The 40,520-nt window shown below is 70.7% G+C and carries 38 protein-coding genes and 1 pseudogene (1 of these 39 cut by a window edge); 28 read left to right on the forward strand and 11 right to left on the reverse strand.

Annotated features, from left to right (window positions below):
• The 6 genes in view from ACGFT2_RS23920 to ACGFT2_RS23945 are tightly spaced (at most 20 nt apart) and all read left to right on the forward strand, a layout consistent with a single transcriptional unit that may run on beyond the window.
• On the forward strand, positions 1-206 hold the 3' end of the coding sequence (locus tag ACGFT2_RS23920) for an ATP-binding protein (protein ID WP_393281561.1). 1,093 nt of this gene lie to the left of the window's left edge; only the last 206 of its 1,299 coding nucleotides appear in the window; its start codon lies beyond the left edge, outside the window; it ends in the stop codon at positions 204-206.
• A gap of 20 nt (positions 207-226) precedes the next feature.
• The gene (locus ACGFT2_RS23925; protein ID WP_393281661.1) at positions 227-628 is read left to right on the forward strand and encodes a roadblock/LC7 domain-containing protein; all 402 of its coding nucleotides are present in this window, start codon (positions 227-229) and stop codon (positions 626-628) included.
• Positions 629-630: 2 nt separating this feature from the next.
• Positions 631-981: a DUF742 domain-containing protein gene (locus ACGFT2_RS23930; RefSeq protein ID WP_393281663.1), complete on the forward strand. Its 351-nt coding sequence runs from the start codon at positions 631-633 to the stop codon at positions 979-981.
• Positions 959-1,648, forward strand: coding sequence for an ATP/GTP-binding protein (locus ACGFT2_RS23935; RefSeq protein ID WP_393281563.1), 690 nt, complete (start codon positions 959-961; stop codon positions 1,646-1,648). The genes ACGFT2_RS23930 and ACGFT2_RS23935 overlap by 23 nt, the downstream gene beginning before the upstream one ends.
• The gene (locus ACGFT2_RS23940; RefSeq protein ID WP_393281565.1) at positions 1,645-3,087 is read left to right on the forward strand and encodes a cytochrome P450; all 1,443 of its coding nucleotides are present in this window, start codon (positions 1,645-1,647) and stop codon (positions 3,085-3,087) included. The genes ACGFT2_RS23935 and ACGFT2_RS23940 overlap by 4 nt, the downstream gene beginning before the upstream one ends.
• Positions 3,051-4,223 (forward strand): cytochrome P450, encoded by a 1,173-nt coding sequence (locus tag ACGFT2_RS23945; RefSeq protein ID WP_393281567.1) that lies wholly within the window; start codon positions 3,051-3,053, stop codon positions 4,221-4,223. Before ACGFT2_RS23940 ends, ACGFT2_RS23945 begins: the two co-directional genes overlap by 37 nt.
• On the opposite strand, the gene ACGFT2_RS23950 is transcribed toward ACGFT2_RS23945, so the two are convergent.
• Positions 4,186-5,526 carry an acyltransferase gene (locus ACGFT2_RS23950; RefSeq protein ID WP_393281569.1) on the reverse strand — a complete coding sequence of 447 codons (1,341 nt, stop codon included), beginning with the start codon at positions 5,524-5,526 and terminating at the stop codon, positions 4,186-4,188. The genes ACGFT2_RS23945 and ACGFT2_RS23950 overlap by 38 nt on opposite strands.
• A 262-nt stretch (positions 5,527-5,788) precedes the next feature.
• On the opposite strand from ACGFT2_RS23950, the gene ACGFT2_RS23955 reads away from it, so the two are divergent.
• Entirely contained in the window at positions 5,789-6,886 is a 1,098-nt protein-coding gene (locus tag ACGFT2_RS23955; RefSeq protein WP_393281571.1) for a fatty acid desaturase family protein, read from the forward strand.
• A gap of 94 nt (positions 6,887-6,980) precedes the next feature.
• On the opposite strand, the gene ACGFT2_RS23960 is transcribed toward ACGFT2_RS23955, so the two are convergent.
• Complete coding sequence (locus tag ACGFT2_RS23960) at positions 6,981-8,318, reverse strand: ferric reductase-like transmembrane domain-containing protein (protein ID WP_393281665.1); 1,338 nt, start codon at positions 8,316-8,318, stop codon at positions 6,981-6,983.
• A gap of 219 nt (positions 8,319-8,537) precedes the next feature.
• The gene (locus tag ACGFT2_RS23965; protein WP_393281573.1) at positions 8,538-9,092 is read right to left on the reverse strand and encodes a sigma-70 family RNA polymerase sigma factor; all 555 of its coding nucleotides are present in this window, start codon (positions 9,090-9,092) and stop codon (positions 8,538-8,540) included.
• Positions 9,093-9,634: 542 nt separating this feature from the next.
• Here ACGFT2_RS23965 and ACGFT2_RS23970 point away from each other — a divergent pair.
• The gene (locus ACGFT2_RS23970) at positions 9,635-10,801 is read left to right on the forward strand and encodes a hypothetical protein (protein WP_393281575.1); all 1,167 of its coding nucleotides are present in this window, start codon (positions 9,635-9,637) and stop codon (positions 10,799-10,801) included.
• Positions 10,802-11,090: 289 nt separating this feature from the next.
• Here ACGFT2_RS23970 and ACGFT2_RS23975 read toward each other — a convergent pair whose 3' ends face one another.
• On the reverse strand, positions 11,091-11,435 hold the full coding sequence (locus ACGFT2_RS23975; RefSeq protein WP_393281577.1) for a hypothetical protein: 345 nt from the start codon (positions 11,433-11,435) through the stop codon (positions 11,091-11,093).
• Between the two features lie 229 nt (positions 11,436-11,664).
• The gene (locus ACGFT2_RS23980; RefSeq protein WP_393281579.1) at positions 11,665-11,958 is read right to left on the reverse strand and encodes a hypothetical protein; all 294 of its coding nucleotides are present in this window, start codon (positions 11,956-11,958) and stop codon (positions 11,665-11,667) included.
• Positions 11,959-12,639: 681 nt separating this feature from the next.
• Between ACGFT2_RS23980 and ACGFT2_RS23985 the strand changes: the two genes are divergently transcribed.
• The 7 genes from ACGFT2_RS23985 (at position 12,640) to ACGFT2_RS24015 (ending at position 20,897) form a co-directional block, all read left to right on the forward strand.
• On the forward strand, positions 12,640-12,909 hold the full coding sequence (locus ACGFT2_RS23985) for a hypothetical protein (protein ID WP_393281581.1): 270 nt from the start codon (positions 12,640-12,642) through the stop codon (positions 12,907-12,909).
• Between the two features lie 140 nt (positions 12,910-13,049).
• On the forward strand, positions 13,050-13,436 hold the full coding sequence (locus ACGFT2_RS23990; protein ID WP_393281582.1) for a hypothetical protein: 387 nt from the start codon (positions 13,050-13,052) through the stop codon (positions 13,434-13,436).
• Between the two features lie 532 nt (positions 13,437-13,968).
• Positions 13,969-14,994 carry a nucleoside hydrolase gene (locus tag ACGFT2_RS23995; protein ID WP_393281583.1) on the forward strand — a complete coding sequence of 342 codons (1,026 nt, stop codon included), beginning with the start codon at positions 13,969-13,971 and terminating at the stop codon, positions 14,992-14,994.
• Positions 14,995-15,007: 13 nt separating this feature from the next.
• Entirely contained in the window at positions 15,008-16,000 is a 993-nt protein-coding gene (gene add, locus ACGFT2_RS24000; RefSeq protein ID WP_393281585.1) for an adenosine deaminase, read from the forward strand.
• On the forward strand, positions 15,997-17,313 hold the full coding sequence (locus tag ACGFT2_RS24005) for an amidohydrolase family protein (RefSeq protein WP_393281587.1): 1,317 nt from the start codon (positions 15,997-15,999) through the stop codon (positions 17,311-17,313). Before add ends, ACGFT2_RS24005 begins: the two co-directional genes overlap by 4 nt.
• A gap of 387 nt (positions 17,314-17,700) precedes the next feature.
• Complete coding sequence (locus ACGFT2_RS24010) at positions 17,701-20,313, forward strand: LuxR C-terminal-related transcriptional regulator (RefSeq protein WP_393281589.1); 2,613 nt, start codon at positions 17,701-17,703, stop codon at positions 20,311-20,313.
• 233 nt (positions 20,314-20,546) lie between these two features.
• A complete protein-coding gene (locus ACGFT2_RS24015; protein ID WP_393281591.1) occupies positions 20,547-20,897 on the forward strand; it encodes a hypothetical protein in 351 nt (116 codons plus the stop codon).
• 33 nt (positions 20,898-20,930) lie between these two features.
• Here the strand turns inward: ACGFT2_RS24015 and ACGFT2_RS24020 are convergent, their stop codons facing one another.
• On the reverse strand, positions 20,931-21,377 hold the full coding sequence (locus ACGFT2_RS24020) for a hypothetical protein (protein WP_393281593.1): 447 nt from the start codon (positions 21,375-21,377) through the stop codon (positions 20,931-20,933).
• A gap of 324 nt (positions 21,378-21,701) precedes the next feature.
• Here ACGFT2_RS24020 and ACGFT2_RS24025 point away from each other — a divergent pair, with 324 nt between their 5' ends.
• Positions 21,702-23,231, forward strand: a complete 1,530-nt coding sequence (locus ACGFT2_RS24025; protein ID WP_393281595.1) for an APC family permease — start codon at positions 21,702-21,704, stop codon at positions 23,229-23,231.
• A gap of 120 nt (positions 23,232-23,351) precedes the next feature.
• Here ACGFT2_RS24025 and ACGFT2_RS24030 read toward each other — a convergent pair whose 3' ends face one another.
• Positions 23,352-24,026, reverse strand: a complete 675-nt coding sequence (locus tag ACGFT2_RS24030) for an SDR family oxidoreductase (RefSeq protein WP_393281596.1) — start codon at positions 24,024-24,026, stop codon at positions 23,352-23,354.
• A gap of 89 nt (positions 24,027-24,115) precedes the next feature.
• A complete protein-coding gene (locus ACGFT2_RS24035; protein WP_393281598.1) occupies positions 24,116-25,159 on the reverse strand; it encodes a zinc-dependent alcohol dehydrogenase family protein in 1,044 nt (347 codons plus the stop codon).
• A gap of 128 nt (positions 25,160-25,287) precedes the next feature.
• Between ACGFT2_RS24035 and ACGFT2_RS24040 the strand changes: the two genes are divergently transcribed.
• Positions 25,288-26,268: a LysR family transcriptional regulator gene (locus ACGFT2_RS24040; protein WP_393281600.1), complete on the forward strand. Its 981-nt coding sequence runs from the start codon at positions 25,288-25,290 to the stop codon at positions 26,266-26,268.
• A 103-nt stretch (positions 26,269-26,371) separates the two neighbouring features.
• On the opposite strand, the gene ACGFT2_RS24045 is transcribed toward ACGFT2_RS24040, so the two are convergent.
• Positions 26,372-26,851, reverse strand: coding sequence for a MarR family winged helix-turn-helix transcriptional regulator (locus ACGFT2_RS24045; RefSeq protein WP_393281601.1), 480 nt, complete (start codon positions 26,849-26,851; stop codon positions 26,372-26,374).
• Between the two features lie 427 nt (positions 26,852-27,278).
• Between ACGFT2_RS24045 and atpD the strand changes: the two genes are divergently transcribed.
• The 4 genes from atpD to ACGFT2_RS24065 all read left to right on the forward strand — a co-directional run bounded on the left by atpD (position 27,279) and on the right by ACGFT2_RS24065 (position 31,793).
• Positions 27,279-28,691 (forward strand): F0F1 ATP synthase subunit beta, encoded by a 1,413-nt coding sequence (gene atpD / locus ACGFT2_RS24050; RefSeq protein WP_393281603.1) that lies wholly within the window; start codon positions 27,279-27,281, stop codon positions 28,689-28,691.
• A gap of 194 nt (positions 28,692-28,885) precedes the next feature.
• Positions 28,886-29,533 carry a carbonic anhydrase gene (locus tag ACGFT2_RS24055; RefSeq protein ID WP_393281605.1) on the forward strand — a complete coding sequence of 216 codons (648 nt, stop codon included), beginning with the start codon at positions 28,886-28,888 and terminating at the stop codon, positions 29,531-29,533.
• Positions 29,534-30,035: 502 nt separating this feature from the next.
• Positions 30,036-31,016, forward strand: a complete 981-nt coding sequence (locus tag ACGFT2_RS24060; RefSeq protein ID WP_393281607.1) for an NADPH:quinone reductase — start codon at positions 30,036-30,038, stop codon at positions 31,014-31,016.
• Positions 31,017-31,328: 312 nt separating this feature from the next.
• Complete coding sequence (locus ACGFT2_RS24065) at positions 31,329-31,793, forward strand: hypothetical protein (protein ID WP_393281609.1); 465 nt, start codon at positions 31,329-31,331, stop codon at positions 31,791-31,793.
• 322 nt (positions 31,794-32,115) lie between these two features.
• Here the strand turns inward: ACGFT2_RS24065 and ACGFT2_RS24070 are convergent, their stop codons facing one another.
• Positions 32,116-32,463: an ATP-binding protein gene (locus ACGFT2_RS24070; RefSeq protein ID WP_393281611.1), complete on the reverse strand. Its 348-nt coding sequence runs from the start codon at positions 32,461-32,463 to the stop codon at positions 32,116-32,118.
• Positions 32,464-33,080: 617 nt separating this feature from the next.
• Here ACGFT2_RS24070 and ACGFT2_RS24075 point away from each other — a divergent pair.
• Both ACGFT2_RS24075 and ACGFT2_RS24080 read left to right on the forward strand, forming a co-directional pair.
• Positions 33,081-33,599, forward strand: a complete 519-nt coding sequence (locus ACGFT2_RS24075; protein ID WP_393281613.1) for a hypothetical protein — start codon at positions 33,081-33,083, stop codon at positions 33,597-33,599.
• Between the two features lie 273 nt (positions 33,600-33,872).
• Positions 33,873-34,193: a hypothetical protein gene (locus tag ACGFT2_RS24080; RefSeq protein WP_393281615.1), complete on the forward strand. Its 321-nt coding sequence runs from the start codon at positions 33,873-33,875 to the stop codon at positions 34,191-34,193.
• Between the two features lie 112 nt (positions 34,194-34,305).
• Here ACGFT2_RS24080 and ACGFT2_RS24085 read toward each other — a convergent pair whose 3' ends face one another.
• Positions 34,306-35,670 carry a trypsin-like peptidase domain-containing protein gene (locus tag ACGFT2_RS24085; RefSeq protein WP_393281616.1) on the reverse strand — a complete coding sequence of 455 codons (1,365 nt, stop codon included), beginning with the start codon at positions 35,668-35,670 and terminating at the stop codon, positions 34,306-34,308.
• A 946-nt stretch (positions 35,671-36,616) separates the two neighbouring features.
• On the opposite strand from ACGFT2_RS24085, the gene ACGFT2_RS24090 reads away from it, so the two are divergent.
• From ACGFT2_RS24090 to gap, 5 genes and pseudogenes are all read left to right on the forward strand, one after another.
• A complete protein-coding gene (locus ACGFT2_RS24090; protein WP_393281617.1) occupies positions 36,617-36,946 on the forward strand; it encodes a WhiB family transcriptional regulator in 330 nt (109 codons plus the stop codon).
• A gap of 230 nt (positions 36,947-37,176) precedes the next feature.
• Entirely contained in the window at positions 37,177-37,836 is a 660-nt protein-coding gene (locus ACGFT2_RS24095) for an NADPH-dependent FMN reductase (protein WP_393281618.1), read from the forward strand.
• A 31-nt stretch (positions 37,837-37,867) separates the two neighbouring features.
• Positions 37,868-38,017 (forward strand): annotated as a pseudogene (locus tag ACGFT2_RS24100) (response regulator transcription factor); the annotation flags it as partial.
• 160 nt (positions 38,018-38,177) lie between these two features.
• Positions 38,178-39,134 (forward strand): GlxA family transcriptional regulator, encoded by a 957-nt coding sequence (locus ACGFT2_RS24105; RefSeq protein ID WP_393281620.1) that lies wholly within the window; start codon positions 38,178-38,180, stop codon positions 39,132-39,134.
• Between the two features lie 107 nt (positions 39,135-39,241).
• Complete coding sequence (gap, locus tag ACGFT2_RS24110; RefSeq protein ID WP_393281622.1) at positions 39,242-40,240, forward strand: type I glyceraldehyde-3-phosphate dehydrogenase; 999 nt, start codon at positions 39,242-39,244, stop codon at positions 40,238-40,240.
• Positions 40,241-40,520: the final 280 nt, after the last annotated feature.

The following is a 40,520-nucleotide window of genomic DNA, read 5'->3' on the forward strand; positions in this document are numbered from 1 at the left end:
GGCTGCCCCGCCGCCGGCGCCGATCCGCAGCGCCCGACGCGAACCCCGAAGCCACCACCGGCGGCGAGGTGCACGGTACCTCCTTCCCGGCCGACGACATGGCCGTGCGCACGGCCGAGGAGGCCGCACGAAGGCTGGGCGCGTTCACACGCGGCACCAGGGCCGGTCGGGCCGATCAGAATCCTGAAGGGAACCGCCCAGCGTGAACAGCCCACTCGACAGCCACATGAACAACGACCTCGGCTGGATGCTCGACGACGCGCTGCAAGTACCCGGTGCACGCCACGCGATCCTGCTGTCGGCCGACGGACTGCTGCGAGCCCATTCGGCGGGCATCCCGCGCGACGAGGCCGACCGGCAGGCCGCCGCACTCGCCGGTCTGCAGTCCATCAGCCGGGCCTCGGCCGGATTCGGCGGCCGGCAGGACGGCGTCTGGCGACAGACATTGATCGAGTTCGCCGACAGCTACGTCTTCCTGGTGGCAGCCGGCCCCGGCGCCTACCTGGCCGTGTCCGCCGGCGAGTCCGTCGACATGGAATCGGTCAGCTACCGGATGCAGAAGCTGGTCGACCGCCTGGGACGCGAACTGACGAGCCCGCCCCGGCTCGACGCCGGAAGCCCGGCGTGACCATGGACCGGCGTGACCGAAGTCTCGTCCGGCCCTATGTGGTGACCGACGGCCGGTCCCAGCCGAGCCGGAACACCTTCGACCTGGTCACCCTGGTCACCGTAGCCGCCAACCGGCCCCCGGCGACGGCCGGCCCCGAGCACCGCCGCATCGTGGAGCTCTGCTCTCACGGGTCGCTCTCGGTCGCCGAGGTCGCCGGCCACCTGAGACTCCCCGCGAGCATCGTCAAGGTACTGCTCGGCGACCTCGTGGACAGCGGGCACATCCTCGCCCGGGCCGCGGTGCCGCGCGCGTGGCGACCCGAGCCCGAGCTCTTGAGGGAGGTGCTGCATGGCCTCCGGGCCCGTCTCTGACATCTACGTACGCCCCACCGTCCGCACGGCGGTGAAACTCCTCATCGTGGGCCACTTCGCCGTCGGCAAGACGACGTTCGTCGAGACGCTCTCGGAGATACCTCCGCTGCGCACCGAGGAACGGATGACCCGGGCGGGAGCCCTCGTCGACGACCTGACGGGCGTGCGCGGCAAGGAGACCACCACCGTCGCGATGGACTTCGGGCGCCTCACGCTCACCGACAGCCTGTGCCTGTACCTGTTCGGAGCACCCGGCCAGAGCCGCTTCCTGCCCCTGTGGCGGGACATGGCCTACGGCGCCCTCGGCGCCCTGATCCTGGCCGACACCCGCCGCCTGGAGCAGTCGTTCGCCGTGATGGACCTCGTCGAGGAGCACGGCCTGCCCTACGCGGTCGCCGTGAACCGCTTCGACGGTGCGCCGGACCATCCCGAGGCGGAGGTCCGCGACGCCCTAGACCTGCTGCCGCGGACCCCGCTGGTCACCTGCGACGCACGGGACAGGAAGTCGGCCACCAGGGCTCTGATCACACTCGTCGAGCACCTGCGGGACATGTCCGTCACCTCCCACGACCCCGGCGACGCCGACGAACCGCGGCACGAGCGGCTCACGAGCCGGGGCCCGCAGCCCCCCACGCCCCCCGGACACCCTCACCTGGAGAGTTCGTGAACCGCACCGTCCCCCCGCCAGGCTGTCCCGCTCACCGGGACCAGGGCCGCGAGAGACTGCACGGCGCGGAGTTCGCGGCCGACCCCGAAGCGGTCTACCGCAGGCTCAGACAGCACGGCCCCGCGGCCCCCGTGGAGGTCTTCCCCGGGATCAGAGCCACTCTGGTCACCTCGTACCCGGCCGCACTGTCGGTGCTCCGCAGCACCGAGACGTTCTCCGCGGACCCCCGTCGATGGCGGGACCTCAACAACGGGACGGTGGCGCCCGACAATCCGGGCGTGCCGATGATGATGTACCGGCCCAGCTGCCTGTGGAACGACGGGGAACAGCACGCGCGGCTGCGTGCCGCCATCGCCGACAGCCTCGACCGCGTCGAAGCCATGGCGCTGCGCGGCTACGTCGAGCGGGTCGCGGACGACCTCATCGACCGCTTCGCCGCACGCGGCGAGGCGGATCTGGTCACCGACTACGCACGACCGCTGCCCCTGATCGTGGTGAGCGAACTGTTCGGCGCCCCGGCGGACTTCGAAGAGCGACTGGTCTACGGCATGACCGGCATCATGGAAGGCGTCGACGCCGAGCGCGCCAACGAGATCCTGGCCACCTGCCTGGCCGAACTGGTGGCGCTCAAGCGGGCGCAGCCCGGGCCCGACGTGACGTCGTGGATGGTCGCACACCCGGCGGCGCTGACCGACGAGGAGATGCTGCACCAACTCGTCATCATGCTCGGTGCCGGCACGGAACCGCTGCTGAACCTGGTCAGCAACGCGCTGCGACTGCTGCTCTCCGACGACCGGTTCGCCGGCTCGCTCTCCGGCGGCAGCCTTCCCGTGGAGGAGGCGCTGGACGAAGTCCTCTGGAACGATCCTCCCATCGCCAACTTCGGAGTCCACTTCCCGCTGCGCGACGTGCACCTCGGTGGCGTCCTGCTCGCGGAGGGCGACCCGGTCCTGATCAGCTTCGCCGCCGCGAGCAACGATCCGGCCCTGGCCACCGACCGGCGCGCCGGAAACCGCGCCCATCTGGCATGGGGGGCCGGACCGCACACCTGCCCCGCGCAGGGCTTCGCAAGGCTGATCGCGACGATCACCGTCGAACGGCTCCTCGACCGACTGCCCGACCTCGGCCTCGCGATCCCCGCGGATCGACTGTCCTGGCGCCAGGGGCCCTTCCACCGGGCACTCGCCTCGCTTCCGGTGCGCTTCCCGCCGGAAGAGCCCCGGACGACAGCCACCACCGCGCAGCACAGGGCCGCCGATCCCGCGGCCTCCGTTCCCCTCGTCGAACACATCGGAGCCCCCTCGCCATGGACAGCCGCTGCCCCCGTTTCGCCATCGACCCGACCGGACGGGACGTCCACGGAGAGGCGGCCCGCATCCACGGAGAGGCCACGGTCGTCCCTGTGGAACTCCCTGGTGCGGTGGTTGCGTGGTCGGTAGCGGGCCAGCGGGAACTCAGGGAACTGCTCACCGACCCGCGGATCTCCAAGGACGCGAGACAGCACTGGCCGGCGTTCGCCACGGACGCGGTCCCCGCCGACTGGCCACTGCGCAACTGGGTGAGCACCCAGAACATGTTCAACGCCTACGGTGACGACCACCGACGGCTGCGGCGCCTGATCGGCGGTGCCTTCACCGCCCGGCGAACCGACATGGTGCGCCCGCGCATCGAGCAGATCTCCGACGCCCTGCTCGACCGGCTCGCCGAACAGTCACCGCGGGACCCGGTGGATCTCCGGGCGTTCTACACCTACCCCTTGCCGATGCGGGTGATCTGCGAACTGTTCGGTGTCCCGGACGGCCTTCAGCCTGATCTGCGCAGATGCATCGACGCATTCATGGACTTCACCGCGCCCCCGGCACAGGCCGCCGCGAACGCCGCCGAACTGCGGTCCGTTCTCGGCGAACTGGTGGCACTCAGAAGGCGGGACCCGTCGCAGGACCTGACCAGCCGGCTCATGCAGGAGCGGGACAGCACCGTGCCCGGGGCGGCCGGGGCCGGCGCCGACGGCCCGCAGACACGGCTCAGCGAGGACGAACTGATCGACACACTCCTGCTGTTCATCGCCGCCGGGCACGAGACGACGGTCAATCTGCTGGGCAACGCCATCCATCTGCTGCTGGTCCATCCGGACCAGCGGGAGCTGGTCATGTCGGGCCGGGCGACCTGGCACAGCGTCATCGAGGAGACACTGCGTCTGCGAGCACCCATCGCCAACCTCCCCCTGCGCTACGCGATCGAGGACATCCGCGTCGGCGGGACGCTGATCCGGAAGGGCGAAGCGGTGGTGGCCGCGTACGCGGCGGCCGGCCGTGACTCCGAGGTGCATCCGGTGCGACCCGACGCCTTCGACGTCACCAGGGCGAGCAGTGAGCACCTCGCCTTCGGCCACGGCGTCCACTACTGCCTCGGCGCGCCCCTGGCCCGGCTGGAGGCGGCCGTCGCGCTGCCGCGGTTCTTCGAGCGTTTCCCCGAGGCCGAGCCGGCCGTCGCGCCCGAGGCGATGCGGCCGGTACCGTCCTTCATATCCAACGGATTCAGCAGCCTACCCGTGGCCCTGGGGCCGGCGCGCTGACGGTGCCCCGCTCGGCCGCGGCCGTCCGGCGCCGGCCGGTTCCGTGCGCGGTGAGCAGGCCCAGCAGCACGAGGGACACCCACAGGCCCGTCCCGGTGAGCGTCAGGGGACTGGTGGTGAAGCCCCGGGCGGCGAGCCCGAGGAGCCCGCCCGAGGCGGCGACGGCGGCGAGGGCGAGATGCCCCGTGCTCGCCGCGTCCGCCCCATCCGAGCCGCTGCGCCGCTCGAACCGGTCGAAGAGCCTCACGAACGCCCCCAGGACGACCGCCGCCGAGGCGACCCAGAGCGGTACGGCGGCGAACCAGGCCACCCTTCCCGGGGCCGGGGTCGCGTAGTGGAAGCCGAGGACCGAGACGCCCGCGATCACGACCAGCGCGGGCATGTGCCACAGATACAGGGTCATGAACCGTGAGCCGCTCCACCGCAGGGCCTTCTCCACCGGCCCCTGGGACGCGAGGCGGAGGATGACGGGCCGTAGAGCGAGCCACAGCCCGAGCTGACCGACGGCCAGGGAGATCATCAACGCGGTCGGCGGGCTCATGTTCGACACCGGGGCCCCGGGCATGCCGATCATGCTCCCGGGATAGGGACCGAAGGCGACCGCCAGGGCCGTGACGGCGAACCCGGCCACCGACCACTTCGCGGCAGCGCCGGACAAGAACCGGCGCATGCCGCCGTCGGCGTAGAAGAACCCCATCTGGTGCACCGCGAACCACACGAACACCGCGTTCGCGTACCCGACGGCGGGGGAGACCTCGAATCGCAGGGCATCGACCAGCAGGGCGAGAAGGCCGAGAGCGACCGGCACCCGCCACGCGTACCTGTGGTGCAGCCGCACCATGACCGGCGTGGCCGCGACGACCAGAAGGTACACGGCCAGGAACCACAGCAGCTGGCCGGCGATATGCCCGGCGAGCAACGCGGGCTGTTCCGGCGCACCCGCCGCGACGAGCGCGGTCGGTAGCACGAGCCATACGCCCGCCATGGGAACGACGGGAAGCAGAAGACGCACGATGCGGGCCCGGAGCCAGGTGCCGTCGGCCGGGCCGCCCCGATAGGAGAAGAAGTTGGCCGCACCACCCGCGAAGAACACCATGGGCATCACCTGAGTGAGCCACGTGAGCCCCCACCAGCCAGAGTGGTTCAAGGCGTTTCCGGTGAACAGGCGACCGTCGTGGAAACTCAGGACAGGCATCAACCAATGCTCTGCTATGACGACGAAAATGGACGAAGCGCGAATGATGTCGATGAAGACATCACGCTTGGCGGTGCGGGTCTTTTGCTGGTGCATGAATACCAGCATCGCTTCGGCCGCCCACGAGGGTAATGCGGCTGTCTCCCGACCTGGACCGGGGGCTGACGGAAGCAGGTAAGGGGGGTTTTCCCCAGCCGATGCCTTGAGTAGCCGCTACTCTTGTGGCAACCTGGATCTACTGCTAAATGCGAGCAGGGTTGGGGCGGCGTTCAGTCGGGTTATCCCTACCCTCGGACCCCAGGTAGCTCCTGTATGGATACGGGAGTGGACCTCATGGTCCCGCCGGGGCGACCGGCCAGAGAATTCAGCCATGACGACATCCGCCGACCACTCGCAGGCCGTCCGTGCCACGCGAACGCCCGCTGATGCCCCCACCTCCCACACGGGAAGCGACTTCGCGCGTCTCGCACAGCTCATCGACGAGGCCGGCCTGCTCAAACGCCGGCCCGGCTACTACGCCGTACGCCTCGGCACGGTGACGGGACTGTCCGTCAGCGGCTGGGTGCTGTTCTTCGGTCTGGGAAATACCTGGTGGACACTTTGCGTCGCCGCCTTGCTGGCCCTTGTCTTCGGCCAGACCGCCCTGCTGGCGCACGACCTGGCCCATCGGCAGGTGTTCCGTCGCCGCAGGCCGAGCGAGGCCTGGGGAAGGCTCTTCGGAAATCTGGGCGTGGGCATGAGCTACGGGTGGTGGATGAACAAACACACACGCCACCATGCCAATCCGAATCACGAAGAGCTGGATCCGGACGTCGCCCCCGACATTCTTGTCTGGTCGAATGAACAGGCTGAGAACAGTCGAGGTCTCGCCCGTTTCATCGGCGGACGCCAAGCACAGCTCTTCTTTCCGCTGCTCATGCTGGAAGGGTTTAATCTGCACGTCTCCAGTGTGCGGGCGCTGCGCTCGCCGTCCATGAAGAAGCCGTTGCTCGAGGGGTTTCTCCTCCTCCTGCATTTCGCCGGATTCCTGAGCGCTGTCCTCGCGGTGCTCCCGATCGGTAAGGCTCTGGCGTTCATCGCCCTCAACCAGTGTCTGTTCGGTGTCTATCTCGGTTGCACCTTCGCACCTAATCACAAGGGAATGCCGACACTGACCGGCGACGACCGACCCGATTTCCTGAGGCGTCAGGTGCTCACGTCACGAAACGTGCGCGGCGGACGGCTGACGGACGTGATGCTGGGCGGACTGAACTACCAGATCGAGCATCACCTGTTCCCCAGCATGCCGACGCCCCATCTTCGGCGCGCGGCACCGATCGTCCGTGACTACTGCGCCGCGATCGACGTCCCCTACCATGCCACCGGCCTGATCAGCTCGTACCGCGAGGCCCTGGCCCATCTCCATCGCGTCGGCGAACCCATTCGTGAGCGGCGCAGGAAGGCAGCCCTCGGCCCCTGGGCGGGCTGATCGGTTCCGGAGGGCGGGCGTGAGTGGCGGCGGAAGCGAACATACAGGCCGCCGCCCTCTTCGGCTGGTGCGGCCCGGTGTCCGGGCCGTCCGCTCACATCACGAAGAGCTCCTGGTGGATGCGGTTCGCGGGCACGCCCGCCGCGCGTACGGCGCGGTGCACCGACCGGGAGAACTCCGCGGGACCGCAGAGGTAGACGTCGTGGCGGTCGATGTCGGGGATCGTCTGCCGCAGGTTCTCCGCCGAGATGACCGGCCGTTCGCCGTCCGGCCCGTTGACCGCGTAGAAGAGCCGAGCCGAACGTTCCTTCGCTATCGAGGTCAGCTCGCTCCACAACGCGAGGTCCGCGGTGCTGCTGGCCCGGTAGAGCAGGGTGATCGCTCCCGGGGCGCCGGGGAGCGTCTGGAACAGGGCCCGCATCGGGGTGATGCCGACGCCGCCGGCGATGAGGAGCACCTTGTCCCGCTTGCGTCGCTGGGAGGTGAGCGATCCGTAGGGGCCCTCTGCCCACACCCGCGTGCCGGGGGAGAGATGGCGCAGAGCGGCGCTGTGGTTCCCGCCGGCCTTCACCGTGATACGGAGCATGTCCGGGCGTGGCGGTGCCGACAGCGAGTACGGGTGCGAGCTGAAGCGCATGCCGGGTGCCAGGAAGCGCCAGCGCAGGAACTGACCGGCCTCGGCGCCCAGACGATGCAGTCGCCGGCCTCCGACGAGTACCGAGACGATGTCCGGTGTCTCCTCGATCACCGCCAGGACGTGCATGCGGTGCCGCAGGTTCAGCCGGATCGGGGTGAGGACGCGGTACCAGAGCACGAGAGCGGTCACGCAGCCGTACAGGCCGTACCAGAAACCGATGGCCGTGGGCTCGACGGCGAAGTCGGTGCCGTTGCTGATCTGGTGCCAGAAGGTCAGGAAGAAGGCCGCGTGGGTCAGCACGTGGACGTGGTACCAGAGGTCGTACGGCAGGCGGCGCCGGATCCCGCCGAGGGAGGTCAGGCCGATGACCACGAGCAGGGAGGTGCCGATGGCCGCTTTCCCCATGTCGGGCATGCCGTCGACGGACGCCACGGTCTCCTCGACGATGCCGGCGAGCGGCTTGCCGGCCTGCCGGGCGAAGCCCCACATGGTCAGGAAGACGTGTGCCACGATCAGGCAGAGCGTGTAGCGGCCGCTCCTGGCGTGCCATCGCGACACCCGGTCGGACCCGACGCGGCGTTCCAGGGCCGGCACCCGGGCCATCTGCAGGACGACCAGAGCCATCGCGTACCCCGCCAGCAGCCCGGCGAGACGGCCCGCCCCGAGGATCCCGTCCGTGGTGTCGTGGATGGACGGCAGGTCGTGCCACCACAGCCACAGCACGGTCGCCACACCCGACCAGGCGACGATCTGCAGGGGGATCGCGGGAGAACGGCGCCCGCGGATGCGCTGCATCGTCAGACGCCTGACGGCACGTCCGGTGGCGAAGGAGGCGGGGTCGGCGTCCCCGGACAGGACGGCCGTGTGCTCGGCTCTGAACGCTGAGATCTCGGCTCTGCAGGGCGGGATCTCAGCCTGAGGGATGTCCATTCTTCTTTCACCTAACCGTTGCATGGTCCAGCATGATTCAGCGGGCCCCGCCGGGCCCCGCTCCGGGCACGAACTGATGACTGGTCAGCCGGTGGCTTCGAGGAAGTCCATGGCGACCAGGGCGTCCTTCAGAGAACGAATGGCGTAGAAGGTCCGCGATCGCATCGTTCCCGGCGCTATGCCGAGGAGCCTCGCGGACTCGATGGAGCTGCGTCCGTTGAAGTAGGCCTCGAACAAGGCATTGCGATGCATCGGTTTGAGGGTCTCGAACGCCTTCATCAGAACGAGCGCCTGAGTGATCCTGCCGATCTCGTCGCCACCCGCCACGTCGTGCCGGAGTCTCTCCAGGGACATCTCCGCAGGCCTGGCCTCCTTCTTGCGGTAGGCATCGATGATCAGGCGTCTGGCCACGGTGACGAGCCAGGGGCGCAGTTCGTCGACGTGCAGGGACGTGGGATCCAGCCCCGTCATCGCGCGTAGAAAGGTCTCCTGGGTGAGGTCCTCGGCGAGATGGGAGTCGCCGTCCACGCGCTTGGATATGTACGCCTGCAGAGCCTTCGCATGTGCGGCGTAGATGTCCCGCATCAACGCATCGGCGGCTCGTTCCTCCGCGAGTGTCCGCGCACCTTCCCGCTTCACCTGACGTCCTCTCCTCTTGGGTCCGTATCGTGTGCCGTCACGTCCCGCGCAGAGTTCGTCTGGCTGTCGTTCGGTGTGCGCCGGCTTCGAGTCGCCGGCGTTCGGACTCTTGTCGCGTCCGTCTCCCTGGGTGTCGCCGAGACCTCAGCGGTGTTCCACGGCCGGGCGGCGGAAGTTGAAACCCAGAGTTGCAGCACTGAACCGGCGCTCCATGAGTACTGCCTACTTGACCTGGCCCGGGTGCCTCCCCGAGGGGACACGTGATGCGGCCGGCGCCGGACGGCGGCGCCCGCCCGCCCGGGCGGCACGGCACGGCCCACGCCGGTGTACGTCGCGTCGAGGCTTCGGTGGAAACCGTCACATGCCGTCCAGATCGCCGGCTGAGGGCCGCTGAGTAGTTGATGCTCGAATTTTCGATCGGTTGTGTCCCACGTGTGCCGGACCGTGCTCGCGCCGCACTACGTTCGGTCGTCGTGACCCGGCGAACCCGGTGTCGTCCCTCGGCGCCGCGTCCGCCCCGATCCGCACGAAGGAAATCCGCAATGAAGCACCGGAGAGCACATCGGACCCGCATCCGGGTCGCCGCCGCGACGGGTGTCCTCGGCGTCGCGGCCGTCGGCACGGTGTTCGCCCACGCCGCGATGCCGCACGACGACGCAACCGACCGGGCCGGGGCGGCGACGTCCGCTTCGCCCACGAGCCCGGCGGGGGAGAGCACTGCCGTCGCCGATCCCGCTCCGTCCTCGAAGCCGTCGGCACCGAAGCGCACGAAGACCGCGCCGGCCGGGCGGCCGGGTCCCAAGCAGAGCGCGCACGAGGCGAAACAGGCCGCTGACGGTTCCTGTGGCGTCGCGCCCTCCGACAGCATCTGGCGGCAGCCGGTCGACGGCCTTCCCGCACACCAGCGGTCCGGCACCTATGTGTCGGCCATCGGCGGCGACAAGCCCCTGCACCCGGACTTCGGAGCCGGCCTCATCGACGGCAAACCGTTCGGCATCCCGGTCACCGTCGTCGACGGCGCCGCACCACAGGCCCAGGTCGGATTCGACTACGACGACGAGTCCGATCACGGCGGTTACGGCATCCCCGACGACGCACGGGTCGAGAACGGCCCCGACGGGACGGGGGACCGCCATGTGATCGTGTGGGACCGCGCCAAGTGCGCTTCCTACGAACTCTACGACGCCCACCGCACCGGCAGCGCGACGTGGCATGCCGGATCCGGCGCGATATTCGACCTCAGGTCGAACAAGCTGCGCCCCGACGGCTGGACGTCCGCGGACGCCGCCGGACTGCCGATCCTGCCGGGCTTGGTGCGGTACGACGAGGTCGCCGCGGGCGACATCGCGCACGCGCTGCGCATCACGGTGCCGCGCAGCGACCGCTCGCACGTGTGGCCCGCCCGCCACGACGCCGGAGCCGCCGGCGACCAGCACCTCCCGCCCATGGGCCTTCGCCTGCGGCTCAAGGCCTCGGTGGACATCTCCAGCCTGCCTCCCCAGGCCAAGGTCATCGCCACCGCGCTCAAGCGGTACGGAGCCATGGTCGCGGACAACGGGTCGTCCTGGTTCGTCTCGGGCGACCAGGACGAGCGCTGGGACAACGACCAGCTCAACGCGCTGAAGTCCCTCAAGGGCAGCGACTTCGAGGCGGTGGACGTCTCCGGACTCCAGGCCGCCTCCGACTCGGGCGCGGCCAAGGCCCCCTGAAACCTTCCCGGCGCCGGCCGGAAACGCCCGATCACCTGCCCGAGGCTCCCGACCGACCTGCGTGCTTCCGGCACACCGCCGTTGCGCAGGTCCGGGATCCACGGGGGGCGGCGGCGCCGCACGCAGCGCGTCGGCGATGTGCGGCCGGATCACCCCGGTGCGGATCTTTCGGCGGCCTTCGATCCGACGTCAGCAGGACATCGGTGCCGAGGCGTCCATGTGGCCGGAGATCGGCGCTGGTCAAGCCTCGTCCTGGAGGCGGTCGGAGATCCGTCGGTGGCGGTGCCGGTCAGCCGTGTGCGCGTGGGTCGGTGTCACCACGGGCGGTCCTGAGGCCCTCGCCCGGATCGGCCCCGCCCGGCCTGTGCGCCGGAGCCGCGGCCTGCTCGCGAGAGGTGCCGCGCCGGGGCTCTTCGGCGGTGCCGCGTGCGGGCTCGCCGCCGACGGCGCGACGCGCCGGCTCGTCGGCGGGCGGCGAGGGCATGAGGCCCAGCATGCTCAACAGGCGTTCGCAATCGGGGGCATCGCGAGCGGCCGCGGCGATCGTCTTGCGGGCGGCGGCGACGATGTCCTCGGGGACTCGGTCGTAGTGGGCTGCCGGAGGGAGATAGTCCCACTTCTGTCTGGGTGCCATCGGCGTCACTCCCCTTCGGTCGGGGCGGTCGCTTCGTCTCTGCGCCGCTTCGCGCGGTCCGGGTCGTCCGCCCCGGACCCCATGCTGCGGGCGCGGGCACACCCGGCGCCTGAGTACGCCCTACTCACACCGCGACGGGACGTGCCCTGCGGGGCGTGTCCCGACGGGGCGACCCACGATCGGGCACGAGGGTCCGGGACGGGCCCGGGCCCCCGCGCCCGCGGAGCGGTCAGTAGGCGTAGATCGGGCCGGACGTGCACCTCACGAATACACCGGCGTGCGGGGTGGGCGGCAGGACGAAGGAGGAGACGCCCAGCGACGATCCCTCGGCGTGGAACGGAATGGCCGCCGAGTTGTAGTACCAGTCGTTGGACTTGCTCTTGGGTGTCTTGATGACGACGGTGTAGGGCCAGAGAAGGTTGTGGTAGTCACCGGCCCAGACGTAATCACCAGTGCACTGGGCGGACGGCGTATCGGCCGCGGAGGCGGCGGGGGCGAGGCCGGCCACGGCCACGGCGGACATTCCAAGACCGAGCAGGAGTCTACGAGCCCTCAGCTTCATGCTTCGAGTTCCTTTATGTCGAAACGAGATCAATTAGGCTGAGTGTAGAATTCGCCGGTCCGGCTCCTATGAGTATCGGATGCTCAATTTTCGTCCGCCGGCGCACGAACGGCCCTCCACCCCTGGCCGACCCGGCCGCGCATGAGCTACCCCAGGCGCCGGGCGGCCCCGCGATGGCTTTCGCCGCACATACCCGTCCCCTGCCCCTGGTCAACGTGGAAACAGTTGTCTAATGTCCAGCGGATGAAAAACCTTCCCAGCGCCGGGCAACCGGAACCGCATCCGCTGCTCGCCGTATTCGAAGACGCTGCGAGAGATGTTTTTCCGGCTCCGGACGGGGGCGTCACCCTTTTCCCTCCCCTGCCGGACGGACTTGAATGTTCGGTCGCCCTCACCGGGCACGCTTTTGTGGCCACCGCACTTTCCGGGCGCGAGGTCTCTGCCGAGCGTCCGGATGGATTCGGCGGCTCCCTCGCTCCGGGCTTCCTGCGAACCATGGCGGGCCGCCGGGGAACGATCGGAGTCGTCGACGTCACCCTCGTGGCACGCGGAGCGGGTGGGGCCGCCGGTCTGCCGGAGCGGCACGACAGGGATGATCACCCAAGGGTCCGCCATGCCCGTGCACTGCGGACCGGGATCCGCGTGTACGGCGACGGGCGCGGTCTCGTCACCCTCGGCCAGGGACTGGCCGGGCGGCGGGAGCTCGGCATCGAGCTGGCGGCGAACGCGCACGGTCGTGGTCTCGGGCGCTCACTGCTGCGGGACGCGCTGTCCCTGGTGCCCGCCGGTGAACCGGTGTTCGCGGCGGTCTCGCCGGGCAACGCGAGATCCCTGCGCTCGTTCCTGGCCACGGGTTTCGTGCCGGTGGGCAGCGAGGTGATCATCCGTCCCGGGAGGGACGCCCTGACGTGACACGCGAGTGGGCCGGGAGGCCGGCGGAGCGGCGATGCCCCGTGGGGATCGGATGCCGCTCCCGTTGAGCATCGGATGCTCAGGAGGAGAGCGCCGGCGACGTGGACAGTGGGCGGCACAGTACGTCAAGGAGCTGCCGCATGCCCATCACCGGCTATGACCGGGCCAGTTGCGCGTGTGGGCGTCACGTCCACACCGGCCCCGCCTTCTCGCCCGCGCCCGCCGTCGCACAGCCGGCCGTCGGAGCCGGCGTCCCCCTCGTTGTCCAGGAGGAGCCTTCGTGCGCCGGCTCCTGTGACGTGGTCGTCCTGAAGCTACGGCTCGGATCCCCCGGCGACGACCGCCGTGCGGCCCGGACCGCCCTGCGGCGTCTGGGCGTGCCTCACGACCTGGTGGAGAGGGCGCTGCTTGTCATCTCCGAGCTGCTGCTGCACTCGGGCGCTCTCTCGGCATCGTTCGAACTGCATCTGCACCAGGGGCGTACGGGCCGGGAGCTGCGGGTCGGGGTCGCCGGTGTCGGCGGCTGACACCCGGCCGGCGGGGCCGCGCCGGCCGGGCCCGTCCTGCTGCCGAGCAGTTGGCGTCGCCGAGCGGCGTGAGCTCGCCCCGGGCCGCCGGGCTGGGCCGAGCGGCGTGAGCTCGCCCCGGGCCGACGGGCTGGGCCACCGGACCCACCGGACCCAACGGACCCACCGGATCGCCCGGACCCTGCGGTCGCGTCGCGGCCGGGACGCGCTCGCGTGTGCCCGGGTGGGCGCCGGGACGTGGACCGTCGTTCCTCACGCGGCTCACGCGGGCCGTGGAGGTCCCCCCGCGTGCGGGCGACGCCGGCGAGGGTCGGGAGCCTCCCCGCGGGTTGTTTCGCCCCGGCCTCTTGCGTTCCTGGTTCTAAACGATTAGACAAGGGGGTGCGGCTGTAAGCCGAGGACGGCCGGGCTCTGGTTCGTGTGTGCCGTGAGCGGCGAACGCCCTGGCACCCTCCGGTCGCCACGCCATCCGGCGACACGGCACTCGCTGCCTGCCGCACGGTGCCTCACGCACACTGGAAGGACAACGAACGTGCCGCGCCTCCCCCTGATCATCGACACCGACACCGGCTCCGACGACGCGGTGGCCCTGCTGCTGGCCGCGGCCGGCGGGCTGGGTGACATCCACGCGGTCACCACCGTCGCGGGCAACGTCCCGCTGCGGACGGCCACGCGCAACGCCCTCATCTCACTGGAGGTGGCCGGCTGTCCTCAGATCCCCGTCCATCCCGGCTGCGGCAGGCCGATGATGCGGTCACTCTCGAGTGCGCAGCACGTGCACGGCGAGGACGGCATGGGCGACATAGGGCTGCCCGAGCCGTCGACGCTTCCGGAGGACAGCCACGCCGTGGACGTCCTGCTGTCGTATCCCCGCCGCCATCCGGGACTACTGACCCTGGTGACGCTGGCTCCGCTCACCAACGTCGCCGCCGCACTGACGCTGGATCCGCTGCTGTTCAGCCGGTACCGGCACGTCTACTGCATGGCGGGCGCAGCGGACCTCGCGGGCAACATCTCGGCCACGGCGGAGTTCAACGTGTGGGCGGACCCGGAGGCGGCGAGGATCGTCACGCGGGCCGCCACACCCGACAAGGTCACGTGGATCGGCTGGGACGTGTCACGCCAGGACGCGGTCATGACCGCGTCCGACCAGCAGCGGCTGCTGGACATCGGGACACCCATGGCGACCTTCGCGCACAACATCAACCGCACGGTCGCCGACTGGGCCAGGGACGTGACCGGTCTGCCCGGCTACGACCTGCCCGACCCCGTCGCGATGGCCGTGGCCCTCGATCCCGGCCTGGTGACCCGGCAGGAGCGAGCCCACGTCCAGATCTCCGTCGCGGACGAGACGCGCGGGCAGATGATCGTGGACCGGCGCGTCTCGGCGCCGGCCCCCAACATCACACTGGTCCGGCGAGTGGACGAGGCGGGGTTCAAGCGGCTGCTGTTCGACACGGTCGCCTCCCCGGTCCCGCACCCGACATACGCCGGCGCCTCCCTGGGTGAGACCCCGGTCCCGCACCCGGCCGACGCCGGCGCCCCCATCGACATCTGATCCGGAGCCAGTCTTGGACACCTCACAGGCGCGCGTCGCCCGCTACGAACTCCACTGTCATCTCGACGGATCCGTGCGCCCCCGCACCGTCGCGGAACTCGCCGGAGAGCAGTCGATCACCCTCCCCGGGCCGGTGGACGAACTGGTCAGGGCCCCCGCCTCGTGCGGCAGTCTGACGAAGTTCCTCACCTACATCGACACACCCCTGCTGGTCCTCCAGACACCGCAAGCCCTCACCAGGGCGGCCCGTGAACTCGTGGAGGACTGGCACCTCGACGGGGTCGTCTACGGCGAGGTGCGGTTCGCCCCGCAACTGCACGGCGCTCACGGGTTGTCCCTGGACGGTGCGGTCCGAGCCGTCGCGGTCGGTCTGGCCCAGGGGCGCGCCGCCACCGGCGTGCGAACCGGGCTGCTGCTGTGCTGTCTGCGCCACCAGAGCCCGGACGAGAGTCTTGCCGTAGCGGAGAGCGCGGCACGTCACCGCGGCCTCGTGGCCGGCCTCGACCTCGCCGGCGACGAGACGCTGTACGGCGCACAACCCCACCGGGCGGCGTTCGACCTCGCCCGCGGGGCGGGGCTGGCCTGCACGGTCCACGCGGGGGAGGCGGCCGGCCCCGAGAGCGTGTGGGAGGCCATCGACGTCCTGGGGGCGCGCCGCATCGGTCATGGTGTCCGCTGCGTCTCGGACACCGCGCTGCTGCGCAGGCTGCGCACCGACCGGATCGCGCTGGAGATGTGCCCGATCAGCAATGTGCAGACGGGGGCCGTCGCCACCATGGGCGAGCATCCGGCGCCCGCGCTGCTCGACGCCGGGTTGCCCGTGACCATCAGCACGGACACCCGTACGACGTCCTCCACGTCGCTCCGGCGGGAGTTCGAGACGCTCCGCGCCCACGCGGGATGGGGCGACGGCGAGGAACTGCGCGTCCAGGAGAACGCCGCTCGGGCGGCGTTCGGCGGCCAGGTGGAGACAGGAGACCCCGTGCACGTGAAGGACTTCCGATGAGTGTGGCCCGCCGTTTCCACGCACCCGTCGTCCTCCCCGCCGACGCTCGGTGCAGCGTGCTGCGCGACGCGGTGGTCGACGTCGGCGACGACGGCCGCATCTCGTACTGCGGCAGCGCGTCGACCGCCCCCGCCCGGCCGGGCGTGCCGAGGACGGATCTCAGCGGGATCCTCATGCCCGGCATGGTCAACACCCACGCTCACAGCGCCATGACGCCGCTGCGCGGCCTGGGCGGTGACATGAGTCTCGGGAGCTGGCTGAACGACGTCATCTGGCCCGCCGAGAGCCGTATGCGCCCCGCAGACGTCCGCGGGGGAATGCTCCTGGGGTGCCTGGAGATGCTCGGACACGGCATCACCACGAGCGCGGAGATGTACTTCCACGCCGAGGAGGTCGTCTCCGCCGTGCTGGACGCCGGCATGCGTGCACTGGTCGCACCGGTGTACTTCGACGCGCCGGGACGGGGGTGGCGGGAAACGGTGGAGTTCACCAGCGGTTGGATCGACTCCGACGGGCTCCGTTTCGGCCCCGGGGAACGCATCGAACTCTGCTACGGCCCGCACTCGGCCTATTCGCTGCCGTTCGAAGCCCTGCGCAGGACCGGCGAGGAGTCCTCCGCCCGGCGAGCGCTCGTACACATTCATCTCTGCGAGACGCTGGAGGAGGACCGCGCTCAACGGGCGCGGTTCCAGTCCGTGCCCCTGATGCTCCAGGCAGCAAACCTGCTTCCGGGACGGCTGCTGGCGGCGCATGCGGTCCACCTCTCGGCGGCCGACGTCGAGGTGCTGCGGGTACACGGCGTAGGCGTCGCACACTGCCCGGGATCGAACGGCAAGCTCGCGTCCGGAACCGCGCGGGTGGACCGGCTCCGAGCGGCTCGGGTCCCCGTCGGCCTCGGCACGGACGGGCCGGCCAGCAACGACCAGCTGGATCTGTGGCAGGAGGCGCGCCTCGCGCTGCTGTTCGCCCGGCTGGCGGCCGGCGATCCCCAGGCCCTCACGGCGTCCGATGCCTTCCTCATGGCCACCCGCATCGGGGCCCAGGCCCTGGGCCGCACGGACATAGGCCGTCTCGAGGCCGGGGCCTGGGCCGACATGGTGCACATGAGCACCGACAACGTCTACTTCGCGGCCGGCGTCGACGTACCGGACCGGCAACTGCTCGCCGATCTCGTCTGGGGGTGCGGATCGCGAGGAGTCCGGGACGTCTGGGTGGCCGGCGAGCAGGTGTGGGACGACGCCCTGTCCACCCGCGTCGACGCCGGCGAGGCCCGGAAGGCGGTTCGTGCGGCCGCGGCGTGGATCGCACCGTGACCACTGCCGTCACCGGCTCCCCGGACCGGGTACGCCGCCGGGCACCGACGGGGTCGTGAACGTCTCGCCGGAGCCCGTCACCCGGGCGCACAGGTCCGTGCTCCGCTCCGCCGTGGGCCGTTGACGGAGCGTGAGGCGGACGAGCCGAAGCGCGGGCGCCGTGCGCGGGCGATGCGCACGCCCGCGCGGCCACCCACGCAGAACCCGTTGATTCGACTGCAACCAAGGTTGTGCAGCCCTGGTAGGGCTGTTGCGGATCTGCGGCTCCGGGGTGCTCCGGGCAGGGTGCGGGGCGCGTCCTCGTCGTGGTTCGCGGCCTCGAAGTGTCTAGCGTGGGAGGTGTGCGTCGGCCGTCACCGGCCCGGCGCGGGTGTCATGGAGAACCCCATGGGCGTACAGCAACGATCGGCGCGGTGGCCGCTGGCCGGCCGGGACGACGAACGGGCCGCCTTCGCGGCGGTGTGGGCGCAGCGGCGCTGCGAGGTGGTGGTCATCTGCGGACCGGCCGGCGTGGGCAAGTCACGGTTCGCCGAGGAGTGCCTGGCCGGGGCCGCCCAGGAGGGCTCCCCGGTCGCCACGGCCGCGGCGACGGAGTCGGCGGCCACGGTCCCGCTGGGAGCGATCGCACACCTGATGCCGGCCGAAGTCGACCTATCCGACCCGGTCAAGGGCTTCGCCGCGGTGGCCGAGGCGCTGGCGGCACGCTCCGGCCGTCCCCGCCGGAGCGTGCTGTGGGTCGATGACCTGCACCTTCTCGATCCGGCCTCGGCCGTGCTGCTGCGCCAGCTGATGGACGCCGGGGTGATCCGCCTGATCGGAACCGTGCGCACCGGGGTTTCGGCCACCGAAGCGGTGGAGGTGCTGGTGCGCGGAGACACCGTGCACAGGATCGATCTCGGCCCGTTCCGTCAGGAGCAGACGCAGGAGGTGCTGCGCGCCGCCCTCGGCGGCCTGGTCGGACGGCGCAGCCTGCACGAGCTGCACAGCGCGTCCGGCGGGAACGCACTGCACCTGCGTGAGCTGGTGGACAGCGCGCTCCAGGCCGGGACACTCGCCGGCGACGGTGGTGTCTGGGAGCTGGCCGAAGGGTGGGTGGCGGGCAGTCCCCGGCTGACCCAGCTCATCGCCGACCGGCTGGACGCCGCCGACACGCGGGCCCGGCCGGTGCTCGAACTGCTGGCCGTGTGCGACCCCGTGAGCCTGGCCGACGCCCAGCAGCTCGTCTCGCTGGAGGTGCTCAGCGGTCTGGAGGACGCCGGGATGATCCGTCTCGTCGCCGACCGAGGACGCCATGCCGTGCAGTTCGCCCACCCGCTGTACGGCGAATGTCTGCGCGCGGACATCCCCGGTGGCCGCCGGCGTGCCCTGCTGCTCCGGCAGGCGGAGCGGACGAGGGCCCACGGCGCCCGGCGGCGCGACGACGCCCTGCACATCGCCACCTGGTGCCTGGCCGCCACCGGCAGCGCCGACCCCGCCACCCTGCTCGAAGCCGCGGTCCTCGCGCGACACGCCAACGACTACAGCCAGGCGGCCACCCTCTCCCGAGCCGCATGGCGGGAAGCCCGCACCGCCCAGGCGGCCCTGAGCTACGCCACCGCGCTCATCGGGCTCGCCCGTCATGACGACGCGGACCGGGTCCTGCGGGAGGCCGAGGACGTGGTGCTGGAAGCGGACCGGCCGGCCGTCCGTGAAGCCCGGGTGAACAACGTCGTCCTCCAGGGCAGACTGCTCGAAGCCCGGCGTCTCCTGCGCGACCGCCACGACACCCGCAGCCGCCTGTCGCTGGCGACCGTGCTCTACTTCCGGGGGCGCTTCCGGGAGTGCGTCGAGTTTTGCCGCCCCCTGCTGGACAGCGATGACGCCGTGACCGCCATGGACGCCGCCATATTCGGCGCCTCGGCCCTGCTGCGCCTCGCACTCGTCGACGACGCGGCCGAGGTCCTCGAGCCTCTGCGGTCCTCCCTCCCCGGCCCTGGACGGCCCGGGGGAGCGCGGAACATATCCCTGTACTCCGACTACATCGAGGACGTCGACGCCTACGCCCACGCGCTGAAAGGCGATCTGCGGACGGCCGAGGCGATCCTGGCCCGCCAGTACCGGCAAGCCGTCGCCAGGAAGCAGGCCTCGGTCGCGGCGCGACGAGCCATCGGACTCGGCTTCGTCCTGATGGAGCGAGGCAAACCGCGTTCGGCGCTCAGCGTGCTGCACTCGGTGGCCACCGGGACCGATCACTGGGAACTGTTCACCCAGTGGGCCCAGGCCGGCGCCACCACCTGCGCCGCGGTGTTGCGGCAGGGCGCGGCGGCCGACATGTACGCGGGGCTGCTCCCGCCGGTCGGCGACGACATCGAGGCCTGCGACAACCGCATCGCCCGTGCCTGGCACGCGCATCAGCGGAACGACCTGCCGGAGACCGAACGCCTGCTGATCGAAGCGGCGGAGCGGGCTGCGGAACTCGGCCAGACGCTGCACCGGATATGGGTCGTCCACGACATGGGTCGCCTGGGCATGGCCGGCCTGGCCGCGCCGTACTGGGACGTCACGGTGCCGGGGGATTACCTGCGGGCGCGGCTGGACTACACGCGTGCCCTGGCCCTCGATGACGCCCGGCTGCTGGCCCGGGTCGCGGAAGTGTTCCACGAGGCGGGCGCCGGCCTGTTCGCGGCCGAGGCCTTCGGCGAGCTGGCCCGGCTCCACGACCGGGGCGGCCGGCCCCGGCAGGCCACGGCAGCCGCCTCCCGGGCCCGGGATTCCGCGTCCCGGTGCGAAGGGGCGCGCACCCCGGCGCTGGCGGATCTGAGCGCCGCCCGGGCGGACGCCGTACCGCTCACCGCCAGAGAGCGCGAGATCGCCCGGCTCGCCGCCCGCGGAGCCGCCAACAAGGACATCGCCGACGCCCTCCACCTGTCGCCGCGCACCGTGGAGAACCATCTGCAGCGTGCGTACACCAAGCTCGGCGTGACGACCCGGGGCGAACTCGCGGACCTGCTCGACAGGTGACACCGGGCGCGCCCCGGTGGCACGGAACGGCTCCTCCCCGAAGCCGGCCCGGGTACCCAGTACGGCCTGGGTACCCATTACTCATGCCACGTGGCTTTTCATGGCGAATTGTCGAGTACAGGTACCGCGCGGCGGGTCACTGCCCGCGGGGCCGGGCTCGGGGGGTGCGTGGACCGCTCGCACCGAGGAATCACTGCATCGGCGGCGCCCCGCCGGCATCGAGGAGGAGGACCATGAAAAGCATGCGACGCGGTGCACCGGCTGCACCGGCTCTCTTCTCGCTCTCCCCGGAAGAGATGGTCTCTCTTCCACTGGACGTCCTCGCCCGGAGTGTCGCGGTCGATCTCACGCGCTCCGGCCACGCCACGGCCAGCGTCCAGAACTGGATGCGCCGCATCCGACGCGCCTACCGGGCCCACCCGCAGGCCATGAAGGTCATCAGTGAGGCCGTGGCGTGGCTGCGGCACCACATGGTCCTCGTCGACGACCTGAGCGTCAGCGCGGAAGGGGACTGGACCATGCTCAGCCGTCGCGGCGCCCGGTGGCTGCGGGACGGCACCCTCCACCCCGACCCGGCGGGCTGAACGCCCGGCCGCCCTGGGCCCGTCCGGGTGAACTCAGGGCGGCCCGACTCGGAACGTGGCCTCGACGGTCGTCGTGCCCCGCAGCGTGAAGTCCTCCCACCGGTCGATGAAACGGGCGAGGAACCGCAGGTCCGGCTCCGGCTCCTCGCCGTCCACGGGCACGGATGCCGCGCGCTGCCACGACACGGGAGGTCCCGAATACCGCAGTCCGAGCACGATGGCCGACGGAAGCCTGTCCAGCCACAACAGCACGGGGGAACGAGCGCAGTGCACGGCGGCGGTGACGATGTCGCTGCATGCGAAGACGACCCGGTCCACCGTCGCCGGTGCGACGTCCCAGAGCGCGAGTCGCCCTCGTACCAGGCGCCGGGAATCGGGCGTCGCCACGGCGCCGCCGCTGAGGAGCCAGGCCTCGCGCACCGGTACGGGCGTCTCCGGGTCCGGTGCGAGGAGCAGCACTCGTTCGACGGGACGGTCCATCGACACACCTCCCCCTCAGGCTCCGCCACCGACTGGACATACCTCTCTAACGTAGTTCATCGGGTGCAAATCGCCCGCGGTGCCGGTGCGCTGATCGAGAGGTCGGGCCGGTGCGCCGGTGCGGCGACACCGGTGCGGGCCGCGTGGTGCCGCCCATGGGGTGAGGCCTTGTGGTGGGCCCAGTCACGGCCCGCCGAAGCCTCGCGCTTATGCCAACGATATTGACCTGAGCGGGCTTCGACACGTTTCCTCGACCGGACCGCGTGCAGGCCGAGGGCCGCGAGCCCGCGGCGACAGACGACCAGATGCGCAAGGAGACACTCCATGGCCGACAGCGGCAACGCTCCGGACGCGTCCGCCCCACCCGCCGGCCTGAACCCCGGCGCCATCGGATTCGTCGACTCCGTGGCGATCGGCCTCAACTCCACCTCGCCCGCGTACTCGCTGGCGGCGGTGATCGGGCCGATCGCCGCGTTCGTCGGAGTCAACGTCCCTGGCGTGATGCTCGCTTCGTTCGTGCCCATGCTGCTCATCGCCTCGGCGTTCTACTATCTCAACCGCGCCGATCCGGACTGCGGGACGACCTTCTCCTGGGTGTCCCGGATCCTCGGCCCGACCACGGGCTGGCTCGGTGGCTGGGCCATCGCCATGACCGGTGTGCTCGTCATCGGCTCGCTCGCCGAGGTGGGTGTGCGCTTCTCCCTGCTCGCCGTGGGCATGGACGGTCTGGCCGCGAACGTCTACGTGCTGCGCTCGCTGACCGTGCTGGTCATCCTGCTCATGTCCCTACTGTGCGTTCGCAGCACCGAGACCTCGGCCCGGCTGCAGAACGTCCTGACGCTGCTCCAGGTCGCCGGACTGCTGGTCCTCGCCGTGGTCGCCCTGTACCGCGTCCACGCCGGAACCAGCTCACTGCACGCGGTCCACCCCGCCATGGACTGGCTGAACCCCTTCGGTGCCGGTGGAGGCGCCCTGACCGCCGGACTGCTGCTGGGCGTCTTCACCTTCTGGGGCTGGGAGTCGGCGGTCAACCTCACCGAGGAGACGGAGGGCGCCACCACGGCGCCCGGCCTGGCGGGGATCTGGGCCACCGTCGTTCTCCTGGTGACCTACGTGTCCGTGGCCTTCGCGGTGGTCGCCTACTGCGGGCCGGCCTTCCTGAGCGGCCACGCCGACGACGAGGAGGCCGTCTTCGCCACCCTGTCCACGCAGGTGCTCGGCGGCTGGGACTGGGTGGTACTGCTGGCCGTCGCGACGTCCGCCCTGGCGTCGACCCAGACCACGATCATCCCCGCCTCGCGTACCGCCCTGTCCATGGCCCGGCGCCGTGCCCTGCCCGACAGCTTCGGACGCATCCACCCCCGCCATCACACACCGGACATCGCCACGTGGTGGGTGTCCGGCATCGCCGTCGCCTGGTACCTGGTCATGCACTGGCTGAGCGACAACGCGCTCTCCGACTCCCTCACCGCCCTGTCCCTGCTCATCGCGTTCTACTACGCCCTCACCGGGCTGGCCTGCGCCGTGTACCACAGGCACCTGCTGACCACCGGCCCGCGCGACTTCCTGCTGCTCGGAGTGGGGCCCCTGACCGGCGCCGTACTGCTCCTGTGGCTGCTGGTGGAGTCGGTACGGGACATGGCCGATCCCGCGCATTCCTACAGTGGAGCGTCGTGGTTCGGCCTGGGACCGCCTCTGGTCATCGCGCTCTTCCTGTCACTGACGGGTGTCCTGGTCATGCTCGCCTGGCGATACGTATCCCCACGGTTCTGGGCCGAGCCCGCGCCCCTGACCGCCCCACGGCCGGAGCGGTCGCACACCGCATCCGGGAGCGGGAGCGGCGGGACGGACTGACACTCGTCGCCGTGACGTCCCCGGCCTCGCCCTCGGGGCCGGGACGGCGCCGAGGGCGAGGGAGGGATTACGGCCGGACGACAGGAGCGGTGCCCTTCGCTCGACCTCGATCCGGTGCGGTCAGGTCTGCCCCGTGCGGGCCTCAGCGGCACGTGACACGGCTTCGCCCACCGGGTCGGGCCCCTGGGCGAGTTCGAGGACGAGCCCCGCGGTGGCCGGTGTGTCGAGCAGGGAGACCAGGACCTCGGCGACGTCGTCGCGCGTGATCTCGCCGACGCTCCGCTCGGCGGTGAGACGGACCCGGCCGGTGCCCGGCTCGTTCGTCAGAGCGGCCGGCCGCAGGATGGTCCAGTCGAGATCCTGGGCCATGAGGTGCTCGTCCGCGGCGGTCTTGGCGTGCACATAGGCTGCCCACACTTCGTCGGCATGGTCCGGAGGCGGAGCACCCGCGCCACGGGTGGACACCATGACGTACCGCCGGACGCCGGCCCGCAGAGCGGCCTCGGTGAGGAGGACCGCGGCCCGGTGGTCGACGGTGTGCTTGCGGGCCGCACCGCTGCCCGGCCCGGCTCCGGCGGCGAAGACCACCGCGTCAGCCCCGGACACGACGCTGACGAGGCGGTCGCACGACTCCCTCTCGAGGTCGCAGAGCACGGGCTCCACGCCGTCCGGTTCCAGGTCGCCGCTGTGGTCCGGGTTCCGGATCACCCCGACGACGCTGTCGCCGCGGGCCACGAGGAGCCGGCCAAGGCGCCGGGCGATCCGGCCGTGGCCACCGGCGATCACGATCTTCATGGACACTCCTGGGGCTGGGCTGGGCTGGGCTGGGCTGGGCTGGGCTGGGCTGGGCTGGGGCAGGGGCACCAGGTGAGGGCGGGGCCGACCTAGAACGCGATGCGCACCTTGAGGGCGGTGCGGTCGTCCATGGCGCGGTAGCCGTCGGGAACGTCGTCCAGGTGCACCGTGCGGTCGAAGACGAGGCCGGGCTCGATTGCGCCGGAGAGGACGTCGGGCAGCAGCTGGGGGATGTAGGCCCGGGCGGGGGCGACGCCGCCGGCCACGGCGATGTTCCGTGCGAACATCTGGGCTATGTCCACGCCGGCCGAGCCGCCGTGCGGTACGCCGACGTAGCCCACCGCGCCACCGTCCCGGGTCACGGAGACGGCGGTGCGCATCGACTCCTCGGTGCCGACGGCCTCCAGCACGGCATGCGCACCCTCGCCGCGGGTCAGTTCCCTGACCGCTTCGACCGCGGCGGCACCGCGCTCGGCGACCACGTCGGTGGCGCCGAATTCGCGGGCGATGGCGGTGCGCTGTTCGTGGCGGCCGAGCGCGATGATGCGTCCGGCGCCGAGCCGCCGGGCGGCGAGCACGCCGCACAGCCCCACCGCGCCGTCACCGACGACGGCCACCGTCGCACCGGGCCGGACCCGGGCGGCGACCGCGGCGTGGTGTCCGGTGCTCATCACGTCGGACAGCGCGAGCAGGCTCGGCAGCAGCTTCTCCTCGCCTGCCAGTTCCCCGGGCAGCTTCACCAGGGTCCCGTCGGCGAACGGCACCCGGACCGCCTCGCCCTGGCCGCCGTCCGAGCCGACCTCGCCCCAGAAGCCGCCTTCCGGACACGAGGTGTGCAGGCCCTCCCGGCAGAAGTGGCACGTGCCGTCCGACCAGACGAACGGCGCGACCACGAAGTCCCCCGGTACGAGGCCCGTCACCTCACCGCCCGTCTCCTCGACGACGCCGAGGAACTCATGGCCGATGCGCTGCCCGGCGACACGGGACGCCACGCCCCGGTACGCCCACAGGTCACTGCCGCAGATGCACGCGCTGACCACCCGCACCACGGCGTCGGTGGGCTTGTGGATCGCCGGATCGGGCACCTCCTCGATCCGGACGTCATGGGGGCCGTGGATCACGGTGGCACGCACGAGAAACACTCCTGCACTGTCGGTTGGCACTGTCGGTAAGGCTTTGGGGTGGGGCAGTGGCCAGGGTCACCGCTCGCGCGCCCTCATGTCCAGCTACATCCCCTACAGCACTTGTTTAAGCTGGGCTGATGCTCGATGTCAGACGGCTGATCCTGCTGCGCGACCTGGCCGCTCACGGCACCGTGACCGCCGTGGCCGAACTCCACGGCGTCACGCCCTCCGCGGTATCGCAGCAGCTACGGCTGCTGGAAGAGGAGACGCGCGCCCGGCTGATGGAGCGGACCGGCCGCTCCGTGCACCTCACCGCGGCCGGGCACCGGTTGGCCGAGGACACCGAACGCGTGCTGACCGCCCTCGAACAGGCGCAGAACCGTCTGACGACCGGGGCCGGGCAACCGTCCGGGCCGCTCCACCTCGCCTGTTTCCCCAGTGCCCTCGCGACGGTCGCGGCGCCGCTCGGCGAGGCTCTGGAAACCCGCCACGGCGACCTGTCGCTGCACATCACCGAGGCCGAGCCCGACGTCGCCGTGCGGCTGCTGCTCCAACGTCGAGCCGACGTCGCGCTCGTCTACCGCTACATGAATCTCGCCGTACCGCCGCACCCCGGGGTCGAGACCCGCACCCTGCGGACCGAGCCGCTGGTCGCGGTCCTGCGCAAGGACCACCCGGCCGCTCGCCCCACGGGATCCGTGATCGATCTGCGGGAACTGGCGGACAGTTCCTGGGTCATCGCCCCGAGGCAGTCGTCCTGCGGGGAGGCCGTCCTCCAGGCCTGCCGGGCGGCCGGCTTCGTCCCGCGCGTGCGACACGTCTGCACCGACTTCTCCGCCATGATCGCCCTGGCTGCCGGCGGTGGGCATGTCGTCCTCGTGCCCCGTACGACGGTGACGAACCTGCCGCCGGCGCTCACCGCCCGGTCGGTCACGGACGGCACGCTCGTCCGCACGGTCGAGACCGCCGTCCGCCACGGTACGGCGCACGAACCCGCGATCGCCGCCTGCCTCCGCGTGCTGCACGCCCTCTGCGACAGTGGTGCCTCGGGTGCCTCGGGTGCCTCGGGTGCCTCGGGCGCGGAGGGTGCTGAAGCGCCCGGAGACCGCGAGGGCTAGGAGGGAGCTGCGATCGCCGCCCGCGGCGACGTTCGTGTTCCCGGACGTGCGCGTCCGTGGCCGTTCGACGCCGAGGTGATCGTGCCCGGCCGGGAGGTGACCGTCACCGTCCGGCGGTGGGCCGCAGCCGGCGCTGGAGGAGCAGATCGAGCCCCTGTGTGTGTACGGCGAGTGCGTGCAGGTTCCGGATGAGGGCGTCCATTTCGGTGTCGCCCAGCAGGTTCCTGACCTCCTCGTGATACTCCCGGCGCGCCCTTCTGCTCTCCTGCACAGCCCTGCTGCCGCGTTCGGTCAGGGCCACGAGGCGCACCCGGGCGTCCTCGGGATCAGCGGTGCGGGTGACGTAGCCCAGGCCTTCCAGCTCTTTGACGGCCTTGGAGGCGCCCTGCCCCGTCATTCCGAGCAGATCGGCCAGCCTGCCCACGGTGATGGGTCCTGCGAGCAGGTGCTGGAACACGTATCCGTGCGAGCGGCGGACGTCGGTGAATCCCGCTTCCCGCAGCCTTTGCCGCACCGCTTCGTCGGCGCCGGCGGATGCCGCCGTGAGCAGGAGGGACAGATCGCTGTCGGGGTTCGGCTTCACGACCGTATGGTAAACCGTGGTTGGGTAATAGGGGCCGGTGGCGTCCCGATCCGCCGCGCCGGAGCTCGCGCCAGCGGAACGCCGGCCCGCGTCGGCGGCCCGGACCAGCCGCGTCGTGTGGGGGCGGAGCCTCGCGCGCAGGCATGGCGCCGAGAACTAGCCAGCGACAGCGCCGCGGCCGGCTCAAGCCATGGGCCGTCAGCTCGGCCTGCGGTGGCACACGACATCCCGGTGCGGCGCCTGTCGGCAGGGTGCCGATGTCCGGGGGACGCGGCTGACGCAGCTCGGAGGAGTTGGCGTTCCACTCAAGGGGCCTTCCGCCGGGATTGCCAACCATAGTTGCGCATGTTTAGTTGCGTAACTATGGTTGTGGACATGGGTCCGGGGTGGATCCCACCCCTCCGTGAAGAGCAAGGAGTGCCATCGCATGGCTACCGTCATCCAAGGCGTCGGCAGGGTCGCCCGCGTCCTCGGTCCCGTCGTGGACGTGCAGTTCCCCTCGGGCGCGCTGCCCGAGATCTACAACGCCCTCGAGGTGGAGGTGGACTTCGCGGGCGAGCGGCGCACCTTGACGCTCGAAGTGGCCCAGCATCTCTCCGACGGGCTGGTCCGGTGCATCGCGATGCAGATAACGGACGGTCTGGTCCGCCAGGCCGCCGTGACGGACACGGGTGCCCCCATCACCGTCCCCGTCGGCGACTTCACCAGGGGCAAGGTGTTCAACACCCTCGGTGAGGTGCTGAACGTCGACGAGAAGTACACCGGCGAGCGCTGGCCGATCCACCGCAAGGCACCGAAGTTCGACGAGCTCGAGTCGAAGACCGAGATGTTCGAGACCGGCGTCAAGGTCATCGACCTGCTCACCCCGTACGTCAAGGGTGGCAAGATCGGTCTGTTCGGCGGTGCCGGTGTCGGCAAGACGGTGCTCATCCAGGAGATGATCTACCGCGTCGCCAACAACCACGACGGTGTCTCCGTGTTCGCCGGTGTCGGTGAGCGCACGCGTGAGGGCAACGACCTCATCGAGGAGATGTCGGACTCGGGCGTCATCGACAAGACCGCGCTGGTCTTCGGTCAGATGGACGAGCCCCCGGGCACCCGTCTGCGCGTCGCGCTGGCCGGCCTCACCATGGCCGAGTACTTCCGTGACGTCCAGAAGCAGGACGTGCTGTTCTTCATCGACAACATCTTCCGCTTCACGCAGGCCGGTTCCGAGGTCTCCACGCTGCTCGGGCGTATGCCGTCCGCGGTGGGCTACCAGCCGAACCTGGCCGACGAGATGGGCCTCCTGCAGGAGCGCATCACCTCGACCCGTGGTCACTCGATCACCTCGATGCAGGCGATCTTCGTCCCCGCGGACGACCTGACCGACCCGGCCCCGGCCACCACCTTCGCCCACCTCGACGCGACGACGGTGCTCTCCCGTCCGATCTCGGAGAAGGGCATCTACCCGGCCGTGGACCCGCTGGACTCCGTGTCCCGCATCCTGGACCCGCGCTACATCGCCGCGGATCACTACAACGCGGCCATGCGCGTGAAGACGGTCCTGCAGAAGTACAAGGACCTCCAGGACATCATCGCGATCCTCGGTATCGACGAGCTGGGCGAGGAGGACAAGCTCGTCGTCCACCGGGCCCGTCGGGTGGAGCGCTTCCTGTCCCAGAACACCTACGTCGCCAAGCAGTTCACCGGCATCGAGGGATCGACGGTTCCGCTGGACGAGTCGATCGCGGCGTTCAACGCGATCTGCGACGGCGAGTACGACCACTTCCCCGAGCAGGCGTTCTTCATGTGCGGCGGAATAGACGACCTCGAACGCAACGCAGCGGCGCTGAGGTAGATGCGGTGCGGTCGCGTTCCGGGCGATGCCGTGCAGCCCTGAGCCTCCGCACCGGCGCCGGGCCGTCGACCGGGGGACGCCCCCGGCAGTGTCCGACGGCGCTGACGGGTGCCCACGGTCCGCGAGACCGACCACTCCGACGCCGATCCGGGCCCCGGGCGGCGGCGGAGGCCTGCCGTGCGTAGGCTGCGCCCATGACGCATATCCCTGGCCCTTCGCCCAAGGAAGCCTTCGAGCTGCTGCTCGCGGGAAACCAGCGCTTCGTCGCGGGGACTCCCGAGCACCCGAACCAGGACGCCACCCGGCGCGCCGAGACCGCACCGGCCCAGCGACCCTTCGCCGTGCTGTTCGGCTGCTCCGACTCCCGCCTGGCCGCAGAGATCATCTTCGACCGCGGCCTGGGCGACCTCTTCGTCGTCCGCACCGCCGGCCATGTCGTGGGCGCCGAGGTGCTGGGCAGCATCGAGTACGGGGTGGACCTGCTGGACAGCCCGCTGGTCGTGGTCCTCGGCCACGACTCCTGCGGCGCGGTGGCCGCCGCGTGCGCCGCGCTGGAGGACGGCAAGTCACCGGCAGGGTACGTCCGTGACGTAGTCGAACGGGTGACCCCCAGCGTCCTGGCAGCACGCGCCGCCGGGCGCACGCGGCCGGACGAGGTCCTCGCCGAGCACATAAGGAGCACCGTGGACCTGCTGCTGGACCGATCGCGGGTACTCGCCGAGAGGGTCGCCGCCGGCCGGGCAGCCGTGGTCGGACTGTGCTACCGGCTCGACGACGGCACAGCTCGGGTGGTCGCGGCCCGCGGCCTGGACACCGCGGTCACGGTCACCACCCCCTCGTGACCCCCGGCCTGGACACCGCGGTCACCACCCCGTCGTGACCCCCGGCCCGGACCCGCGGTCACCACCCCCTCGCGACCTGCGGGACCGCCGAGGATGCCCCGGGCCCGTGCGAGCGTCCAGCCGTAGGCGTGAGGGGCATCGGCCGGTGATCCAAGCCTGATGTCCGGATACAGAGCCCGTTCGCCCATCTCGATGCGCATGACCTCGATCACGAACGAAGCATGGACAGTCGGACACAGGTCCGGTCCGGGAGGCTTCATGCCTTCCGGTATGGCGTGGGAACCGCGTAGTCGAGCAACTCCGCCTCATGTCTTCGCGGGCCGCGGCTGATTGGAGTAGTGACTACTTCGAACCGCTCGGGTCCGGTGCACGTCCTTTGACACGCGGGGGCGGCGGGCTCCCCGTCGTCCCCGCGGTCGCTGGACCGTCACACACGTCCGCCATTCCTCCGGTGGTGGACAGACCAACCCCCGGACTCGCACTCCTGATCGGAAGTCCCCGCATGATCGCGTCCTGGTACGACCGGCAAGGCCCGGCGGCAGAGGTGCTGCGGGTCGGCGAACTGCCCGACCCCGTCCCCGGACCCGGCGAAGTCCGCGTCCGCGTCACCGTCTCCGGCGTCAACCCCGGGGACACGAAGAAGCGGCGAGGCTGGACGGGGGCCGTCATGCCGTATCCGCGCATCGTCCCGCACAGCGACGCCGCCGGCGTCGTCGACACCGTCGGCGACGGCGTCGACCCGGGACGTGTCGGGCAGCGGGTGTGGGTCTACGGCGCCCAGTCCTACCGCCCCTTCGGCACCGCCGCCCGCTACACCGTGGTCCCCGGGGACCTGGCCGTCCCCCTTCCCGACCAGCTGCCCGACGACCTCGGCGCGTGCCTGGGCATCCCCGGTATCACCGCGCACCGGTGTGTGTTCGCCGACGGCCCGGTAGCCGGCCTGCACGTACTGGTCAACGGCGTTCTCGGCGGCGTCGGGTCGCTGGCGGCGCAACTCGCCCGGTGGGGCGGGGCCACGGTCATCGGCACCGTGCGACGCGCCACCGACCTGGACCGTGTCGATCCCGGGGTCGTCCCGCACGCCGTCGCGCTCGACTCGGCCGATCCGGCCTCCGCGATCCGCGCCCGTGCCCCGCGGGGGGTGGATCGGATCATCGAGGTGGCCCTGTCCGACAACGCCGGCCTGGACGCCGCCGTCGCCGCGAACGGCGCGGTCGTCGCCGCATACGCCACACATGCGGACCGCACGGAGATCCCCTTCTGGGACCTGCTGTTCAAGAACGTCACCCTGCGTCTGACGGGCAGCGACGACTTCCCCGCAGAGGCCAAGCGCCAGGCCGCGCGCGACCTCACCGCCGCCGCGGCGGAGGGAGCACTCTCCGTGGAGGTCGGTGCCCGCTTCCCGCTCACCGGCATCGCCGAGGCACACGACCGTGTCGACGCCGGCGGGCGCGGCCGCGTCCTCGTCGACGTCCCTCGGTAGGCACGGAGACGACACAGAGGACAGCGCTCCATCGCGGGCACCGGGTGCGCGGCGCCCACGCATATGTGCTCCGAGGACCTCCGCTCCGGAGCGGGAGTCCAGGTGCGGGGCGCCGTTCGGCCCGTCGGGGCAGACTTCACCCGGCACCGCTCCTGACCGGACGACCCGGGTGGCGGACGCGGGTGCCCGGGTCCGCCACCGGCCGAGGGGGAGACCGTGAGTAGCCACTACTCCGCCCCCCCTGCCCAGCGCCGGTATCGTGCGGTCGTGGATCCCGGATCGGGAGATGTTCGGTCCACGGCAGGGGAGTTCATGCACGAGGCAGAACCGACACCGTCGCGAACCGTGGCCCGCCGGCCGGACGCCTCGGGCCGTAGCACGAACCCCCGGTATGTGGACGTCCTGCTGTGGGGACTGGCTCTGCTGGACCTGAGCCTCGCCGCGGTCGCGTTCGTGTGGCCCGGACAGTGGTTCCACCTCGTCCACGGCGCACCTTATGTGGACCCGCAAGGCCTCATGCCCCGCACGGGTGCCTCATGGGCCATGTTCGCCGTCCTGGAGGCCGCGGCGGCGGTGAACTGGAAACGCCGGCCGGCATGGCTGGCTGCCATCGCGGCCGTCAGAGCGAGTGACGTCGCCACCGACTGGACCTACCTCGCCTGCAGCGACCACGTCTCCCCGGCCGGCACCCTGATGCTCGCCGCGGCCTCTCCTGCCAACTGCCTGCTGGCACTGCTGCTCTGGCGCGCCTGGCGATGTCGGCAACACGCCCCATGACCCCCTCCCTGTGACCGCCCGGACGGGCACCGGGTACGGCCGATCGACGAAAAGCGGCTTCCCGCGTGCCCAGTCATTCTTACTGGGGGAGGAGTCGCTTCTCCAGTCAGTGAATCGACGCCGAAAGATATTCCCTCGGTTCCCGTCGGGCAAGTGATTTCCTGTGGGGGAATCTGTAGGGAATGCAAGGTTTGGCTGACCATTGATATTCGAGGAATACATCCTGGAATACATCCTCTCGACGTGCTGCGCGGTCCGTGATCGGGTGGAATTCAGGCCCCCTGGCGGAGTGCGACCGACCGCACCGCGCCCCGCGAGAACGTCACAAGGTCGCCGTCACCGTGGTGCCCAGGAGTCCGGTCTCGACGTGCAGGTCCCGAGTGAGGCTGTCGACGAGCAGCATGCCCCTGCCGCCTTCACTCGACGGCTCCACGGTTTTCGGGCACGGCTGCTCCACGGCACTTCCGGTGTCGCAGACGGTCACGGAGAAGTGGTCGCGATCGGCCCGGCACTGCAGGATCACGGGTGCCGTACCGTGCACCACCGCATTGGTGACGAGCTCGGAGACCACGAGCTCGGCGGCGTCGGCGGTCTCGGACGGTCCCAGGTCCCAGCTGCGCAGGATGCGGCGGACCTCTTGCCGGGCATGCCCGGGGGCGGTGGCGTCCACGGGTAGACATTCCGCGTATATGCGCAGGTCAGGAGAGTGTGCGCAGACTTCGCTGCTGCTGGCTGCCACATCGGCGTGGGGATCGGCGGGCATCGGGCACCTCTTCGGTGGAGTCCCCTTGCGGGGTGCTGGTCCTTGTGCCAAGCACATCACCGTCGATGCCGCCGGGGATCGGGGAAACCCCCTAGAACCATCCCCAGGTTTCCGCACGGGCCGACCGGCCCCGCCGTGAGCAAGAGGCGGGCCGTGGAAATCGGCTCACGGGATCTGAGTATGTGTTGCTCAAGGCCCGTTCGAACGCCGTGAGTAGATTGATGAAGTCGGCAGGACGCCCGTCGCGATGCTGGGAAAAGCGCCACATCGGGCAGTAATCCCCAGCCCGACCCCCATCGCCGCTCGTGCTCCCCGGTATCCGTCACAGAGCCGGAATCGACGTCGGCCGACCACCCAGCGACCCGTCTTTTCACGCGAGCAGGACCGGTGAAACACCCGGTGGTCCGGACCACCGCTGGACGGACGCTGGCCGCGGTGGCCGGCTGAATCCGCCGACGCCGCACGCAGGGGCGAACCACGGCCGCGCCCATCGACAGCGACATCGACTCCGAAAGAACGGACACATGAAGCGCCTCAAGAGCGTCATCCTCTCGGTCACCCTCCTGGCGGGAGCGGCCTCCGCGTGCGCCTCCCCGCACGCCACCGGATCCACGTCGGCGCCGGCCCCGCCCCGCGCCACGCAGTCCGCTCCCGAACCGCCCACCGGAGCGGCGAAGCCCGACCCGGCCGTTCCACCGTGCTCGCTCATCCCGCCCAAGGCCCTGGCGGCCGCCGCCGGAACGGCACCGGTCGAGGGAAAACCACTGCCGAACGGATACTGCGACTACCGCATGTCCTCCGGATCCCTCACGGTGGCCGTGGACCACGAGACGGGGAAGGTCCGCCACCAGGCGGCGCGTGAGAACTATCAGAGCGCTACCACCGTCACAGGGATCGGTGACGACGCCTTCCTCTCGCCCGCGGACCACCGCTGCTCGGTTCTTGAGGGGAACACCCAAGTCCTGCTCACCCTCTTCGTGCAAGAGGGGACGTTCGACAAGGCGTGCACCGAACTGATGAGGACCGCGGTCCAGCACCTGTGAGTTCGACCCGAAAGCTCCGGTACGACGCCGGCGTGCACCGGGCTCCGGTACGACGCCGGCGTGCACCCAGGCGCGCTGCGACTCCTGCTCCACCGGCCCGCCGAGCGGCTGCGCACGGCCCGGTCGCGTCAAGCGGCGGACGGCACCCGCCGTTCGGATCATCCGGCGCGCCCCTTCGGGTGATCGCCCCGGGGCCGACGAGCCCGAGCCGCCGGGGGAGCGGGTACGACGTTTCCGAAGAGGGCGCACCGGAACCACATGAGGAGACTGGCGATGTACGCTGCGGTCCGCCGGTACGAAGGAGTGACCGATCCGGTCGAGGCGGGACGCCGCGTGAGCGAGGGGTTCGTGCCGCTCATGCGGGAGGTCCCCGGCTTCGTGGCGTACTACTGGCTGGTGGCCGAGGGCGGAGTGATGGTGTCGACCAGCGTCTTCCAGGACAGGGCCGGCGCGGAGGAATCGATCTCGCGGGCGACGGACTTCGTCCGGGACCACCTCGCGTCCCTGCTCCCCAACCCTCCCCAGATCACCGCCGGAGAGGTCGTGGCGTCCGCCTGGCAGGGCTCGGAACAGGACCAGGGGCTGACCGGGTAATTCGGCGCGCCTGCCCGGCATACCCCGAGGACACCTCCTCCGCGGCCGACCGGCGTCCTCGACGTCTCGGCGCCGACCTCGTACGAGTCGGCGCCGACCTCGCACTAGCTCGTCAGGGGGTGGTGTCGACCGTGCCCCAGGACGGATGCGCCGTCAGCTCGGTGACGGGGGTGTACCAGATGAGGCTGGAGCAGACCCGGGTGCTCGGAGAATGCATGCCGGGGCAGTTCTCCAGGGCGATCTTGTGCGCCGGGTCGAGGAGGTAGGTGGAGAGGGTCCCCTTGGCGACGGCCTTCTCGAAGTTGGACTGGATGATGCCACCGCCGCTGTCCCCGGTGCCGGCGGCCGCACTGTAGTCGTCCTGCCAGGCCTTCACCTGGTCGTAGGTCCACCACGTGCCGTTGTACACCGTCTGCCCGGTCTCGATGACACGGATGCCGCAGATGATGCCCGAGTAGGCCCCGTTCGTGCACACGTACTCGTTCGGCACACTTCCGGCGGTACCGCTGACCGACTTGGTGGGGTGGGTGTTCAGCGTGGGAATGTCCGCCCAGATCTTGTTGGTGACCGTGTCATGGGTGTTCAGCCGCAGCACAGCGAGATCGTGGTCCTTGTCGATGCTCTCGATCTGCGCGTCGGCCGGACTCCCGCCGATCTTGACCGCACGTTGTGTCAGGTCGAAGTCGTGCTTGTCCTCGTTCCAGAAACAGTGCGCCGCGGTGAGCACCTTGTCGGGCCTGCCCGAGGGCGTCGCCGGGCCGTTGAGATTGAAGGCGGCACTGCATCCGTGGTTGGTGGCCGGATAGTTGATGTGGTCACCGCCGTTCAGGGGCGTGACGTCCGTCCATCGGTCCGTGTCGGCGGAGAGCTGGGTGCCGGCGGTGGGCGTGGCGGTCTGCTGATCGGCCTGGATCGTGACGGGGACCGTAAGCTCGCGCAGAGCGGGGATCTCTCCGGCCTGTTGCGCGCTGCCCGAGACCCCGACACTCAGTCCGGACGCGTCGGGCAGGGGACCCACCGAGACCACCGGACTCGCCGATGCCGTGACGTCCCGCACCAGGCGGCTCGACGCCTCCCGCAACTCCGCCTGCGTGTAGTCGGACTGCCGGACCGCCGAGCGCACGCCGTGCTCGCCGGCCGCGGCCAGGATCGAGACGACCGCGTTCGAGGGCTCGCCCTTCCAGTAGACGTCCAGGCGGCGCTCGCCGTGGTTGATCACGACGGAACCGAAACGGGAGCCCGGATCCTGGTCGGCCGCCTTCCTGACCTCGTCGGCGAGCTCCACGAGCGGCCCCTGTACCGCCTGCAGCTCCTCCCAGGAGGAGTAGCCCGCGGGCAGAGCCCCCTGCTGGGGCGTCACGCCCGTCTGTGCCCTCACATGCCCGCTGGCGGAGCTCGGACTGGCCTGCCCCGCGGACACCGTCATGAGAGCGGCCGCCAGCAGCGCGGCTCCGGATATGAGTCTGTTCTTCTTCAAGGCATGCCCTTTGAACTTGTCTGAGGTTTCGGGTTCTTACGAGGGCCGGGGGCCGGAACGCGAGAGGGCCGCCACGGCGGTCGAGGTCTCGGGTCCGTCCGGGTGTGCGCCGGTGACGCGAATCGGTCGGGGCGTGTGTCCGGGTGGGGCGGGCGACGCCGGGACCTTGGCCCGTAACGGCTCGTCCTGCCCGGCTCGGATACCGCACAGTTCCGATATGCCCCCCATGGCTCACTCATGGGCAATCATTCCAGTGTCAGGGCTATGTGTATGAGTATCCGCTACTTGAATTGATCTTGGTGTGAGCCGTCAGGCTGAGAGAAGCGCACTCGGCGGTAATCGCCGGGAGCACCTGGCATCGTGATAGGCGGCGTGGCTGGTTTGGGGCTCCGCAGGCGGTCCTTGGGGCGGCGCTTGTTCCCAGGGCCCGCCTTGCGCGTACCAGGCGCCGGGCGGGGGCCGCCGGACGGGGCGGTCTCCTGATCCCGAATTGGAGTACCCAATACTCGACCATCCGTCCGGTGAGGGGCGAAATGGCTACTGACTGGTAGTGTCGCCGAATATGCGGATCGGGTTGCCGCGTCCTACCAGAAGAGGCACCTGACCATCTATTCGTTCCCTTATGACAAACCGTGATTGATCCACTGGGGGATCCGGAAGTGCTGCACACCGCTCGTCGGTACCGGTACGGGTTGCTGACGGAGTATCCGGTACCGCGACGGCGAGGGAGGTGCTGGACGGCACGTTCGGCAATACGCACTCCCGAGACATCTCAGTCAAGCTCGACGCTTCGGGGCAGGGGCCGATCCCTTTTCACGGCTGACGGTCGAGCTGAGATCGGACCTTTCAGCTCCTGATGCCTGGTCGATCGATCGCCGTACTTCGCCCGCGCCGCACAAGGCCCACGCAGGTGCGGACGCCCCCGTACGAGGAGTGGTGACCGGTAGTGGCGGCAAGTGAGTGGGAGTGGGATGCGGCGGCGAAATGCCGCACTGTGGATGCTGAGACGCTGTTCGTGGAGGGCGCGGCGCAGAACGGGGCGAAGGCCCTGTGCATCGGCTGTCCGGTCGGTACGGAATGCCTCGCCCACGCGCTCGACCACCGCATCGAGCACGGCATATGGGGAGGCATGACCGAGCGCGAACGCCGCAACCTTCTGCGCCGTCACCCCACGGTGGCCTCGTGGCGTCTGCTGCTGGAGACGGCCCGCACGGAGCATGCATCCCTCGCCCGACTGCTCCCGGCCCAGTCCACGGTCCCCAAGCGAAAAGCCTGAAGAGAACGCGCGACCTGCCGGGCCGACAGCGGTAGCCCCGTCCCGAGACGGACGCACACGCCGCAACCCTTCTCCCCGGCACCTTTCCGCCCGGCGCACGCACGGGAGGACGGCAACACCTTCCTCAGGAAGCCGGGAGGCCCGGAACCCGTGGTGTGTCGTCCAGGTCGCGGGCGGGACCTGGGGAAAACTGGGCATGGGGACAACCGCCCGGCGAAAGGGACCGCCGTATGACGACGGATAGGCAACCGGCTCCCGTTCGGATCCTGGTGTTCGGCGCTTCACGGCGCGCAGCATCCATCAACGCGCGGCTCGCCTCGCTGGCGGCGGACGAGATCGCGGCAACCGGTGCCGAGGTCGACCTGGCCGGCATGCGGGACTTCGACATGCCGCTGTACGACGGCGACGTGGAGGATTCCGAGGGAGTGCCCGCCGGCGCCCTGGTCCTGTGCGAGAAGATCAAGCGCTGCGATGCGTTCGTGATCTCGTCGCCCGAGTACAACGCCTCTGTACCGGGACTGCTGAAGAACGCCATCGACTGGGTCTCCCGCGTACGACCGCAGCCCTTCAAGACCAAGCACGCGCTGCTCATCTCCTCCTCGCCGTCGATGATCGGCGGCAATCGGGGACTGTGGGCGCTGCGGGTCCCGCTGGAGCACCTGGGGACACGGGTCTACCCCGACATGTTCAGCCTGCCCCGCGGGCACGAGGCTTTCACCGAGGACGGCCGGCTCGTCCACCCCGGCTCCGGCGAGCGGCTCGCCGAGACCGTCTGCGGGTTCGTGCGCCTGGTACGGGCCGACGTGGAGTTCGTGTGCTTGCGGCGCCGCTGGTTCGAGTTCCCCGGCGATCGCACCGACGCACCGGTCACCCGTCGGAGCGAGGAATGAGCAGCGTTCGCCGACCAGCCCTCCTCCCCACTCCCATGCCGAGCTCGCCGCCCGGCTCCACACCAGCGAAGTGACCGTCAGGAGACACGTCACCCGGATCCTCGTGAAACTCGGCCTCCGCGACCGCGCCCAGGCCATCGTCCTCGCCCACCGACACGGTCTGGACCGTCCCCCGCTGTGACAGCGGCTCCGTCCGGGACGAGCGGAACACGCTCCCAGGCACGGACACCGCGGTCCGGCGACAGCCGCCTCGCCGGTGGGCCCGCAGCCCCCTCGAGGGCGCAGCCCCGGCGCTGATGTGCCGCGGGTGTGACCACGTCATGCCCGCGTACCCTTCTCGGGTGCCAGCCTCCCGCCTGCATCGCGTCGCCGTCCTTGTGCTCCAGGGTGCCAAGCCGCTCGATGTCGGAATTCCCGCGCAGGTCTTCACGACCCGCGCGAGCATGCCGTACGAGGTGCGGGTGTGCGGGGCGACACCCGGCCTCGTGACCGGGGGCGACGGCCTCGCGTACCACGTCTCCCACGGTCTGGACGCGCTCGCGTGGGCCGACATCGTCTTCGTCCCGGGCTACCGGTTCCCGGACCGCGACGTACCGCCGCAGGCCGTCCTCGACGCACTGATCGCCGCCCGGGCCAGGGGCGCGCGGCTCGCCGCGATCTCGACGGGTGCCTTCGCACTCGCGGCGACGGGCCTGCTCGACGGCAGGCGCGCCACGACGCACTGGCACTACACGCGGGCACTCAAGGCCAGGTACCCCTGCGTCCGGGTCGACGAGAACGTGCTGTTCGTCGACGAGGGCAGCGTGCTCACCTCGGCCGGCGCCGCCTCCGGCATCGACCTGTGCCTGCACATCCTGCGCGGCGACCTCGGAGTGGCCGCGGCCAACCACGCGGCCCGCCGTCTGGTCGCCGCCCCCTACCGCAGTGGCGGCCAGGCGCAGTACGTACCGCGCAGCGTCCCCGAGCCGCTCGGCGAGCGGTTCGCCGCCACCCGCGAGTGGGCGCTGCACCGGCTCGGCGAGCCCCTCACCCTCGACGCACTGGCGCGGCAGGCCGAGGTGTCACCGCGCACCTTCTCCCGTCGTTTCGTCGAAGAGACCGGCTACACGCCGATGCAGTGGGTGATGCGAGCCCGTATCGACCTGGCCCGCGAGCTGCTCGAACGCTCGCAGCGCAGCGTCGAACAGATCGCCGCCGACGTCGGGCTCGGCACCGGCGCCAACCTGCGCCTGCACTTCCAGCGCATCCTGGGCACCACACCGAGCGAGTACCGGCGGACCTTCACTCGCGGCGAGTGACCCGTCCGGCCCCGCATGGCGGGATCCTTTCGAACCGTGGCGATCACGCCACTGTCAGCGGCGCGAGCCGCGGGTGACCCTGGTGGCAAAGGGAAGGGACATCACTCATGACTCGCATCGCCGTCAACGGGTTCGGTCGCATCGGCCGCAATGTGCTGCGCGCACTGCTGGAGCGCGACAGCGCCCTCGAGATCGTCGCCGTCAACGACCTGACGGAGCCCGCCACGCTCGCCCGGCTGCTCGCCTACGACAGCACGGCCGGCCGGCTCGGGCGCCCGGTGACCGTCGACGGGGACGCCCTCGTCGTCGACGGCCATCGGATCACGGTGCTGGCCGAGCGCGAACCGGCGCAGCTGCCGTGGAGCGCACTCGGCGTCGACATCGTCCTCGAAGCCACCGGCCGGTTCACCTCGGCCGAGGCCGCCCGAGCCCACGTCGACGCGGGCGCGAAGAAGGTACTCGTCAGCGCGCCGTCGGACGGCGCCGACGTCACCCTCGCGTACGGGGTCAACACCGACGCCTACGACCCGGCCGGGCACACGATCGTCTCGAACGCCTCCTGCACCACCAACGCGCTCGCACCGCTGGCCGCGGTCCTGGACGAACTCGCCGGCATCGAGCACGGGTTCATGACGACGGTGCACGCCTACACGCAGGAGCAGAACCTGCAGGACGGTCCGCACCGCGACGCCCGTCGCGCCAGGGCCGCGGGCGTCAACATCGTGCCGACCACGACCGGCGCCGCGAAGGCGATCGGCCTGGTGCTGCCGAACCTCGACGGCAAGCTGTCCGGCGACTCGATCCGGGTACCGGTGCCGGTGGGCTCGATCGTCGAACTCAACACGGCGGTCGCCCGCGACGTGACGCGCGAGGACGTGCTGGCGGCATACCGTGCCGCAGCCACGGGTCCGCTCGCCGGCATCCTCGAGTACTCGGAGGACCCGCTCGTGTCCTCCGACATCACGGGCAATCCCGCCTCGTCGATCTTCGACTCGGCCCTCACCCGTGTCGACGGCCGCCACGTGAAGGTGGTCGCGTGGTACGACAACGAATGGGGCTTCTCGAACCGCGTGATCGACACGCTCGAGTTGCTCGCCACCCACTGACCGGGCGCCGGACGCCGGGCGCCACCCGGCCTCCGCGACCGCCCCGACCGGCACTTCGCACGGGTGCTCCGGTGGTCCAGCCGGGCCGACCGGGACGCCCCGTCGCGAAAAGGGAGCGCCGTCGACCGCGGGCTGTCCGTCTGCTCGCGTGTGTGCGCCCTCACCCCTGAGGGGTCTGCGTCACCCGGAAGCGGTTGATGGCGTCGATGTGCCGGTCGCGCATCTCCTGGTCGCGCACGCCGAGGCCCTCCTCGGGTGCGAGGCACAGCACGCCGACCTT

It is taken from the genome of Streptomyces sp. NPDC048514 (assembly GCF_043199955.1).
GTDB lineage: Bacteria > Actinomycetota > Actinomycetes > Streptomycetales > Streptomycetaceae > Streptomyces.

Excerpts from the sequence above, each read along its gene's own strand:
- ACGFT2_RS23925 (WP_393281661.1), top strand. The coding sequence starts at position 227 with ATGAACAACGACCTCGGCTGGATGCTCGACGACGCGCTGCAAGTACCC.
- ACGFT2_RS23930 (WP_393281663.1), top strand. The coding sequence starts at position 631 with ATGGACCGGCGTGACCGAAGTCTCGTCCGGCCCTATGTGGTGACCGAC.
- ACGFT2_RS23935 (WP_393281563.1), top strand. The coding sequence starts at position 959 with ATGGCCTCCGGGCCCGTCTCTGACATCTACGTACGCCCCACCGTCCGC.
- ACGFT2_RS23950 (WP_393281569.1), bottom strand. The coding sequence starts at position 5,526 with ATGCTGGTATTCATGCACCAGCAAAAGACCCGCACCGCCAAGCGTGAT.
- ACGFT2_RS23955 (WP_393281571.1), top strand. The coding sequence starts at position 5,789 with ATGACGACATCCGCCGACCACTCGCAGGCCGTCCGTGCCACGCGAACG.
- ACGFT2_RS23960 (WP_393281665.1), bottom strand. The coding sequence starts at position 8,318 with ATGCAGCGCATCCGCGGGCGCCGTTCTCCCGCGATCCCCCTGCAGATC.
- ACGFT2_RS23970 (WP_393281575.1), top strand. The coding sequence starts at position 9,635 with ATGAAGCACCGGAGAGCACATCGGACCCGCATCCGGGTCGCCGCCGCG.
- ACGFT2_RS23975 (WP_393281577.1), bottom strand. The coding sequence starts at position 11,435 with ATGGCACCCAGACAGAAGTGGGACTATCTCCCTCCGGCAGCCCACTAC.
- ACGFT2_RS23980 (WP_393281579.1), bottom strand. The coding sequence starts at position 11,958 with ATGTCCGCCGTGGCCGTGGCCGGCCTCGCCCCCGCCGCCTCCGCGGCC.
- ACGFT2_RS23990 (WP_393281582.1), top strand. The coding sequence starts at position 13,050 with ATGCCCATCACCGGCTATGACCGGGCCAGTTGCGCGTGTGGGCGTCAC.
- ACGFT2_RS24005 (WP_393281587.1), top strand. The coding sequence starts at position 15,997 with ATGAGTGTGGCCCGCCGTTTCCACGCACCCGTCGTCCTCCCCGCCGAC.
- ACGFT2_RS24010 (WP_393281589.1), top strand. The coding sequence starts at position 17,701 with ATGGGCGTACAGCAACGATCGGCGCGGTGGCCGCTGGCCGGCCGGGAC.
- ACGFT2_RS24015 (WP_393281591.1), top strand. The coding sequence starts at position 20,547 with ATGAAAAGCATGCGACGCGGTGCACCGGCTGCACCGGCTCTCTTCTCG.
- ACGFT2_RS24020 (WP_393281593.1), bottom strand. The coding sequence starts at position 21,377 with ATGGACCGTCCCGTCGAACGAGTGCTGCTCCTCGCACCGGACCCGGAG.
- ACGFT2_RS24025 (WP_393281595.1), top strand. The coding sequence starts at position 21,702 with ATGGCCGACAGCGGCAACGCTCCGGACGCGTCCGCCCCACCCGCCGGC.
- ACGFT2_RS24030 (WP_393281596.1), bottom strand. The coding sequence starts at position 24,026 with ATGAAGATCGTGATCGCCGGTGGCCACGGCCGGATCGCCCGGCGCCTT.
- ACGFT2_RS24040 (WP_393281600.1), top strand. The coding sequence starts at position 25,288 with ATGCTCGATGTCAGACGGCTGATCCTGCTGCGCGACCTGGCCGCTCAC.
- atpD (WP_393281603.1), top strand. The coding sequence starts at position 27,279 with ATGGCTACCGTCATCCAAGGCGTCGGCAGGGTCGCCCGCGTCCTCGGT.
- ACGFT2_RS24055 (WP_393281605.1), top strand. The coding sequence starts at position 28,886 with ATGACGCATATCCCTGGCCCTTCGCCCAAGGAAGCCTTCGAGCTGCTG.
- ACGFT2_RS24060 (WP_393281607.1), top strand. The coding sequence starts at position 30,036 with ATGATCGCGTCCTGGTACGACCGGCAAGGCCCGGCGGCAGAGGTGCTG.
- ACGFT2_RS24065 (WP_393281609.1), top strand. The coding sequence starts at position 31,329 with ATGCACGAGGCAGAACCGACACCGTCGCGAACCGTGGCCCGCCGGCCG.
- ACGFT2_RS24075 (WP_393281613.1), top strand. The coding sequence starts at position 33,081 with ATGAAGCGCCTCAAGAGCGTCATCCTCTCGGTCACCCTCCTGGCGGGA.
- ACGFT2_RS24080 (WP_393281615.1), top strand. The coding sequence starts at position 33,873 with ATGTACGCTGCGGTCCGCCGGTACGAAGGAGTGACCGATCCGGTCGAG.
- ACGFT2_RS24095 (WP_393281618.1), top strand. The coding sequence starts at position 37,177 with ATGACGACGGATAGGCAACCGGCTCCCGTTCGGATCCTGGTGTTCGGC.
- gap (WP_393281622.1), top strand. The coding sequence starts at position 39,242 with ATGACTCGCATCGCCGTCAACGGGTTCGGTCGCATCGGCCGCAATGTG.